This window comes from Pseudoalteromonas sp. SG44-1, assembly GCF_014164315.1.
Taxonomy (GTDB): Bacteria; Pseudomonadota; Gammaproteobacteria; order Enterobacterales; family Alteromonadaceae; genus Pseudoalteromonas; species Pseudoalteromonas rhizosphaerae.
Genome location: NZ_JACJEW010000009.1, coordinates 79,662 through 130,809 on the forward strand (window position 1 = coordinate 79,662; position 51,148 = coordinate 130,809).

Here is a 51,148-nt window from a genome sequence, read left to right on the forward strand (position 1 = left end):
AGGCAAAGTTGTGGTTACACCGTCAATTAGAATGCTTTTGCCATCTTCGCGGGTGATAGTTAAATCAAATTGATCGGGAGAGAAAACTTGTAAATCGATACCTTCTTCTTTTGCTGCGGCCAGTAAACGCTCTACTTCGTAGGTCTCTTGTTTTAGTAATCCAGCACTGTCTTTATAAATGATCCAGCCACGCATGGTATTTCCTCTTGAGTATTGATCCGCAGCTCACAGAAAAAATAGGCTCACTACGTTATAGATGTTCACAGTCACTTATGATGATGAGAGTCTGCGGCAAAAGACGCGGAGTATGAGGTTCATCTGATGTGCAGTAAAACAAATAAATTTTATCGTCACGATAATATTATTTTTCAGATCTCATTTTGGTTAATCAATAGTCGGTGTTTTTTTATTGCAATAAAGTATGTAACTATAAAAGGTATAATTGATAAGTTAATGTTAACTTAAAAGGTTGTGTTATGAGGGTGAAAGTTAGCTTTTAATAGGTTTTGTTTGATGAAATTATTAACCATAAGATTAATATGATAAATATTTAAAAAGACTGTTTTTATTTTCGGTAACAAATTTATGCTTGCGCTTTAATTTACTCTGATGTAAAAATAACAATATATTAACTTTTAGATCTAAAAGAGAGACAAATGAAAAGGGCTATTGCATTTATAATTGTCGTTCCGATCAGCGCTTTTTTGCTATATGAGTTTGTTATCTACAAAGAAAGCAATGTCACCCATTCGGTTGCTGCAAGTGACGTTCAGTTATCGGGTATAGCGCCTAAGAAGCTAGCCGCTAAAGTATCAGCTGATATATCGTTGCCAAGTGTGTCAGCTACACAGCCAGCTGTAGTAGATCAAACGTATGATGAATTTGATGCTATTAATCGTCTCTCAGAGAAAGCAGAGCAAGTTCTCAAAGCCTCAGGATTATTGCCTACAGATTTACATAACGAAGCTTATATCGAGTTCGATTTAGTGGCGCTCAGAAAGCTCAAGCAAGGTGATAATTTTGATCTAGCTATTCCACAAACTGCTGAAACTTTTAGTGCAGAGGTGACTAATATTATTGCAGCAAGCAATGGTGATAAAAGTATTTTTGGCCGAGTGCTTGGTGCTGATGGGCGATTTCACACCACCGTAATGACTATTGGCGAAGACGCTATATATGGTCAATTAACTGCACCAAGCGGTAATTATGTATTTGAAAGTAAAGGTCAATATGGTTGGCTTGCGGCAAAGCGAGATCTTTATAAAAATCATATGGAACATCAAGTAACGAAACAACCAACCCCTCAACCAAGTAATGGTGAAGATCCATTTGCGCCAAAACCTACGGGTAATAATTTATAGAAATTTAGCAAAATAAATTTTTATAAGGCAATAAACACAACCAAAAAGGAACTAACATGAATAAACGACTAATTCCCTTAGCTGCATTTTGTGCATTAGGTATGACAGCAACTAGCCACGCTGCGACAATTGATATTGCGATTTTATATACAGATCAAGCGGCGGCTGCCACTGCAAACATTAATACTAAAATTAACCAGTATATTGCCTTTAGTAACCAGGTTTACAGTCAAAATGGTATTGATATTACGCTTCGATTAGTTGGTAGCGAAAACTTAGGAAATCATGCGATTACACCTTCAAGTAGCTGGTTAAATTCAGTCACTAACAGTAGCTATATTCAAGGCTTACGCAATAGCTGGGGTGCTGATATGGTCGCGGTACTTGGCACCGGTCAAAGCGCTGGCAGTAACTTAATTTCGTGTGGTATTGCGTGGGTTGGTAGTGGCAGTAACGGCAATTTATATAGCTCAGTAAGTAACAGTATGTACAGCATTACAGCGGTAGATTGTGGAGCAACAACCTTCGTACATGAATTGGGCCACAATCAAGGCTTAGCGCACTCTCGTAAGCAAGGCGATACCGCCGGTGGTGTTTATGTTGATGGTATGGGCCATGGCGTACAAAATCAGTTTGCCAGTATTATGGCGTACCCTCATGTGTTTGGAAGTGCCACGCAATACGATTACTTTTCTAACCCTAGCTGGGATGTTAATGGTATCCCCTATGGTGTAACTGGTGAGTCGTTTGCATGGCGTACAGTAAATGCCACTAAAGACAGTATTGCTAACTTTAAATAGCGTTTATTTTTAGTACATAGTTTTTTCCCTTTTGAGCGCATTTGCGCTCTTTTTATTATTTAATTAAACCAAACCTAATTATGATAGATTTATTACTCAAAGATCAGCTTAGTTAGTTTAAAGCAGGCCAAAGTGTTGCACCATCGCCATCGATTGCATTGAGCACTTTAATTCCCAGTACTTTGGCAATAAGTGGATATATATCTAAATTATTTACTTCATCGATTACTAATGAATTTTTAAATGCTGGGCCATTGGCAATAAAGGTTGCCGCCATATCTTCGCTATACGCATAGCCATGGGTACCTAAATAGCTTACTTTACTGGTATCAGCAAAACTTCTTGGTGCTGTGGTTTGTAAAATAATATCACCAGTTCGGCCATTGTTAGCATAGTGATAAAGCTTACGTTGTTCATCACTTAGCACGGTATAGCGCCCTTTTGCTGCTTTCGTTAAGTGTTGTTTATATGCTGTGATCTCAGCTTTTGTAGTGCCCTTATTAGCATAGATCAATACTCTCGGTCCGGTATTTTTAACCATAAACTTGTCGTCTTTCGGTAAGCTGCTGATAGCAATACTTTGGTTTGGCTCAACGGTACTCATACCATGATCGGAGACAATCACTAAGTTAACATTTTGCTCTAGTTCATTAAGACGTTGCTGTAATTGCCCCATTAATACATCTACTTCTTTTACCGCTTGCTTGGTTTGCTCAGCATCAGGCCCATATTCATGGCCCATACTATCTACCAGTGAAAAATAACTAACAACTAATTGCGGGCGCTGCGCTGCTGGCAATGTTAGCCATTGAATAATTTGATCAACACGATTTTGATAATCACTGTGTTTTGAATAATGGTAAAAGTAATCCGGCAGCATGCCATTAAATCGCGCATCCGATTCTGGCCAAAAATAAGCGGCTGATTTTAATCCCTGCATCGACGCCAAATTCCACAGTGGAATACCGTTGAACCATGTGCTGTCGTCTTTCCCTTTTCCCATGCTATAGCATTCATTTCTTTGTGTATCGCAAAAGCGGTTATCTACTACGCCATGATTAATTGGCAATAAACCTGTAATAATAGATATATGATTAGGAAACGTTTTAGTCGGATATACCGGGCGCATTTTAGTTGCGCGAACTCCCGATTTAGCTATTGCGGCTAAATTTTTAGCACCGTGTTTTTCGATGTAATCCCAGCGGAATCCATCAAGAGAAACAAGTACTACGGTATTACTTGCAGAGTTTTTATCGTCTTTAGCGTGGCTAAAAGAGCTATAAATGAGCAATGCTAATAACAGAAAACTTAAAATAGGCTTCATTGTATTACTACCTTTGTTGGGCATTATTGGTAATCAGAAGATAAACAAATACGTTACGATATGCTTATGTTTAATATGCAGTGTACCGCTATTTTATGACCGTGATAATTATTAATAGATAAATTTATGTGCGAACAGCAGTCATGGATATTAATTTAGTAAACAAGCTGTTAGATTAAAAGTAGACAATAAAAGGAGCGTCTATGATCGATTTCAGCAAAAAAATAACGTCAGCGCGTGAGCTGCGCTCAACCCCTAATTTACAGATGGCGTTAGAAAGCGATCGTGGCCGTATCATCAATAGTGCTGCAATTCGCCGCTTACAACAAAAAACGCAAGTGTTTCCGTTGGAGCGCAATGCTGCGGTACGCTCGCGGTTAACTCACTCTCTCGAAGTACAACAAGTTGGGCGTTTTATAGTGCAACGCATCTTTGCGAATTTAACGGCCAAACAACAAGCTGAATATGGCCTAACAGGATTAGAGAGGCCGCTAGAAAGTCTGGTTGAAATGGCCTGCTTGATGCACGATATAGGTAATCCACCGTTTGGTCATTTTGGTGAAGCTGCGATTAATCACTGGTTTAACGCAAATTTAGCAACGCTTACCCCTCAGCGCTGCGCCGATCCACACACGGGAATTGGCTTAATATTTAAACATTTAGCACAAGATATTTGTAACTTTGAAGGTAATGCGCAAGGTATCCGTATTGTACACTCACTATTATCACTTAATTTAACCTATAGCCAAACGGCTGGTATTCTAAAATACACGCGTCCGGCAAGTATGGCGAAAGAAGATATACCGCGAACTAAAAATTATTTGATGAAAAAAGTAGGCTTTTACTACAGTGAAAAAAACTTTGTTGAAAGATTGCAAAAAGAGCTATTCATCGAACCACAATGTCGCCATCCCGCCAGTTATATAATGGAAGCGGCTGATGATATTTCATATTGCTTAGCTGATATTGAAGATGCCGTAGAAAAGGGCATCATTACTGTTGAGTTATTATGCGATAAACTCAAACAGCATTATCAAAAAGTGTTAACTAATCTTACCATTGACGATGTAGAGCATCAGCACGTGGTTGAAAAAGCAGTTAACTATGCCCTCGATAAGGCCGCTCAGCAACCTTATAACTTTAATAGCGAGTTTTTTATTTATTTACGGGTAACTCTACTCCACCCTCTGGTTAATTATGCGGCCAAACGTTTTATAGATAATATTGAAGCGGTTTATCATGGTGATTTTAATCAAGCCTTGTTAGAAGACCGCAGTCATTTACATGCTATAACCACCACTTTGAAACAAGTGGCGTTTGAATATGTGTTTTCACATAAGGAAGTCGGTAAACTTGAATTACAAGGCTATCGAATTATCAATGGATTACTTGATTGTTATAAGCCATTACTGCTGCTAAGTCATGATGACTTTAAACGGGTGCTCAAAGGGGATGGTCGTTTCTTAATTGAAACACGGTTACTCAAAAAGCTTTCGAAAAAGCATTTAAATAGCTATTTACAAGCCATTGAAGCGATGCAAGCAGAACCCGATCATGTACTCGCTTATGAGTTTTATTATCGCTGTCGATTTATTCAAGATTATATCAGCGGCATGACAGATCAATTTGCTTACGATGAATACCGTACATTGATGGTAATTGATTAGCAAAACACACTGCTAGATAAATTTGCGCACAACTATTAAACTGGGTTTATTGTGTTATTTTGTTTAATAGATTTATGATGGCTCACGTATTACGACTTTGCTTATTTATTTTATTTACTTTTAGTTTCAATAGCTTTGCTAAATACAGTGAAGCTATGTGCATTTTGTATAAACAACAAATGCAGCAATACAGCGATAATACAAGTAGCCGTAGTTATCGAAATGCGGCAAAAGATTATAAAAACAACTGCAGTAACCCACCTCCAGCAGCGTCTCAAGCGCAACCAGCACCTGTAGTGATTGCACCAAAAACACATGTTGATAATAAAATAAAATCTACATTAGAGACGCAAAACTCGACTGTAAACCCCCTTGACAGCAATTCGTCAGTAGCCAAAAATGAGCCAGCAGAAGTTCAAAGGGAGGCGTCTGTAATTGTTGAAAATGTTGAGAATGTCCAAAGTATTGAAGTTGAGCAAAAGAGCAGCGCAGAAACCACAGTCGAACAGCCGCTTGGGCAAAACAATGATGAAGTTGACGCTACACCCGAAGCCGTAATAACAAGCGAACCTGCGACGATAAAGGTAACAGCCCCAGAACCAGTGCACACTGAGTCGGATTCGTTATTGATGCCAAGTTTACTGTTGTTAGTAGTTTTACTCTTAGCTGCAATGTTGCTGCAGCGCTTACGGGCTAACAAAAAAGCAGCAGTTGAAACTGTATCGCTAATTCCTGCAACTGATGAGGCTTCAAGTACAGAAGCCGCTGTATCAAAATTACCCCCCGCAAAGGCTGAGCCCGCAGCAAGCGAATCCACTGTTGCGCCAAAAAAAGCGGTTATAGCAGAGCAAGTAGTCATTGCAACTCCACAAACTGAAGTGATAAGTGCAGACGATGTGAACGTAAAAGTTGAGCTAACGCAGCGGCTTTTTAAAAATGAGCATGATTTTAAAGAGCCTGAAGTGCGTATGTTTGATCCTGATGCGCCATTACCAGGTCAGAAGCCACAACAACCTAAAAATGTCATAAAGCCTGCGACGATAAATGTTAAAGCTGATCTTGATACTAATTTAGAACCACACCAAACGACCACAACAGAGCTCGATAGCGAAGCTGAGCAATTACCTAAAATGGATGATGAAAACGTTATTCATTGCGCAACGAATGAAGTAGCAAATGAAATTGTCCATTCGGATGCTGTTAATAGTAGTGGCCAAGTGCTCACATCAGGCCTTTCGCAAATGAGGGAAGTTAAGCTATCAACGACCGTGGATGTTCAACCACAAGCTGATACTTTAACGGTAACTGACAGTGATGATGAAATAGCACAGGCGCTTGCGGCATTAAACGATGAATTAGCAGCAGAGCAGCATAGTGCATCAGAGCACGATGAAAGAGATGATATATCTGGCGCATTTGTAGCAGATCCAAATCAGAGTAAAGCTAACCCATTTGCTAATTTATCACTCGACCCTACTTGGGATCCAAATTCAAAAGAAAAGCCGACGATTGTCCCGAAAAAAACAGTGCCAAAATCAGCCAAATTAATTGCAGCACAAGAGCGTGCAAAACAGTTAAAAACCGACGATTAATTTATTAATTGTCGCTGGAGATTGATTCTCCAAAGCTCAGACTATTTCGTTTAGTAGCAGCCTGCTCTGGGCTGTTACTTGCTGCTATAAATTACTTTATTGGTATGAGTTAAGATTACGAACCGCTTCACCCTTTTAGCATGTCGCCAACTAAAAAATAAAATCACAACGGTAATAAACAAACAAATACAGACAATCCCCATTAATGAAGAAGCATGTTGTAATAAGCTTGTTTGGGGGAGTGACTTTACGTTTTGAGTAGCTAAACTAATCGATTGCATGCCTTTTCTGGGTAGGATGATTTCATAGACATGATCATTAGGTTGTACTTCGGCACGTTGTAAGTTGCCCGCTGTTTGCCATTGTAATTCAAACTGTTGGCGTTTTTTTCGCTGATGCTCCGTACACCAAAGTGCATTAATGGTGGCGTTTTCTTTAGTTTTACAGCGCGCTGGCAACTCATAAAAATTGCGCCATGCAGTCTGTTTTGCCGTGTTGTTATATGAGTGTAGATAAAAACCAGCTGTTATTGGTGATTCAATTATATTCGCGAAGCTGTCTTTATCGGTTGATGTTGTGATGTTTTCTCTGCGATTACAAAAATCAGCTAGTCGAGTTAATAGTGTTGTGTCAGGTTGTTCTAATTGCGGTTGTGTCAAAGGGGAGTAAACAGCGGATGCAGTACATAGCGGGCTGAAACTGAGGGAGATTAATATAAAAATCCATTTTTTCATTAGTTACGTCCTGTAAAAGATGAACTTACAGCCTACCATTATTTTTTGTTATTGCAAACTTTATAGGTACAAAAAATAAGACGGTAACCGTTAAAAGCTTATATTTGGCTTGAAAGCACATGAAAAAATTATTATTGATTCTAAGTGTGTCAGTACATTGTTGTTAGTGGGATGATACACAATCCCAAGTAATGGTGGTTTTATTAGACCTAATACGAATCTATTTGGTTAGGGTAATATATTGAAAAATAAAGTGTCAATATTAAAACCGTTAACCAGCGTTAGGTAAACGGTTTTAAAAATGCTTTAATGCATGTCTAGGAAGTAATAGAGCATTGTGAAAGGTAAATTATTAGTTTACGTTTAGCGTTTTTGTGCCACATAACCACTAAAACCAAGTGTTTTAAAATACAACTTGCCACTATTGAAGCCTGTTTCATCGAGTAAGTCGGCAAGACGAATTCTATCAAGTGGGAAAAACTCATGCTCAAAATTATGCTGCATGCGCTCTACCCCTGTTTCAGTTAAGCCTAATTGTTTGCTGAGTATCAATTGGGCATCACGCTCAAAAAGTGTTTCTGGACGCATTAAATCGGCTAAATATAATTGCCCATGTGCTTTTAGCTGTGTGCTAATTGCTTGCAACATGGCTTTTTTATCGCCGTTATCTGCCACAAAGTGCATCACTAATAAGCATAATGCGGCATCCGCTTGTTGTTTAAGTTCGGATGGCGAGCCTAAGTGTAAAGTAACCCGCTCACTGATCCCAAGCTCAACAAATCGTTGCTTTGCGATATCGAGCATGTCTTGTGAGGTATCTTGTGCAGTAAAATGCCATTTAGGCTGCAAGGCAGCAAGGAGGGCGACTTCTTTACCGGTACCGGCGCCTATTACCAAAATATGTGCTTCATCGCCGAGCGTTGCTTGTAGTTGCGCTGCGGTACTGTTGTGCAGTAATTCATACCCCGGTACTAAACGAGGAATGCGAGAATCATACTGCGTTGCTTCGTCTTGTGTAAATGTTGGCATTACTATTCCTTAAATAATTGTAACAGTCGAATAGCCACCAGGTTTCTTGGCGACATGAACTTGGGTAGCAACCCGTTCTGTCATTTGAGATACATGGGAGATCACGCCCACTTTGCGCCCCTGCGCTTGTAATGAATCAAGTGCATCCATGGCAATGCTTAATGTTTCACTGTCTAACGTACCAAAGCCTTCGTCAATAAACAAAGAGTTAATACTTACTTTATTGGATGACAAAGATGCAAGGCCCAGCGCAAGTGCCAACGAGACTAAAAACGACTCGCCGCCGGATAAGGTATTAACTGAACGTTGCTCATCGGCCATGTCCTTATCAACAATGGCGATATCCAAGGTTTGCTCAATAGCTGTAAGTTCATAGCGTTTGTTTAACGTTCGTAAGTGGCTGTTTGCATAGTGTAATAATATTTTTAGCGTTTGCGTTTGTGCTAAGTTACGCATGGTTTTACCCGTTGCATCACCCAAGACTTTATTAAGTACATGCCATTGCTCGACGTGTTTTTGCAAGGTTGCCAATTCAGTTTGTTTGCCTTGCAGCGCCTGACGGTTTTGATTGTGCTGTTCAAGTACAGTATTAGTTGCAAGCTGTGCTTTGTGCTGCGCAGCTTGCTGATCGTTTAAATTGGCTAACTGTTGAATAAGCTCAGCATGGCTTTGCTTAGGTTTATCGCTGTTTTGATGCTGTAAGTAAGCGTGTTTGTGCTGCTTTAACGCGGCATTTTCATCTATTAAAGCTTGCGCTAATTGTTCATGTTGCTTTAAATGCGTTTTAATTTCATCGCTACTTAGTGTTAGTAAAATTGTGACCTGTTCGTGGCTTGCATCGCTGTAGCGGCTTTTAAATTCAGCAAACCATTGATTATAGCGAGTATCGAGGTCGGCTTGTTCTTGCGTATTTTCAAGTAGCCGTTGCTCGAGGCCTTGCAGCGTTATCGCGTGCTCGTCGCGTTGTTTTATCGCGTTATCGTGCGCTTTTTGGCTGCGCTGAAGCTGTGCTTGGCATTGCTCTTGTTGAGCAGCTAGCTTCGTTTGGTAGTCGTCAGCACTAATGTGTTCATTATTAAATAGCGCTAAGCGTTCACTTTGCGAGCTGCTATGTTGTTGCTGTGCTTTGGCTAAATCATCATTTAGGTTTTTTAAGATTAGCTTCGCATCACTGATCAGCGGTGTAAACTGCTGCATCTGTTGGTCAGCGCTATCGAGTTGTTTTTGCGCTTGCTCAAGTTGCTCTTGGTTGTGCTGATATTGCTCAACTTGCTGGTTTAACTCAGTTAAATCAAGCGTATTATTTTGCAGTTGTTGCCAAAATTGAGCCTCTTGAAATTGTGAACCAAGGGTCGCGGTTAGCTCATTAATTTGTGTGCTTAGTTCACTTAGCTTGCTATTGAGCTGGCTTTGTTGATTGCTTAGTTCAAGGTGGCGTGTATGTAACTGTTGTTGAGCTTGCTGCTCATTTTTAAAGATACTTTGCAGTTGGTTTACCTGCTCTTGCAAGTTGCGCTGTTGTTTTTGTGTTGCATAATACTGTGTTTTTTGTTCATTGAGCGCAATGTAACTGGCCTCCAATTGCTCTGAGGTTAAGTCATTAAGTTCAGTGCGGGCCGCTTGCATGGTATGTTTTATTTCAAGCTGTTTAGTCTTTGCAGTCTGTACCGCTTGGCTGTGTTGTGTGTGTTCAGCAACGAGAACAGCATGCTGAGTTTGATGCGAGTGAAGCTCTGCTAGGGCATTTTCGTAGTGCTGTTTTGCATTTTTATAGTCATTTTCAAAAGCAGCGATCAAGTTAGTTAATTGCTGATCTGCGAATGGGTGTTCGGTTGCTCCACATACCACACAAGGTTCATTTGGCGTAAGTTGAGCACGTAAATGTTCGACACTTTCGCTGGCACGCAAGCGAGCTTGATTTAGTGCGTATTCACTGTGTTTAAGCGTTTGTTCTCGTGTTACAAGGTTCTGGGTTAGCGTTGTTTGTGTTTGCTCGCCCTGACTTAGTTTGCTTGCAATAACACTTTGTTGTTGCGTGCTTTGCTTTAGCTCTTGATTAAACTGCTTGTAACGCTCGCGTTGCTCTTTTAAGTAATCGATATTTTTAAGTTTGGCATCACATTGCTCAATATTAAATTGGCCGTGTTGCTTGTTGAGTTGATCAAGCTTTTGTTGTTCGCTTAAAAGTGTTTGTTCGCTTAGCGTCAGTTTTTTAGTTTGTGTTTCCAGCTGCTCGTTTTGCCGTATAAGCTCAGCTGCTAACTGTGTACTTTGTTCAGTCGTTGTTGCAAATTGCTGCTTAGCGTGCAAAAACTGATTGAAGCTATGCTGATAGTAATTCCAATCACTCGCTAGTTGCTTAAGTTGACTATGCTGGGTTAGCCATTGCTGGTGTTGCTCGGAATGTTTTTTTGCTTGTTGATGACTTGCTTGGCTTTGTTTAAATTGCTGCTGTAAATGAGTAAGTTGTTTTTGCTCTTTTTCATTTTGCCTTGTAATGCTGGTTATGGTTTGTGTTTGCATCGCAAGTTGATTGTCGAGCTCACGCGCTTTAGCAATGATTGGTTCTGCGCTTTTTTGCTGTTGTTTCGCCCTTTGCAAGCTCTCGTTGTGCTTTTCAAGTGCGCTGGCAAGATCAGTAATGAGTGCCGCATGATCGATACTCTTTAAATCATTTACCTTGGTATTTAGTTCATTATTTTGCGCCGTTAAGCTTTTAAAACGATTGCGATTGTCTTTAATTTCCAGTGCACTTTGCGCTTGTTTAGCCTGTTCACTTTGTGTTGCAATGGCTTTAAGCGCTGTACTGGCTTGTTGTTGATTTTGTTGTGCTAGATTAAGTGCTTGCTCTAAGCTATTGGCTTGCTTATACCAGTTTATACCCTGCTCGATGCCAGCTAAGGTTTTTGTAGTATCTTCAATTTGCTGTTTTAAATCATCAAGTAGTTGAGTTTTCGCGGCAAGTTCTTCGTCAGTGAGTAAGGTATAACTGGCTAAACTGGCTTTGAGCAATTCGAGTTTATTTAGCTGTTCTTTATGGCGCTCAAAAATACGTTTACCAATCAAGCTAAATTTATCTGTGCCAGTTAAGCATTCTAAAAGCTGGGCTCGTTCATCACCCGTGGCCTTTAAAAATGCCGCAAACTCATGTTGCGCTAATAATACCGCCCGCGAGAATTGTTCAAAGTTGAGCCCTATTTTACTTTCGACTTCTTTTATGGTGTTGCTTTTATCAGCTATTAGCGTTTCGTCTGGCAAAGTATAGAGGCTGTGCTCAGCTACTTTTAACTTGCCGGTTATTTTTTTATGAGTTCTTTGAATGGTATAGCGCGCGCGATAGAGCTGTTTATCTTGGCCTAAAAAATCGACCTCGGCAAAACCTTCCCATTTACCCTTACGTAATAAGTTACGTGGGTCATTTAACTTTATACTGTCGCCATTAAAATCTATTAAGTTACCTTTATCACCTCTTAATCGAGCTGTTTTGGTATAAAGGGCTAAGCAAATCGCATCTAAAAAAGTGCTTTTTCCTGCACCGGTGTCGCCCGTTATGGCAAATAAACCAGCATCCCTTAACGGTGCTTTGGTAAAGTCGATTTCGGCGTCAACAATTGAGGCTAAGTTATGGATGCGTACTGCGGTTATTTTCATAGTTGTTCTTGCTCCGCAAGTTCGCTTATTACATCGTTTAAAAGGGTTTTTAGCTCATCCGGGACAGCTTGCCCCGCCATGTCTTTGTTATTGGCAAACGCTTGCTCTAATAACATTTGCGGGTTGAGCATCTCGACTTGGCTTAAATCTTCAAAGACAGTTAAACGCTGCTCTTTATTATGCTGACGAACGCGTTCTATGCCGCAAAAGCGCACTTCTTTGTTCTCTAGTGCTTTTTCAATTTGCTCTCGAAAGGTTGTATCGGTATCACCTGCACTAAGCTTTACTCTTACATACGGAGCTTGGCTATATTGGCTTAGGTCTAGGCTCGATAGTTGTTGGCATAATTGTTCAAGAGGTACGCACTCTCCTTCAGGTAATAAAATCACTTCTGTTGGGCGAGGAATGTAAAGGGGGTTTACAGTCACTGCAATCGTATCATCAGTGGTGGTTGTAAACTCAGCAACACATACTTGGTGTTTATAGTTGCGCTCTGAAAACGACATCGGCATTGGTGTACCGCTATAGCGGATTGTCTCGGACTTTGCGACTATTTGCGCTTTATGCAAGTGGCCCAGGGCAACGTAATCAGCATGATTGCTAAACACGTTTGCTGTGACTGATTCTTCTCCGCCAATTATCAAATTTCGCTCAGAATCACTAGAGATATCGCCGCCCTTGGCATGTAAGTGCCCCATCACTATCAGCGGCGTTGTTGCAGGCTTATCAATGAGCGCATGCTCAATACTTAGCTGGTACGCCTTAGCTATGCCTTGAGCGTAATCGTGACCGTTTTCAGTGTGACTAAGTGAACTAACATCACTGGCACGTAAAAATGGCATTGCAACGATATGAGCTGTTACAGGGTTGCTATTTAAACGCAGTACCACATCTGCTGGACTATTCGCATCAAAACGGCCTACGACCTGAGTATCAAACTGAGCAAGCAGCGGCTGGGCGGCCATTATGCGATTTGCAGAATCATGATTACCGGCAATAAGCACTATTTGTAATGCAGGGCAGTGTTTTTTGGCATCTTTTATAAATTGGTAGAGTTGATTTTCACTGCTAGCAGGTGGGGTAGCTGTGTGATAAATATCACCAGCGACTAACAGCAGATCTATTTGTTGTGTGACGAGCGTGTCTATGAGCCAACTGAAAAACACCTGATGCTCTTGGCAGCGATTGTGTTCGTAAAATTGTTGGCCTAAATGCCAATCTGAGGTATGTAAGACTTTCATGTCACGCTCTTAAAAAACAGTTAAGAGCGTCAATATACCCAAGCTAAATTAAGATGCAAGGGCACAAGCTGAATCTTTAACTTGTTAGGTTATACCAAGCAAAGATCACCATGGGTAAAGCTAACAATGCCAGCACTAATGGTACTTTGAGAGCTTTGGTTTGTTTGGCCTGCAGTACTTTTAACGCATTCGTTTCGTTACAGGCAGCTACTTTATCAATATAAAAATAACCTGAATCTAAATACTGTTTACAACTTTGTTCATCTGCTGGAATTGCAATTACTTCTTGTTGTTTTTTTAGGATATAAAAATCCATATGCCCACCGCATTTTACTAGTATGTTGAAACACTTTTGAGGAGAAAAGCGATGCTTTTAACCCCCTCAAATCAAAAAAGTGGGCGATTTTAAATACAAATGACTATAAAGGTCAACTAAAGAATTCATTATTTAGCCATTAATACAAAAATAGCCGAAATTAAGCTAAAAGTTATGCTTATAACCAACAAACTACTGCATAAAACAAGCCACTTTTTACGTTTTTTACTATGTTTTGGAAAGCGAGCGAGTGCGTCGTTTTTATCGCAAGCCGCAACGACTTCAACAAACTCAAAGCCCCGCTTTTGATATTCATTTAGTTGCTCAGTCTGAGCTGGAATTGCCGCAACACTATTATCTTTTTTTACAATGTAAAATTTCATCGGTTACTCCTGCAAGCTGTCAGCTAACTTATTCAATACTATGGTAAGAGGGTTTACTACTCATCGTTTAGGTTAACGTGTTTACAAACTGTAAAGCTAACTGTAATTGACTTGCATTAATTAAGCCTGAATTTCGTACAAAAGTTGCTGTAAACCCCCTTTACAATAATTGCCTTGTTGTTAATCATCAGTATTTAAGAATAAGTTATTTTTTACCCTATAAATGCGGCGGTTTATCGCTATTTCATTGAATATATCTCACTATTTTGACAAAGTATGCTTACGAAAAATTAACAGGATTAATTATGAAAAAAGCAGTTGTAACTTTAGGGGCTATATTTTTACCGTTAGCTCTCTCAAGTACTGTTATGGCTTCTGCAGTTGAGCAAACAAAAGGCAGTTATGTTGATAAGTTTCGCCAACTTGATGAAGTGCTGCCTACACCGAATGTTTATCGTAGTGCAGCAGGTGAGCCTGGTGAAAAATATTGGCAGCAGCATGTTAATTACGACATCGATGTAAAGCTTGATGAAAATGCACGTCGCTTAACAGCAAGTCAAACCATAGAGTATAAAAATAATTCACCGCACACACTCAAGTATTTATGGTTGCAACTCGATCAAAATATTTTTAAAAGCGACTCTATTGCAGAACGTACTGCTACATTTAACGGCTCTGCCCTACAGGGAGATCCACAACCAAAAGCAACTAAATTAAGTTTAAGTCAGTTACGTCGTCAACAATTTATGAGTGACAATGAACTTGGCTTTACAATTGCTAATGTTAAAGATGATAACGGTAAAGAATTAAAAGTCACAGTTGTTGATACACTAATGCGTATTGACTTAAATGAACCACTGAAACCAGGCAAAGACACTGAATTCAGCATGGACTTTGCTTTTAACATCGTCGAAGAAGATGCCGTTGGCGCTCGCTCTGGTTACGAGCATTTTGAAAAAGATGGCAACGACATATTCTTACTTGCTCAATGGTTTCCGCGTTTAGCTGCTTATACAGATTACGAAGCATGGACTAATAAAGCCTTTTTAGGCAGTGGAGAGTTTACGCTAGAATTTGGTGATTATGATGTTGAGATCACTGTTCCTGCCGATCATATCGTCTCTGCAACGGGTAAGCTTGATAATGCTAGTAGCGTGCTGACCCGTACTCAGCGAAACCGTTTAGAACAAGCCAAAAATACAAAGCGCCCAGTATTTATCGTTACTGAAGATGAAGCCTTAGAAAATGAAAAAGAAGGCACAGACAAGACCAAAACATGGCACTTTAAAGCTGAAAATGTGCGTGACTTTGCATGGGCGTCGTCGCGTAAATTTATGTGGGATGCAAAAGGTTATCAACAAGGCGGTAATGATCAGCCATTAGTGATGGCTATGTCATTTTTCCCCAAAGAAGGTGGCGATCTATGGAAGAAGTATTCGACCGAAGCAATCGTACATACAATGGAAGTTTATTCACGCTTTTCATTTGATTATCCATACCCTGTTGCGCAGTCAGTCAATGGTCCAGTAGGCGGTATGGAATATCCAATGATCACATTTAATGGCCCTCGAACTGAGTTACAGGATGACGGTTCGCGTACTTATTCACAAGCTGAAAAGCGCTTTTTAATTGGCGTGGTGATCCACGAGGTTGGTCATATTTATTTTCCTATGGTGGTGAACTCTGATGAGCGCCAATGGACTTGGATGGATGAAGGTTTAAACAGCTTTTTAGATGGTGTTGCTGGGCGTGAATGGGATCCAACTATTCCATGGGGGGTTGAACCACGTGACGTTGTTGCCTACATGAAGTCTGAAAATCAAGTGCCGGTAATGACTCAGTCAGACAGCGTACTGCGTTTAGGGCCTAATGCTTATACCAAACCTGCGGCCGCACTGAATATTTTGCGTGAAGTGATTTTAGGTCGTGAGCTGTTTGATTTTGCGTTTAAAGAGTACGCCCAGCGTTGGAAGTACAAGCGCCCTACCCCTGCTGATTTTTTCCGTACTATGGAAGAAGCATCAGGTGTTGATTTAGATTGGTTCTGGCGTGGCTGGTTCTATAGCACTGATCATGTTGATATCTCGCTCGATAAAGTCTATCAATTACGTTTAGATACTAAAAATCCTGATATAGATTTTAATCGCCTACGTGATATTGAAGCGGCTAAACCTATGCCACTATTTGTGGAACGCAATAAGGCTGAAGCTAAAAAGCTATGGGTTGAAGAAAACTCCGACGTAACTGATTTCTACGATGAAAACGACCGCTTCACTGTTACTAACAAAGAGCGCAACTCGTATAATAAATTCTTAAAAGGCTTAGAGCCATGGGAGCGTAAAGTACTCGATCGCGCAGTTGCAGAAGATAAAAACTATTACGTGCTTGAATTTTCGAATTTAGGCGGCCTAGTAATGCCAATTTTACTTGAGCTTAGCTATGAAGATGGTACTAAAGAAGAGCGTATGATCCCTGCCGAAATCTGGCGTCGCAACCACAAACATGTGCAAAAACTTATTATTACTGATAAGAACAAGCCTTTGGTATCAGTAACGGTTGACCCTCGTTGGGAAACTGCAGACGTAGATGTTGAAAATAATAACTACCCTCGTCGTATTATCCCTTCACGTATTGAAGTGTATAAAAAAGAGCAAAGTAAAGCCAAAGTCAGCCGCGATATCATGCACGATATTAAAACTGAGCTAAAAACAGGTGACGAAAAAGACAGCGATAAGGAGCAAGAATAATGCGTTTTATGCTTATTATTCTTGCTTTTATAGTTGCTATGCCAGCGATGGCGCATCAACTTAAAGCATCAGTAACTACAGTTTTATTTAATAAACGTACTAGTAATATTGAGCTAATGCATCGGTTTTATTTACATGATACCGAGCATGCTGTGGAGCATTTATTTGCCGGTGGTGCAGATATTATTAGTAATAAAGAAGATCAACAACGCTTTGTAGATTACATAGAATCACATGTTGCTTTACAAACACTAGATGGTGAGCCGCTAGTGTTGAAAGAAGTGGGTGCGCAAGTTGATGGTAAGTTTTTTTGGGTTTATCAAGAAGCGCCGATCCCAAAGGACATTAAAGGGATCCGTATGAGTCACGGCGCGCTGCGTGATTTATGGCCTGCGCAAGTGAATATGGTTAATGTTGAAGGTCAAGGCAAAGTGAAAACACTGCACTTTACCCAAGATGACACTTGGCTAGAAGCGCGCTTTGAACCAGCTAATACAGCGGTAGAGTAAACTAAGTAGGCAAATTTAAAAGTCCCCCAACCGACGCGCACAGTAGTTTTGTGCGCGTTTTTTATTAATTTTTATATTAAATACGAATATGTTCCTTTTCATATCTAATTGCGTAAACTATCTTAAAGTAAGTAATTTGGATGAAAATCAAATCATATACAAGGAGTGGTATGAATACGTATCAAAGTACAGTAGCTGGGGTTATTTTTGATTTAGATGGCACCTTAGTATCATCTGAACTTGATTTTACTCTTATCAAAGCTCAAGTCGGTTGCCCTGACGAGCATGATCTACTTAGTTTTATTGATGGCCTTCCGTCTCCTTACATGCGTGAGGAAGCAATGAATATTGTCCATCAGCATGAGCTTATTGATGCTCAACATGCAACGTTGTTACCCGGTGTAGCGCAAGCTATCGCGCGTTTAAAAGAGCAAGCAATACCAATGGCAATCGTGACACGTAATTACGACCGCGCTACTGCGCTGAAATTAAAAAATAATCCGTTGCCAATTCAAACTGTACTCACGCGTAGTGATGCCCCCCCTAAGCCAGATCCGAGTGCTTTGAATGCAATTGCAACGTTATGGGGAATAGATCAGCAACATATACTTTATGTTGGTGATTATCTTTATGATATCCAGGCTGCACATAATGCCAATATGCGTGCTTGTTTATATGCACCGAGTGATGTTCCTGCATATGCAGAACAAGCTGATTATATTCTGCACCATTTTTCTGAATTGCCTAAGTTAATAAATAATTTAGGGCAAACACGACAATCTCGACTTATAAATGCTTCAGTTTAAGTAGAATTTTAGTGTTATGTTAAATAGCGTGTTGTTTAACTTTTATAAGCGTAAGTACTGTTAAACGAAATGTCATAATTGTGATTTTGCAGTCATTTAATCACTAGCTCAATACTGCGCAAATTGTTAAAATGTTGCCAATATCGAGTTTCCAATAGAGGCATAAGATGGGCAGAGCATTTGAAGTACGTAAAAGCTCCATGGCGAAAACAGCCAATGCTAAAACCAAAGTTAATTCTAAGTACGGTAAAGAAATTTACGTAGCAGCAAAAAATGGTGAACCTGATCCAGAAGTAAACCAGTCGCTAAAACGCTTAATCGAACGCGCGAAGCGAGATCAAGTACCAGCACATGTCATCGAAAAAGCGATAGAAAAAGCTGCTGGCGGAGCTGGTGAAGATTATGCAACAGCCCGTTACGAAGGCTATGGCCCAGGTAACTGTATGGTGATTGTTGACTGTTTAACAGATAACCCAAATCGTACTATTAAAGATGTTCGCTTACCGTTTACTAAAACTGACTCAAAAATAGGTACACCAGGCTGTGTAGCACATATGTTTGATCATTTAGCTGTACTTGGTTTTAGTGGTGACGATGATGAAGTGGTACTTGAAGCTTTAATGATGGCTGATGTTGATGTAACCGATGTAGAAGTTGAAGATGGCAAAGTATCGGTTTTTGCTCCACATACCGAATATTACAAAGCAAAAACAGCATTAGAAGAGGCGTTTGCAGGTATTATTTTTGAAGTTGACGAAATCACCTTCGTGCCACAAGTGCATATAGAAATTACTGATGCCGATGTTATCGCTAATTTTGATAAATTTATTGCAATGTTGGAAGATTGTGACGACGTACAAAACGTTTATCATAACGCCACGGTAGTGAATTAGGCTGAAGTTATAAATTTAGCCAGTAGTAACACTAGTTTCGAGAAGATACAAAAGCGCATTTCATTGCTGGAATGTGCTTTTTTGTTGTTGATGGCTTATTTTTCTGAATGCTGATTATTCAGCAAAGTTATGGTTAAAGGATAATTTAAGCAAAAAAAACCAGCCCGAGGGCTGGCAATATGACACTAACAAACTCGAAGGGGAGTTATTGTTGCGCTTTATATTTTATACGAAACGCATGCAACAATGGTTCAGTATAACCACTGGGTTGTTTAACTCCTTCTAATACAAGGGCTAATGCCGCTTGATATGCAATACTTTGTGCTAAGCTTTGCACTGAATCAGCCATATTAACATAAGCCGGATCCTCTTCATTTTGGCTATCCACTACTTTTGCCATTTTCGCCATAGTAGTTTCTATTTGTGCTTGCGTGCATACCCCATGCTGCAACCAGTTAGCCATATGTTGGCTTGAAATACGCAGTGTAGCCCTATCTTCCATTAATCCTATATGGTTAATGTCAGGCACTTTAGAACAGCCTACACCTTGATCAATCCAACGTACTACATAACCTAAAATACCTTGAGCATTGTTATCCAGCTCTGCCTGAATATCTTCTTTGCTCAAACTATTAGGATCAACCATCAAAGGCGGAGTTAATAGTTCTGTTAAACTAGCTTGTTGACGCTGGGCAATCGCTTTTTGACAGGCAAACACATCAACGTCATGATAGTGCATAGCATGTAAGGTGGCTGCAGTAGGGGAGGGCACCCAGGCTGTATTAGCGCCTGCTTGCGGATGGGCAATTTTTTGCTCCATCATCAACGCCATTTTATCGGGCATTGGCCACATACCTTTGCCTATTTGTGCGCGACCACTTAACCCGGTTTGCAAACCGATATCGACATTTCTGTCTTCATAAGCATTGATCCAAGGTTGTTGTTTAATGGCTGCTTTTGGTAATACTACACCTGCTTGCATTGAGGTATGAATTTCATCACCTGTACGGTCTAAAAAGCCAGTATTGATAAATACCACACGTTGTTTAGCAGCATTAATACAGGCTTTTAAGTTCACCGATGTACGGCGCTCTTCATCCATAATGCCCATTTTGATGGTGTTTTTGGGTAACTGTAAAAGCTGTTCAATACGACTAAATAATGTATTGGTAAAAGCAACTTCTTCAGGACCATGCATTTTCGGTTTGACGATATTGATACTGGCTGCAGTTGAATTTTTTACCGGGCTATTGCCATTTAAGTCATGCAGTGCGGCAGTGACCGTGATCATTGCATCCATGATACCTTCAAATACGTCGCGGCCTTGGCTATCTTGAATCGCAGGGTTTGTCATTAAATGGCCAACATTACGCACAAACATCATACTACGCCCTTTTAGACTTAGCGGTTTCCCATCAATACCTGAATAACTGCGGTCTTTAGCGAGTGTACGCTCAATCGTTTTGCCATCTTTTGTGAATGACTCAGCGAGAGTTCCTTTCATTAAGCCTAACCAATTTTGATAAACTTGCACTTTATCTTCGCCGTCAACGGCGGCAACGGAGTCTTCACAATCCATAATGGTGGTAAGTGCAGCTTCGAGGAGGACGTCTTTTAAGCCCGCTTTGTCGGCTGCACCAATGCTATGATTATGATCTATTTGTAGCTCTATATGGAGGCCATGACTGAGTAATAAAATTGCACTGGGGTTTTGTGCTTCACCTTGAAAACCAATAAGTTGCGCTGGTTGTTTTAAGCCTGTTTGTGAGCTATCACGTAAGGTGATGATGAGCTGGCCATTAACTACCGAATAATTAGTACTTTCAATATGTGAGCCATTTTCAAGTGGTAACGCTTTATCTAAAAACTGCCTTGCGTAGGCCATTACTTTAAAACCGCGAACAGGATTATAGTTGCTGCCTTTTTCAGCGCCATCTTCTTCGCTAAGTACATCAGTGCCGTATAAGGCATCGTATAACGACCCCCAGCGTGCGTTAGCGGCATTAAGTGCAAAGCGTGCATTACTTACTGGCACAACCAGCTGAGGGCCAGCTGTGCGGGCTATTTCAGGCTCAACATTTTCTGTCTCAATGCAAAAATTATCGGGCTCAGGGACTAAATAACCAATGTCAGTTAAAAACTGTTGGTATTGCGCTGCATCCCAGTGTTTATTTGCTAGGTGATAGCTATCAATTTGGTGTTGTAGGTCTTCACGCTTGACTAATAATGCACGGTTAAGCGGACTAAGGTCATCAATAATTTCAGCAAATCCTTGCCAAAAGTGTTGTTCGCTAATACCTGTACCGGGTAGCAGTTGCTGGTTAACAAAATCGGCTAATTGGTTATCTACGGTTAATCCAAATTGGCTGTGAGAGAGTGTCATAATCGATATCCTTTTAAACGGTCGCGGTGCAATTGACTGCATGTGAGCAATCTTTTGTTAACCATAACCTAAAAATACGCAATAGGTGTTCTTTTAGCCATTCACTAAATATATAGCCAGCATAACAACTATAAATTTACTAAATCCGATAAATCGGCCTAATGTTGATTTAAGCGCTACAGAGCATTAACTCTTAGCCTCTCACACAACCATATAAATAAAATTTAGTTTTAACCCGTTCAGAGGATTTTTTATTATGACTACTTATCAACGTGAAACCGATACTTTAGCTACACTTTGTCAAGCACAAGGTAAAACATGGCAAGCAATTAATCCTGAATACGCAAGTCGTATGCGCTTGCAAAATCGTTTTCGTACGGGATTAGACATCGCCCAGTTTACAGCTGACATCATGCGTGAAGACATGGCTGCATATGATGCTGATACCAGCCAATACACACAATCGCTTGGTTGCTGGCATGGTTTTACTGCCCAACAAATGATGATGGCGATTAAACGTCACCAAAAAACCACTAAGCGTAGCTACGTATACCTAAGCGGTTGGATGGTTGCTGCGCTGCGCTCTGAGTTCGGCCCACTACCGGATCAAAGTATGCACGAAAAAACCTCAGTACCGGCGTTGATTGAAGAAATTTATACTTTCCTAAAACAAGCCGATGCTCGTGAACTTGACCATTTATTTAAAGACTTAGATAACGCCAAAGCAACTGGTGGTGATGTACAAGCGGTACTTGATAAAATAGATAACTTTGAAAGTCATGTGGTACCGATCATCGCAGATATTGATGCTGGTTTTGGTAATGAAGAAGCAACCTACTTACTCGCTAAAAAAATGATTGAAGCGGGGGCATGTGCTATCCAAATCGAAAACCAAGTTTCAGACGCGAAGCAATGTGGTCACCAAGCAGGTAAAGTAACTGTGCCACACGAAGACTTTTTAGCAAAAATTAACGCCGTGCGTTATGCCTTTTTAGAACTGGGTATTGATAACGGTATTATTGTCGCACGTACTGACTCACTTGGTGCCAGCTTGACCCAAAAAGTGCCGGTATCACAAACACCTGGCGACCTTGCTAGTCAGTACAATGCGTTTTTAGAAACCACACCAATTAACGGTGTTGAAGATTTAAATGAAGGTGATACGGCAATGAAGCTGAACGGCCAACTATGCAAGCCGACTCGCCTTGATAATGGTTTATACCAATTCCGCGAAGGCACAGAAAAAGACCGTGTTGTACTAGATTGTATTACCAGCTTGCAATCGGGTGCTGATTTACTGTGGATTGAAACTGAAAAACCACATGTAAAACAAATTGCTGAACTGGTTAATCGGGTTAAAGAGCAAGTTCCTGACGCTAAACTGGTTTATAACAATTCACCTTCTTTCAACTGGACATTGAAATTCCGCGAGCAAGTTTATCAACAGTGGTTAGACGAAGGTAAAGACTTATCTGCTTATCCAAGCATTGATGATAATAAGGCGCTAATGGCACCAGAGATGGATGCAACTGAACTTGCAGTCGCAGCAGATGAGTTAGTACAAAACTTCCAACGTGATGGCGCGCGCGAAGCTGGTATTTTCCACCACTTAATTACGCTACCGACCTATCACACGGCTGCATTGAGCACTGATATTCTGTCAGAAGGCTACTTTGGTGACTTAGGTATGCTGGCTTATGTACGTGATGTGCAGCGTCAAGAAATTCGCCGCGAACAAGCATCCGTTAAGCATCAAGACTTAGCAGGTTCTAACATGGGAGATACCCATAAAGAGTACTTCTCCGGTGAAAATGCGCTTAAAGCTGGCGGCGAAGCAAACACTATGAACCAGTTCTAACATAACAGTCCAACTCAACAATGTTACAAAGGGCCGCAAGGCCCTTTTTTTGATGCTAGCAATTACAGAGGATATACAGCTTTACACTTGCTAACTTTACCGCTCAGATCAGATTTTAACTAAGGCTTGGATCAGTATTTAACTAGCATCAGATTTATTTTCAATTTTTGGATCAGAGTTTAATCAAGTGAATTTTTTGGCGGTATTTTTTATCAATTTAGCGATTTAATCAGCTTTTAGCTCTTTGGAAAGGGGGGATTTTGATAAAAATGGCCGTTATTAGCCATTAATCAGAAAATATAAACCGATTTTTTACCAACTCTAACCGACTACAAACCACTTTTTTACCAACTTAAACGCCATAAACAGTGACTCAAACCGATTTTTTACTAACTCGATGACCAAAAAATGTCATAAACCGAAATTTTACTAACTCGATTTTTTACAAAGTCCGATACTTGTGTAAACTTTAGAATATGTGAATGAGCACTCACTTTTTGTAAAGGGGGTTTACAGGGGATTTGACTAGGGACAAATTAGCGAGAGTAAAAGTTGTTAAGGACCAAGCTACGGTTTCTAGCTTCACACTTGCAACTTGTTAACTTTACTCTCGCCGCTAACTAACTTCTATTTACTATGCTTATCAAACCACCATTGAATATAAGCTACTTTAGCCATCAAGTTTGACGGCCGTATTGTTATGCCATGTGATGCATCAGGAATACGAACCATTGCTGTATCAACTCCTTGTAGCTTTAATGCTTGATAGAATTGCTCGGTCTCAGAAATAGGAGTGCGGTAATCCGCTTCACCAGTGAGTAGCATGGTTGGTGTTTTAACATTACCAACATAGCTAATTGGCGAGCGTTTCATATAATGCTCAATATGATCCCATGGCTTACCTGGGAACCAGTAATCGGCAAAGAATGGGTAGAAGTCGGCAGTTAGTACAAAGCTGATCCAATTGATCACCGGCTTGGCAACAACAGCGGCGGCAAATCTGTCTGTATGGCCAACAATCCACGCCGTAAGTACACCGCCACCTGAGCCACCGGTTACAAACAGTTTTGACTGATCAATAAAACCTTTGCCAATAAGCGCATCAACGCCAGTCATTAAGTCATCAAAATCGTTACTAGGATAATTGTGATGAATAGTTTGCGCGAACTCCTTCCCGTATGAATCACTACCACGCGGGTTCATATATAAAACCACATTACCTTTAGCGGCAAATAATTGTATTTCAGCGCTAAAGTGTGGACCGTAGTTAGCGACAGGGCCGCCGTGTATTTCTAAAATAAGGGGATATTTTTTACTACTATCAAACCCAGGAGGGTAGGCGACCCAACCTTGAATTGGTAAGTCGTCATAACTTGATTTCAGCCAAATTTCTTCTACTTTTGCCAGCTGTTTATTACCAAGCGCGTCGTCATTTAATTTTGTTAAACGTTGTGTTTTACCATTTTTAACTATTGCTATATCAGCAGGACGTTGGGTATCAGCAAGCGTGATTGCCACATCACCATCGTCGCTTATATCAAAGTCACCACCAGAATAAGGGCGACCGAAGGAAACACTCCCTATTTTTTGTGTGATCACTTTTCGTTTGCCGCTACGTGGTTGATAAGCGAGTGCGGTTTGGCCTTCACTGGCGTAACTAAAATAAAGCCCTCTAGAATTATCAGCCCATTTAATTTGCTCGACACTGCGGTCAAAATCAGCGGTTAAACTTGTGGTATCACCCGATTTTAAATCGCGAATATATAGCTGGGTATTTTCATAATTGGTACGTTTATCATCATAACCGGTATAGGCAAGATAACGCCCATCTGGTGATATTTGCGGTTGCTGATCAGGACCTTCTCGGTCGGTAAGCGCTGTTATTTTTAGATCATTTAATGTCAGCTGATATATTTCAGAATTTGTTGGTTTGAGTTTAAAGTCAGCATGGCGATTAGCCGAAAAATAAAGGCTGTTACCATCTTCAGAAAAGCTAACTGGCCCGCCATGATCAAAGTCGCCAGAGGTTAACTGACGGGCATTACCGCCATTGGCATCAATAGTAAACAAATGACGAAAACCAGGCTTGGTATAACCGCCGCCATCGGCACGATAATATACGTCATCAATAAATTTAGCAGGCTCTGCCCAGCTGGCACCTTCAGGCTTGCCTGGTAAGTTAATAGGAGAACTAACTTTACTCGGTACAAATTGGCTAAACAGTAATTGCCGACCATTAGGTGACCACTGCAAACTTGCAGGGCTTTGAGTAAGATTACTAATTTTTGCAACAGCGCCTGTTTTTAGCCATTTTACATAAATTTGGCTACTGCCATCACGAGTTGAAATAAACGCTAAACGTGATTGGTCTGGCGACAAGACAGGGGAGTAATCCATATGTACACCCGATGTAAGCGGTTGTAATTGCTTTGAACTACTGTCGACAGACCAAATATTACTAACTTTACTATCTGATTTAATGTCCATCCGATTTCGAACAAAGTAGACGGTTTTACCGTCGTTAGTCATTTCAATTTGATTGGCATATTCAAGGTCGAATACATTTTCTAGTTGAAAAGTTTGCAGGTTATCATTGGCTAATACTGAAAAACACAGCGAGGTTAGGAGGGCTGCGGGGGCAATCAATTTCATTTTAATTCCTTGTTATTAATTATCGCACCTAACCGTTATAGAATAACAAAACCCAAAGGTACACCATCATGCGATGAATACCTGATTGATTATTAGTGGCTACTTGCCGACATTAGTATTTTTGAGTGGTTGAGCTGCGATAGTAAATTCACACTCGGTGAGTACTACACTTTTATTACATTGATAGAAAACGGTTACGTAAGTGTCTTGAGGCACTTGCTCTGCGAGCGTTTTAGTAATTTTAAACTGCAATTGTTGCTGATTAAAAGCAATTAGCTGTGCAGCTTCAAAACCAAAAAATTGCTTTACGCTTGGATATAGTGCTTTAAAAATACTTTCTTTTGCTGAAAAAATGACGGTTAATGGATGTGAAAGCTGCCCAGCCAATCGCCTAAACAGTGGATATTCATCAGGATGCAAAATTTGCTTTTGTAGCTCTAGCTCTTGTTTGGCACTCATTAGTTGCTCTATATCAATACCAATTCCAGCGATATCAGTGTGCTGACATGCTATAGCCATTGCGATCCCTTGCGTGTGGGTAATGCTACCAATAATGTTTTTAGGCCATATGGGCGCGCGATCGGGGCCTGAGATAATATCAAAACAGGGGATATTGAGGGCGGTTAACACCTGTTTTGCGCAAAAACGGCCGGCGAGGTATTCAGCTCTTCGTTTAACAACAGCCTTTTGTAGTTGTTGCGGTAACACAATCTGATAATTTAAAAAGTCACTGTCAATAAAACTGCTACTGTCAAACTCACAACAATAACTATTATGACTAAGTTGTGGGCTCAGTTTAGTATAAAGAGAAAAATCCATAACATTTTGCTGTTTTGTTTAGTGTCATTAGTAAGACTTTGATAATACGCTAATAACTTCATAAATAAAGTAAAGGCTATGACTATTTAAGCTGAGCTTTGGTTAAGAGATTTACTAACATATTTATTTTAGCATTAATATTATTTTCAGTTGCAAATGGTCAACTACTGGGTAGTTGGTCAACAGGGAAAAACATTGCTCGTGATATTGCAATATCAGCAAACGGTCAGTTAATAGTGGTAGGCTATCGTAGCGGTGAAGCTGATGTGATCAACTCTCTAACGAAGCAAAATACGCTATTTCAAGTTCATCGCCTTGATATTAATTCTGTAGCACTATCTGCCGATGGACAAACAGCATTAAGCGGTTCAAGCGATAAGTTTAGTTATTTATGGTCAACGAAAGATGGCACTATTTTAAAAGAGTTCAAATTAGCGACTCGTGTTAATCATGTTAGTATAAACGAAAATGCAAGTTTAGGTTTTGCGATAGATTCTGTTGATGATCGTATATTTCTTGATTTAAACACCGGTATTAAAAAAGCTGAGCTAAATATATTTACTAATTTTATAGAGTTTAACCACTCGCGGTTTGTAAATGATGATAAATGGTTTTTAACCGGCTCACCGAAAAGCACGATACAATTATGGCGTGTAAAAGATGGTACATTATTGGCTGAGTATAAAGCGACACAACAGCGCATTCGTGGCTCAGTTTTAGCTGTAGCGTATGATAAAGAAAATAAAACAATTGTCAGCGAAAGCAGTGATGGAGTACTAGAAGTTTGGCCGTATCAGCCTAAGTAAGCGAAAACTTAATTGGATTTTAAAAGCCGTGTTTACTTAACAAACCCGGCTTTTATAATTACCGCTTAGCGCTATTAATAATCAAACTTATGTTCAGTAAATAAGCTCTGTACTTGTTGCCATATTTTCCCTGGTTTGCCATCAGCGACCAGTTGACCGTTGAGTTTTACCACTGGGCCAACTTCTTTTGTGGCACTGGTGATCCACACTTCATCGGCTGCAAATAGTTCCTGCTTAGTAATAATACGTTCTTGAACTTTAAAGTCACTGTAGCTGTGTAATATCGTTAAAATTAACCAGCGAGTGATACCCGGTAAAATTTGGTTATCCAATGGGGGTGTGCTGATCACGCCATCTTTAACAATAAACACATTACTTGAGCTTGCTTCGGTAAGCTCATCTAAGCGATTGTATAAAATGGTTTCTTTATTGCCAGCCGCCGCACCATGCTGGTAATGAATCACGTTGCCGAGTAATGCGGTTGACTTGATGTGGCAACGCTGCCAGCGCTTATCTTGCTCAACGGATACAGTATAAGTCGTGGCGTTGTCGATATCACTAACGGGTTGTGCTGGAATTTCAAAGGCGTAGGCAAATACCGTAGGCGTAATACCACTCGGGTATGCATGAGCACGCTTAGTATCAGCGCCACGGCTAACGTGCAAATAAATACCAAGGTTTTCGCCGTGATTTTTCTCACACAGCTGCTGACAGATTTCACGCCATGTATCAGCTGTATAATCGAGTACAATTTCCAGTTCATTTAAACCATTTTTCATGCGTTCAATATGCGCTGCAAAGCCAAGCATGTTGCCATTATAGGCAGGGATCACTTCGTAAATACCATCGCCAAATAAAAAGCCTCTGTCCATTGGCGATATTTTTGCGTGCTCTGCGTTCATATAGTCGCCGTTTAAATACACCGTACTCATTATAAATCCTCATTCTGATTGGCAACACCGCTAAGCTGACGTAGTCTTGCGATGAGTTGTTGGCCATGCATAGCATGTAAGCCATCTTCGGTTAATTCGTTTTTGTGAGTAACGCCATCTACACTGCCACGTTCACTCAAATATTGCAGGATTGCTAAAGTATCGACTTCTGCGAGTAAGTCTTGGCTATGCCAGCGGCTTAAAAACGCAATAATGCCGTAAGCTGCCCAGTTTGATACATCCGCTAACAGCAGTTCATCGCAGCAAGTAAGGCACGGCATAATGCTCAGCTCGGTCATATATTGTGATAAATTGCCCATCCCTATTTCGTTACCGCCATCACCAATAGCTACAGTTGGGCAGGAGGCTTGGCTGACAAAAAAATCAAAACAACCACAATCAGCCGAAATATCAATACCACGCATATTGTAATATTTATTGCCGTGACACAGCCCGGGGCGCTCGATAGACAATACGCAATCTGGTTTTAACTCAGCCAACGCAGCTTTGCTAAAAGCCATTGCATCAGTAAAATTATTCAGTGGCAATTCAAAACAGTTAAATTCATTTTTCAGTGCACTGTAAAGGGGGTTTCCACAGACTAAAATAGGATTTTTACCTAGCGTAATTAAAGCATTGTATAAAGCAATGGCGCCAACAGGGCCATCGGTTTCAAAGGTTTGCTTGACGGCAAAACCGGTACCAATGAGTACCGTACTTTTGGCATCAAATAACGACTTTGCAGCGCGCAGATAAGTCCCTGTCTGTTGATAGGCATAGAGATTTTGCATACCACGTAGGTTTTGTTCTACCATCATGGTTTCGATTGCTTGACTTAATTGTTCATCACTTAACGAGTGTGGCATAACGCTTTGATCTCTTGAATTAGGGCAATGCCTGCTGCGTTATCGCCATGCACACATAAACTGTCGGCGTGTAAAGGCAGTTGGTTGCCCGATTGTGTGGTTACGCAGCCGGTGGCGAGTAACTGTTTAACTTGCGCTATTAGCACAGGTTTATCATGCACACTACCAGCAATTTTCCGTGATACTAATTGACCGTCATCGGTATATTGGCGATCAGCAAATGCTTCTAAAATTAATTCAAGGTGATATTGTTGAGCAAGTTGTTGATGTTGCTCTGCTTTCGCAGTGGCGAGAAGCATTAGTTTTAAAGGGCTCGGGTAACTGGCAACAGCTTGCATCACCGTGGTCAAAATTGTTTTATCGGCCATCATATCGTTATATAACGCGCCATGTGGCTTCACATACTCTAAAGTGAGGCCTTGTACTCTTGCCATACCTTCAATTGCGGCTATTTGATAATGCAGGCAATTGCTTAGCTCTTGTGGTGTTAATGCCATGGAGCGACGCCCAAAGCCCTGTTTATCAGGATAGCTGGGGTGCGCGCCTATAATGACATCATGTTGTTTAGCAAGCATCAGGGTGCGTGCTAGAACATCACTATCACCGCCATGAAAACCACAAGCAATATTAGCCATATCAATATGCGGCATTACCTCTTCATCAAGGCCCATTTGCCATGCACCAAAGCTTTCCCCTAAATCACAATTGAGCTTCATCATTATTCCCGTTTAAAAAGCCGAGATATGGGCGTTTTGAATGTCGGTGATCAGCATATGACCTGGGCTATGTGTAATGCAAAAATCAGGCGCAGCATTAGCTATGGCTACTTGCGGCGTGACACCACAGGCCCAAAATACCGGTACTTCACCGTCTTTAATGGTGACAGATTCACCAAAGTTAGGGCGATTAATATCTTTAATACCTATTGCAGCTGGATCCCCAAAGTGAACTGGCGCTCCATGCACATCTGGAAAGCGGCTACATATTTGGATTGCCCGAATCGCATCTGCCGGCTTCATCGGTCGCATACTAACGACCATGTTAGCATGAAATATACCGGCGCTTTCGCAAGGAATATTAGTCATGTACATAGGTACATTTTTATTTTCCGTAATATTACGTATTTCTAGGCCCGCCAACTTTAACGACTCTTCAAATGAAAACGAGCAACCAATTAAAAAAGTGACCAAGTCGTCGCGCCATTGCTCTTTGATATTCGTTACTTCTTCAATCAATTGGCCATTTTTAAAAATACGATAGCGAGGTATGTCAGTCCTAATATCTAAATCATGCGCAACATTTGGAATGCTGGTAGCTCCAGGCGTGCGGCTACTTGCTACAATTGGGCACGCTTTTTTGTTTGCTTGGCAAAATTGTAAAAAATCAAACGCATAGCGCTGGGGCAAAATCACTAAATTAGCCTGTACAAAGCCGGGAACAAAGCCCGATGTACTACCGGTATAATCTTCATTCCTGATCATATTACGAATAGCGTAAGGCGTAGTAAGTGATGCGTTATGTTGCATAGTATCCTCGTAAACTTTTAGTTGTTGTTAATGCCACTGACGGTAACAGGCAAAGTACCTTGCGCTGGCTTTTTACCAACTAGTACTTTTGCAAGAGCAGTAAAAGCTGGCCCTGCTACTTTAACATCATTATCTACATCTATGTTATACGCATAAGTTGCTAAAATTGCATCCGCATATTGGCCAAATGTGGCAATATCGTATGGTGCTCGTAAACTAACAAAAACGGTTTTCTTATCAGCTTGTTGCGCTTGCTGAAGCAGTTTTTCAAGTGCCGGACCTTGCGCCGATTTTGCAATTGCAAATGCAGGGTTATCAGCAAGGTCATCCATGCCGCCAATTTCTACCGCGCTTTGGTTTGGTGATGCATTGCCTGCAATGATGATATCCGCTTCATTGATTGCTTTTAACGTCGCTGTGGGCTCAAAGCCTTGTAAACTGGTGCAGCTAAATGCAAGTGGTTGTTGAGTATTTTCTGTAATTGCCTGTTGTAGCGCCAAACACTTGCGGGTATCAGGCATGATGATATGTACTTTACTATTTGTCGTCAGTTTAATCGGTAAAGTGTGCTGGTCATTTTTAACTTGGGTAATGGCGGCAAGAGCCAGCTCTGCTTCGATTTTGCGATGATTATCATCACCGAGAATAAGTTGTGCTTTTTGCATTGCTAACGATTCGTCAAGCTCTGTGGTCAGTTTAAATTTACTTTTTAAATTGATGATGCGTTGAGCAGAGATAGCGACTTCGTCGGCTTGTAAATTACCTTTTTCAACTTCGCTCACTAAGCGGCTGATCAGTTTATCTAATACGACTAAATCTTTTGGACTACGAATTTCAATTGGCATCAAAGCAATATCAACCCCGGCAGCAAAGGTATTTACAACGGCTTCAATTGGTTCGAAAAAGTGGCTAATACCAGCCATATCTAGCGCATCGGTGATCACTACACCTTGATAGCCCATTTCATCGCGTAATAATTCGCTGATGATTTTATGCGACATCGTCGCAGGTTTGATCATGGTTTTGCCATCTTTACTAACAAATGTGCTGCTATCCAGTGCTGGGTACTGAATATGCGCAGTCATGATCATGCCAGGGTTTTGCTTTTTAATAATAGTTTGAAACGGAGGTAAATCTTTTTCCCAGATAGTTTCTTTATCGTGCATTACTTTTGGCAAGCCGGTGTGGCTATCAACGTTTGTATCACCATGGCCTGGAAAGTGTTTCAGTGAGGTAATTACGCCATTACCTTCAAAGCCAGCAACTTGTGCGCCACCTAAAATACTCACAAGTGTTGGATCTTCACCGTATGAGCGCACATTAATAACCGGGTTATCAGGGTTCATGTTTACATCAACAGTTGGTGCATAGTTAACATTCACACCAATGGCTTTTAATTCATCAGCAATCACCTGTGCAGATTGTGTAGCAAACTTGGTGCCGTGAACCGCATAACTTGCGCCAATCGACATATTACCAGTAAATGAAGTGGCAATATCACGAGGAATACGTGCAACACGTCCGCCTTCTTGGTCAATTGAAATAAATAAAGGTGCGCCTAAGCTCGACTTTGCCGCAGCTTGTTGCATAGCATTATTTAATTTAACGATTTGCGCAATATTATCGATATTTTCAGCAAATAAGATCACCCCACCAATATTATGTTTAGTGATCACCTTGGCTAAATCTGCAGGTAATTCAGTGACTGCATTACGGCATTTTTGCTCAGGTGTGTTCTCGCTGTCTTGCTCACAATAATAACGAAAATCGAGCATCAGCTTTTGGCCAAGCTGTTGCTCAAGGGTTAAATTGGTCGCTGCAAAGGTCGATTTCATTGGTAATAAACACCCTAGTCCAAAGAGAATTGATGATATGGCAAACTTATTTAACACAGTAGGCTCCAAAGCTGAATTGCTTATTTTATTTATGAATATTTTATTCCTGATGGTAATGCCATTTTGGATTAAAATACAACATATTTTTGTCACATTAACGTTTTTTTTGCAGAACTGCAAAAACCACCGACGAATCACATGCTTGCCTGATCATTACATAAATATTAAGAGTTAATAGTTATTTAGATGAAAAAAAATAATATTAGACGAGCTTTTATTAATGGTAATTCGCTCTTATTTCAAGTAATAATATATTCCATAATGCTTGGTGGGTCGCCAAGCGAGTAAATTAACAGAACGCAAAGGGGCAAATAATGGCAACAGCACTGACACTATTTCAACAACAACTCAGTGATAAGCTGCCTGCCTCGGCGTTTATTGAAGATTACCCTAGGCGCTATGCTTTTGGCACTGATGCCAGCTTTTATCGTTTAGTGCCGCAATTAATAGTACTGGTTGCTGATCAGCAACAAGCGCAACAGGTCATCAGTGCCGCTGCAACATATAAAGTTGCCATTACTTTTCGTGCCGCCGGTACTAGCCTATCAGGCCAAGCAATTACAGATTCTGTATTAGTGCTGCTTAGTGATTGCTGGTCTGGTTATCAAATTGAAGATAACGGCGCTGCCATTCGGTTAGAGCCAGCTATTATTGGTGCTCGTGCCAATGCCGTACTTGCGCCTTTTGGCCGTAAAATTGGCCCTGATCCCGCTTCAATCAATAGTTGTAAAATCGCTGGCATGGCAGCCAACAATTCATCAGGTATGTGCTGTGGCGTGGCACAAAATAGTTACCATACAGTAAAGGACATGACCTTAATCTTCGCTGACGGTACAGTGCTTGATACACGCAGTGAGCAAAGCCGTTCTAAATTTTTACATAGCCATCAACCGTTTATTAACGATATCACTGCGCTTGCCCAGCAGGTTACAAATAATCCTGAGTTGGCACAGCGTATCGCTCATAAATACCGCTTAAAAAATACCACGGGTTATGGTTTAAACGCGCTAATTGATTACACTGATCCGATTGAGATCATTAAGCATTTAATGATTGGCTCTGAAGGTACGCTGGGGTTTATTGCTGATATTACTTACCACACGGTGATTGATCATGCTCATAAAAGCTCAGCGTTTATTATTTTTGATGATATAAGCCAAGTCTGTGAATTAGTAAAGCAGCTAGCAACGCTTGATGTAGCGGCGGTTGAGTTATTGGATAAGCGCTCGCTCCTGTGCGTCGCGCATCATGACATCATGCCTAAAGATGTTCATAACTACCCAGCAGATAGTGCAGCATTATTAATCGAAGTACGTGCAGAAGACGCAACAAAATTAGTTAATTTACAACAACAAGTGGATCAGCTTGTCGCACATTTTAGCGCCCATCAATTAGCGATTATGGCGTTTTCAACAGATGCTAAGCGCAATGCATCATTATGGAATATTCGTAAAGGTACGTTCCCGGCAGTCGGTGCAGTGCGCGAAAATGGCACCACTGTGATCATTGAAGACGTGGCTTTTGAGCTGGATGTATTAGCTCAGGGTGTTAAAGCTCTGCATCAATTATTTGATAAATACAGTTACGATGAAGCGATTATTTTTGGCCATGCCTTAGCGGGTAATTTGCATTTTGTATTTACCCAAGCGTTCGATACACCAGCGCAAGTAGCGCGTTATGAGCAATTTATGCGGGACGTGTCGCAACTGGTGGCGGTTGAACTTAATGGCTCATTAAAAGCTGAGCATGGTACTGGGCGAAATATGGCGCCGTTTGTGGCAACTGAATGGGGCACTGATGGCTTTGCTGTGATGCAGCGTATTAAACAATTGTTTGATAAAGACCACATTTTAAACCCAGGAGTGATCATCAATACCGATGAAAACTGCCATATTCAGCATTTAAAAACCATGCCTAGCAGCGACGATATAATCGACAAATGTATTGAGTGTGGTTTTTGCGAAACCGTATGCCCATCAAAAGGACTCACCTTAACGCCGCGCCAACGTATTACGCTGTGGCGACGTCGCACTGAATTGGTTAATCAACTTAGTAACACCGGTGATATTAGCGAAAAACAGCACATTAATCGTCAGCTCAGCAGTATCGAAAAAGATTTTCAATATTTAGGTATTGATAGCTGTGCAGCAACCGGGCTGTGTGGCATGAAATGCCCCGTCGGTATTAACACCGGTGAATTTATAAAATCCCTGAGGGCAAAAAAGCAACTCAATGCAAAAATGGCGCCGCGCATAGCCAGTTTTGCGGTCAAACATTTTGCGGTATTAGCAAATACAGCACGCTTTGGTTTAACCAGTATGGCGATGGTGCGAAACATCATTGGTGCACAGGCACTGCGTACTTTAACCAAACCTACTAATAAGCTGATTGGCACCCCACTTTATTATTCAGCGTGGCCAAGGGGGGAGCAGCCAATTAATCACAGCATAGTACAGGCACAACAGCCTGATAAAGTGGTTTATCTTCCCAGTTGTGCCAGCAGGGTGTTTGCAGCCGATGAGCAAGCGGATGATCGCCGCTCAATTATGCAAGTTATGCATAGCCTCGCGACTAAAGCGGGAATTGAACTGTTACTGCCGATGCAAATTAATGAGCTATGTTGTGGCATGCCCTTTGCGAGTAAAGGTTTACCTGAACAGGCAAAAAGTAAAGCTGAGCAGTTACTCGATATCGCGCAGCAGGTGTCTGAAAATGGTCGTTATCCGATTATTTTTGACGCCAGTCCATGTGCATTAACAAGCAATGAAGCAGCGCAACAGCGCGGTTTAACAGTACTCGAAAGCGCTGAGTTTGCTTATCAATATTTATTGCCTAAGTTGACCATCACAGCCCAACCCGAGCCGGTTATGTTACATGTTACCTGTAGTAGCAAACGCCGTGGCAGTGAACAACAACTTGTTGCCGTAGCTAAAGCATGCAGTAACGAAGTGATTATTCCAGCTGATATTGAATGTTGTGGCTTTGCCGGCGATAAGGGCTTTAACTTGCCAGAGCTAAATGCTAATGCATTAAAAACGCTGCGTAACCAAGTGCCTCAAAATTGCAGTAGCGGTATTTCTAATAGCCGCAGTTGTGAAATTGGCTTAACTCAGCACAGTGGTATTAACTACCAATCTGTGCTGTATTTATTAGATAAAGTGAGTCAAGCAGCCTCTTGATGAGGCTTAGACATTATACTTTCCAAAAAATCCCGCGTTTATAGCACGCATACATCACTAGATAAGAGGCGAGTAAAAATAGCAACGAATAGCTAAAAGAGCCTAAATAATTACCAAATAGCGGTTGTAATACTTGATTAAATATAGCACCTTTTAAACTTGTATCAGCCACTGGGATCATAATTAAAATACGCGCTACGATGCCAGCAAACATAAAGAACAAAATAGCGTTAGCGCCAAACACTAAAAACGGCGCACTCCACAAGCGAACTTTACGAATATCGAGAATATAGCTACACAGTGCATAGCATAACATCGCTAGTCCTGAGCTGATTATTACATAGCTTGGTGTCCATAGTGCTTTGTTTATTGGTATTAAAAGTGAAAGTAAGCACCCGCAAACAATGCTTGTAATAGCCACTAGGGTAAATATTCTGACTTGTTTGCCAAGGTTTTTTTCAGTGCTTATATAGTATCCGCATAATATTCCTGATAATGCCGTTGCAATTGCAGGTAAGGTTGAAAGTATTCCTTCTGGATCAAATGCTAAAGGTTTTGCTGTGGCATAGTAAACATGATTTGCACCGAGCAGTAAATTATCAAGCCAAGCGCTGAGGTTATTACCATGCAGCCACAGCCCTTTAACGATTTCACCGTTAGGCAATGAATAGGGCGTATATATCATTAACGCGCCGTACCCGATGAGTAAGCTCACAAAAGTAAGCGCAATATACTTTGGTTTTATATAAAGGTAACAAGCTAAGGCAATCAGATAAACTAGACCGATGCGTTGTAAAACGCCCATGATCCTAATACCTGCTAAACGTTCATCTAGCCAGCTGAAATTAGGATCGCGAAAATTATAGTAAAACAGGGCTAAAAACCAACCTAATGCAATTAGCTTTACCGTACGCACTACACCAGATCTGAGTATACTTTGTTTAGTAATTCCTTTTGCCTGCATGGCATTAACCGATAGGGTGATCGACATCCCAACAATAAAAATAAAAAATGGGAAAATTAAATCAGTGGGTGTTAGGCCATGCCAATCAGCATGTTTAAGCGGCCAGTACATATATAACCAATTCCCTGGGTTATTGACTAGAATCATCGCAGTGATAGTGAGCCCTCGCAGTACATCTAAGGCGAGCAAACGATGACTGGGTAATTGTGACAATATATTCTGGCAGTGATGTTTAACCATAATGTTCTTTTATTTGTTATTTGTTTTTTAATTGTAATAATTTATTCGTTTTGCGCAAGGTAAATTTTCTTCGCTTATTTTGTTAAAAGCGCAAACAGATAAATTGATTTTTCTATGGGGAAACAGCAATCGCTTAGCGCCAGCGATTAGAACAAGTAAATGTTAATAAATACACTGTTAATTTGCGCTAAATCAAGTTTAGAGCGGATTGAGTTGTCGGTTGTGAGAGTAACTTGCTAGTATGGGTTGTTTACATAACCGCCAAGGAAATACAAGGCCAGCATAGAGAAAAACTATTTTGCGAAGCCTTAAGAATATCAACCTTGATTTAAAAAAGTTAATCTTGTTTTTAGCTATTTCAGTGACTGTGATCACCTTTCTAAATGGCTTTTATTCCAGCTACCAAGTACAAAAACAGCAACTACAATCACAAACCTTAAAAAACCATAATGCGTATGCCGCTAAACTTGTCTCTGCCACTGACCGGTTTCTACTGGCTGCTCAGCAGCAACTCGCTTATTCAGCAAAAATCCTTGCTATCCAGTTTAATGATGCAAACACTCTCGCACAAGAAACGCAGCGACTTCGGTTGCAAACTGATAGCTTTAACTCAACGGTTGTCGTTGACAAAGATGGCGTAGTTTTGGGGCTCTCGCCATTGAGTCTAAAGCTCAAAGGACAGCTATTAGAAAGTGATGGCGCAAAACAAGCGTTAGCGAATAAAAAGCCAATGATCAGTGAGCCTTATATTTCTGCGGCAGGGAATCTCATAATATTTATTTCGCATCCGATATTTAACTCTCAAGATGAATACCTTGGTTATATAGGAGGGACCTTGTATTTAAAGCAAAAAGGGATTTTACATGATTTGCTACAACTACATTTTTATAAAGACGGTTCTTATACTTATGTTGTTGATAAGAATAGGCGCTTACTTTATCACCCTGATGTTGCTCGGATTGGTGAACAAGTTTTTGGCAATCCAGTGATCGAAGCGGTGCTAAGAGGTGAAAGTGGCACTAGGCAGTTAAAAAATAGTCAAAACATTGTCATGCTGGCAGGTTATGCACCATTAAAAAGTGCCTCTTGGGGCATTGTCACACAACGACCATTAGGCGCTACATTTGCGCCACTAGATGGTTTGATGATGAATGTTCTATATCGAACCCTGCCAGTAGGGTTGGCAACTTTTATATTTATTTGGGTGCTAGCTCGATTAATTTCACAGCCTTTAAGGCAACTTGCAGAAACGGCTAAAACACTTGATAACCCGTCAACTTCGCAACAGTTAAAGCAAGTGCGGTCTTGGTATTATGAAAGCTCTGAACTGCGTTTAGCTATGCTAAAAGGAGTCGGCTTATTACAAAACCAGATTGGTCTATTACAGCATGAAGCACAAACAGATCCACTTACGGGCTTACATAACCGACGTAGCCTGGAGTTCATGTTAGATCAATTAACTTTACAGCAAACGTCTTTTACTGTGCTTGCTATCGATATTGATTTTTTTAAGCGTGTTAATGATGAGTTTGGCCATGATATTGGTGATATTGTTTTGCAATCGTTGGCTACAATTATTGTTGATGTAACCCGTGAAAATGATTTTGTTGCACGTACGGGAGGAGAGGAGTTTATTGTTATATTACCAAATATTAACGCCAAGTCAGCTTATCTACTTGCGGAACGATTACGTATGCGTGTATCAGAAACAATCATCGAACCAGTAGGAAGTATCAACATATCAATAGGTATTTCTGGCTGGCCACTGATGCAATTGAGTGTTGAAGAGATACTCAAACAAGCGGATCAGGCTTTATACAAAGCGAAAAAAACGGGTCGTAATCGATGTATTATCGATTCTCAGTTTATCCAATCTGAGTTTGTCGAACAGCAATAATTTATTGGCAATGGCTTTTAACTATGCAATATTACTAGCCTGTTTTTAATGTTATAGGCTACTACAATGTTGTTAAATATCAGTTTTAAACTAATATCACTGCTTGGAATACATGCTTTAAGCAGTACAGCAATTGCCCATGACGCTAACGCTAAATATCCCGACCCAGCTCAAAGCTATCGTAGTGAGTTTGTTGATGTGGCAACGTTAATACCAACTGCATTCTTTGATATCCGCTATTTTAGTGGGCAAAACTTTGTCGGTAAACCAATCGAAGGTTATAACGCACCTAAATGCTTATTACATAAAACGGCAGCCGCAGCGCTGGTAAAAGCGCATTCTCAGGCGGAGCAAGCAGGTTATAATTTTAAAATCTATGATTGTTATCGGCCACAACGTGCCGTTGACCACTTTGTGCGTTGGGTTAACGACGCAACTGACACAAAAACTAAAGCAGCGTATTACCCTAATTTAGGAAAAGACCAGTTACTCGGTGATTATATCGCAGCTAAATCAGGCCACAGCCGTGGTTCAACCATTGATTTAACTTTGACAGATAGTCAAGGCAAAGCATTAAATATGGGCTCATTGTTTGATATGTTCGATACCATTTCAAATACTGACGACCCGCGTATAACGCAAGACCAACAAGCGAATAGGTATAAACTGAAAAATCTTATGCTTGCCGCTGGATTTTCACCTTACGCAATGGAGTGGTGGCACTTTACCTATCAGCCGCAAGCCTACCCGAATACCTATTTTGACTTTGTGGTCGAGTAATTAAAACTGCTCCTCAATGGGTGAATAATTAATTGCGATTTCAATAGTATCAATAACGGTATATTGCTTTAAATCACTTATTGTTGATTTCAAGTCGGTATTTTTATCGACTAGGAATTGATAGGTGTGCTTGGTAATTTTTTTTGTGTTGTACGTACTTTTGAGTGCTAGCGGAATATCGTCGCTTTTCAAGGTGATAAACACGGCTCCAGTGACAATTCCTTGCTCCGATGTCGCGTGATTATGGACAGTTGTTCCTTTAAGTAATTTATCCGTTTTATAGCTAATCTTTTCCCCGTTATTATTAATTGAATTGCTAACTAAAAGTGTTGTTTCTACATTCTTTAGTTTTTGTGAAGTATTTAAAGCTACTTCTTGAGCTTTTTCATTGCTAGTATTGATGCTGTTTTCGGTACTATCAGTTAGTGTTTCATTTTTTTTACATCCACTTATTAGTGCGATTGTAATTATAACTAGCTGTAATTTAAAGTTATTTGACATATTTGAAATTTCCCCATTTACCTTTGTTTACATTTGGCTTTCTTTGGTTAACATCATTAGTGTACATTGTTCTTGGTTATGAATGTTAACCAAATTAAAATTATAACAACAGGGGATTATTAATGTATCAATTTAAAGTAACGGCCGTTGCTTCGATGGTTACGGCTATTTTGGCATCGACTCAAGTACAAGCTACTGAGCAAACTCGATTTTTTAATGCGCCAAGCGTCAGCTCTCAAGTTCAATTTAATCCACAAATAACCCAGCAACGTGCATTAGCTGAACGTAGAACAGTATCGGGGCATGATTCAATTTTTGATGCTCAGCTTGGCAAGGCAACGTTTCTTTGGCAAGCCGTTGGTCAAGCAAAACCTAATATGTCAGTTGTTTTACCTGAACAAAGAAATGCATACGCTGCAGATTTTTATTTAAATGCTTTAACCGGTTTCAGTACTAGTAAAAAAGGGACGTCAAACGCAGTTCTTGCAGATTTATCTAAACAAAAAAGTGGTTCTGTAACGGCTAAATATAAACAACAAGTTCATGGCGTAGAAGTTTTTAATCGTGAATATAACCTTATCATGGATAAGGAACATAACTTGGTGGCAGGATCAGGCTATTTTGCTAACACAAGTGCAAATACTAAACGTTCATTAGCACCATTAGCTGATTTTGTTGGTGCTGAGCAGAGCATTAAACAAGCGATTAAAAAGCTAGCAGATATTAATGTATCCCTTACAAAATCAACTGAACAAGGCGATTACGTTAAATACACTGTAACTAATCAAAGTGGTGATAAAGTTGTAGTTGGCCAGCCGCGCGCTAAAAAAGTATTCTTTGAGGTTAATGGTCAACTTGAATCAGCTTATTATGTTGAAGTTGAAGTCGCAGATAAGAACAGTTTAGAAAGTGACTACTTCAGCTATGTTATTGGTGCAAAAAACAGCAAAGTATATTTCAAAAAAGACCTGAAAGCGCATGCTGCTGATTTTAACTACCGTGTCTGGGCTGATGCAGATGGTTACCCATGGGAAGGCCCACATGGTGATGTTATTCCTGCTGACGGTCCTGATCAAACAGATGAAACCGAAATCCTTGATGCACCGATAGTGAGCCTTTCTTATTACAGTAAGTTAAGCACCATGGATCCATGGCTTACTGATGATGCTACAACTACATCTGGTAATAACGTATTTGCATATGCCGACGTTATAGCACCACAAGGTTTCACTGAAGGTGACTTCACTGCTGAAACAACCTCAGATTTTACATTTGATTACCCCTATCAAGTTGATCAAGTCGCAAACAGTTACGACAATCGCAAAGCGGCAATTGTAAACTTATTCTACATGAATAACTTTTTGCACGACTTCTTCTATGATCATGGTTTTGATGAAACTTCGAATGTAGCTCAGCTCTCTAACTATGAGCGCGGTGGCATTGAAGGGGATCCTATTGAGGCTCAAGCGCAAGATAATAGCGGTTTAGATAATGCTAATATGGCAACACCAGCTGATGGTGCAAGTCCACGTATGCAAATGTATTTGTATAATAGTAAAGACGCAAAAGTAGGCACAGACTTTGGTGTGGTTGTAACCTCTGACGCAACTATTGGAGTTCTTGAGTCTTCTAAAGTCTCGGGCTTTGGGCAATTCCAATTTGCTGATGTTACAGCTGAAGTTGTACGTTTGGTTGATGGTAATGACACTGATTCAGGTAGCGTTTTCGATGGCTGTGAGCCTGCAACTAATGGCGCAGAGTTAGCTGGAAAAATTGCCCTAATTGATCGTGGTTCGTGCAACTTCACAGCAAAAGTTTTACATGCTCAAGAAGTTGGAGCAATCGGCGCAATTGTTGTAAACAACGTTCCAGACACTGATGAGCCTGCGGCTATGGGCGGTGAAGATGATGCGGTGTTAATTCCTAATATGGGTCTTAACTTTGCTGATGGTCATCTCATGTATGACTCTATAAGTGCTGGTAATACAGTTACTGTTAATATGTTCAATAATGCCAAGTTAAAAGATGGCACACTTGATAACGGTATTATTGCTCATGAATGGGGCCACTATATTAGTAACCGTTTAGTTGGTAACTCTGCGGGTCTAATTAACTTCCAAGGCCGTGCAATGGGTGAAGGCTGGGGTGATTTCCACTCCCTGATGTTTATTGCTAAAGCTGATGACATCAACATCACAGGTAACGACAAGTTCCAAAAAGCATACGGCAGTGGTACGTTTGTTGAAGACTTCTACTATGGTATTCGTCGTGTACCATACTCTACAAATAAAGAAGTTAATCCGCTTTCATTCCGTCACATTACTGAAAATGCAGGTGCAGATGTAGGCATTTCACCAACAAGTGTAGCCTCTCCACATGCTGCGGGTGAAATTTGGGCGACTATGCTTTGGGAAAGTTATGTAGCATTAATCAATGAACATGGTTTTGAAGAAGCACAAAATCGCATGGCTAACTACCTTGTTGCAGGCTATAAATTAACACCAATTGCGCCTTTATATACTGAAGCACGTGATGCGATATTAGCGGCGGCATACGCTGTTGATACCAAAGATTATGAGCTTATTTTAGGTGCATTTGCTAAACGCGGCATGGGTTTAGGTGCTGTAGCGCCAGATCGTTTCAGTGAAGATTTAACGGGCGTTGTAGAATCTGACAAGATGGAACTGGCTAGCTTTAACCTCAAAGATGTGGCTATTGATGCAAACTACAATGGTGCAGAGCTAGGCTTTTGTTCAAATGACGGTATTGTCGATAAAGGTGAAACGGCCACATTAACTGTGAGTATTACAAATACTGGTAGTAAAATGCTTACTGGTACGCAAGCTCAACTGACTGTGGTCAGTGATCATGATGTGACATTTGAAAATGATGGTTTAGTTACATTTGCTGACACAATGCCATTTTCGACTGCAACGAGTTCACCCCTTAAGTTTACCTTAAATGAATCAGGTACAGCTGAAAACTTAGAAATTGAAGTATCATTCCCAGAGTTATCTGCTGACGATGAAATTGTTGAAGCTGCCACTGAAAAAGTTACTTATTCGGTCAACATGGCTTTTAAAGAAAAACAGCCAGTCGGCGCGCAAACTATGGATAACATGGAAGTAGCGAGAGCATCATTATATGATCTAAAAGAAAATGTAATGATCGGTGGTGATTTAGCTAAAGGTACACAAAGTATGGCAGCTGATGATAATGTTGCCTTTTTCAACAGCTTTGGTTTTGAGCTTGGTGAGCAAACGATGTTCTTGCAGAACAACGATTTCCAATCAGATGTAGCGATAGAAACTAAAGGATTTGATATTGGCTTTGCAGGTGACTTTGAGGTGTCATTCTGGCATTTTTATCGTATTGAAAACGAGTGGGATGGTGGTGTTGTTGAAATTAGCGTCAATGGTGGTAGCTGGGTTGATGTGACTGAAATGGGTGGTACATTTAATCGTGGTTACGATGGTCCGTTAATTGAGAATGACTCCCAAGCTATCCAAGAGCGTGATACGTTTACAGGTAACAACATCAATCAGGATAACGTATACGGTAACTACGAAACAATTAATTTTGGTAGTGAACTCAATGGTAATAGAGCAAAACTACGCTTTCGCCTTTCATCAGATGGCGCTGTTGGTGATTTAGGATGGTGGATTGATAACCTTACATTTAACAATGTAACAACGCCAATCTTCTCAGCAGTAATTGCTGGCGATGCAGTCGCATGTGATAACGCAGCTCCTATAGTAACAGTTACCGGTGAGTTAGGTATTAAGGAATCAGTAACCAGTACTTTAAATGCTGTAGCCACGGATAGAAATGCAGATGAACTCACTTATGCATGGACACAAGTAAGTGGCACAACCGCAACACTATCTAATGCAGATACTGCGGTACTTAGCTTTACTCCAGGCGCAATCACAAGCGACGAAGAAGTCGTGTTCGAAGTTGCGGTCAGTGATGGCACCGTATCGGTTACCGAGCAAGTAACGGTTGCCGTAAGCAACGAAGCAGAACCTGTGGTTGAAAAGCCCAAATCGAAATCAAGTAGCGGTAGTCTAGGCTTCTTGATGTTATTACTTACTCCATTAGCAATATTTGGTCGTCGCCGTAAGCGTTAATCATAATATTAGTAACGATTAAGAAAAGCCCTTGCAGTTAGCTGCAAGGGCTTTTTTATTGGTCGTATTTACAAGCCATTATAAAAACGCATGTTACCGCTGCGTGCTGTTTTTTAGTTTTGAATTTACTACAGGTTGGCTCATGACTGAGTATTTATATATTAATTAATAAAGGGGTTGACATAACTTATTAACCCTGTATAGTTTGCTGCAGCTAGAAAGAAAGCATGAAAGCTATAAATCTCCATTTCGATGTTGTATAAGTAATACTTGTAGTACCGTCCTGAAGTTTTTAAAGTACCATCTCATTTTTTGCTACACCGCTCATTAGAGCAATTATTTTATTTTTATATCAGGATATTACAATGTCTAACATCGTATCAGGTACAGTTAAGTGGTTCAACGAGTCTAAAGGTTTTGGTTTCATCGAGCAAGAAAATGGCCCAGACGTTTTCGCACATTTCTCAGCAATCAAAAGCGAAGGTTTCAAAACTTTAGCTGAAGGCCAACGTGTAGAGTTCACTCTTTCACAAGGTCAAAAAGGTCCACAAGCAGAGAACATCACTGCTGTATAATTTTACCTTTTAGGTAGAATAAAAAAAGCAAGCTTAGGCTTGCTTTTTTGTGTCTGAAAATTGACGTAACTTGCTCCCCCTCCTATTCTTTATCTATTATTATTATTCTGTAACGAGATAGATTATCTACCGATTACTCATCCTAGTAATTAGCCTTGGATTCACATTTACTTGCATTGCAAAGCCAACAATTACTATTTTTACTGAACAGTTTCCCCCTTATAATTTTTCGAATAAAGGGCAGCTGCAAGGGATTAATTTAGATATTGTGCGTACGTTGTGTGAGCTTTCACAAGTGGAGTGCAAATTTGAGCTGTTGCCTTGGGCAAGGGCATACGATTTAGTGCAAAAAAATCAGCTCTCAGGGCTAGTATCAACCGCTCGCAGTGCTGAGCGAGAAGATTTATTTTACTGGGTTGGCCCGCTGGTTTCTTCGCGTACATTTTTTTATCGCCTTCGTGATAACAAACACATTAATCCAACTGATATTACTCAAGTTAGTGCATACACCTTAGGTGTCGTTAGAGGCAATATTTATGAGGGGGTAGTGGAGAGTATTGGTTTCCAACAAGATAAAAACTTATTAAAAGTAGCTCATCACTATGAGTATATGAACTTATTTTTTAAAAATAAAATCGATTTAATTCTCGGCTCAGAGTTTGCCTTAGATTACCAACTACAGCAATTTGGTCACGGTGGTAAAGAAGTCGTCCAACTTGTTGAGCTGCCAGTAAATACATTACAGGGTAATTATTTAGTTTTTAATAAAGAGATGCCTATCGAGATAGTTGAGCGCTTCAATGAGCAGTTAGAAAAACTCAAAGCGGTGGATAACTTTGATGCTTATCGGCATCGTTATGTAAAATAGCTAATTAATTAGCCGTTATTAATTGACGGTATTTTTCAGTATTTTTAACCTTTAAAAAAGCCTGCTGCAGTGCCTTTATAATATCTTCATCAGTATTAATATTTGCAGCTAAGTAACCAGCTACTGCCAGTCCTTCTATGGCATGTACGAACGTCAGTGCGTTAGCATTGATCGCTAGCTGCTCACTCATTGAAGCTAGATAATTAGCATCGTCTACTACCAGATCAACTTTTCTTGCTAGTAGTAACTGATATGACTTTTGAATATCAGTGGTCAGCAATACTTCGAAACCACGTTTTACTAATACTTGCGATGCAAGGTCATGGCGCTGTACGGCAATTTTATATTGCTTGGCTTGCTCTGTATTATCAAAGTTAATATCACTGCGCTCAGAGAGTTTTACAAAGCCCATTTCAAACTGTGCTACTGGCCCAATCCAATGAAACAGTGTTTCGCGCTCCGTAGTGCGTGCCATACTGTAAATTAAGGTGTTGCTATTATTAACCGCCATTTTATAAGCACGTGCCCAAGGGTACATGTTGATTGGGGCATTGAGCTTAGCCTCTAAAATAATCATATTTACTAACTCAGTACTATAACCAGTTACCTGATTATTCAGCAAAACTTGATTCGGCGGTGACAACTCGGTCACAACCATTAAGTTTTGATTTGCAGTACTATGGACACTGATACAAAGAAGTAGCAGGTTAATAAATAGCCGCATTTATTTTCTCTTTTTGACGATAGAACTTTGAGTATAGCAATAACTAGGAAAAGTATTATGAAAGTAAACAGTGAATTAAAAACGATAAAAGGGCCATAAAGGCCCTTTGTGAAGTATCGTTCAAGTAAGATAAGTCTTTAACCCCTTAAAGGCTTATCCTATTGTTTTGCAACTAAGGTTCATCTCAAAGTTTCTAAGCTAGCGAGAGGAAAAAACCTGCAATTGCGGCGCTCATAAGGTTAGCCATAGATCCTGCTAACACTGCTCTGAGCCCTAAGCGTGCGATATCCTTTCGCCGACTAGGCGCCATACCGCCTAATCCACCTAGTAAAATGGCTATCGATGATAAGTTAGCAAACCCACATAACGCGAATGTGACAATCGCTTGTGTGTGCGCACTTAACGTATCGCGATAATTCATAAAGTCTAAATAAGCAACAAACTCATTGACTACTATTTTTTGACCAATAAAGCTACCGGCTATAACTGCTTCACTCCACGGTACGCCAAGTAACCAGGCAACCGGAGCAAAGATATAACCTAAAATCATTTGTAACGTTAAAGAGCTTATCCAAGCACCCGTGCTATTTAGCGAATCACCAATGGAGTTAAATAAACTTGCGATTCCATCTATTACCTCCCAGTCACCAGCAGTTTTATATAATAAATGACTGAAGTTAATTGACCAACCGCCGATGCTAGCCAATAAACCTCCAATGCCGCCAAACAAACCATTTAATAAAGCTATTAAAGCAACAAATGCTAATAGCATTGCACCTACATTTAGTGCTAAATGCATACCGTTTGCTGCCCCTGATGCTGCTGCATCAATTACGTTAACCGGCTTGTCTTCGTCAAGCTCTAAATCAGCTAAAGTATCTTTTGGTGTTTCGGTCTCTGGCACAATCATCTTGGCCATTAAAAAACCACCCGGCGCTGCCATAAAGCTGGCTGCAATTAAATATTTAAGCTCTACACCAATAATCACGTAACCGGCCATAACTGAGCCTGCTACGGTGGCTAAACCACCCACCATAACAGCAAACAACTCTGACTTAGTCATGGTTGCTATAAATGGTTTTACAATCAGCGGCGCTTCTGTTTGGCCAACAAAAATGTTCGCAGTCGCTGAGAGCGACTCAGTGCGTGAGGTTTTTAATAGCTTTTGTAAACCACCGCCTAATATTCTTATTATCCAATCCATAATGCCAATGTGATAAAGCACTGCAACCAATGCAGAGAAAAACACAATAACGGGTAAAACTTGTACGGCAAAAATAAACCCTAAGGCATCTTGGCTAGCAAGCGGACCGAATAAAAATGCTATTCCGTCATTTGCAAAACCAATTACCGATGATACGGCTTTTGACATGCCAACTAATGCATTTTTGCCTGCGTCTGAAAACAGGACAAAACCACCAATTATAAATTGCAGGGCAAAAGCGATACCGACAGTTCTTAAACTAATTGCTTTGCGATTTGTCGAAGCCGCAAATGCAATGCCTAGCAGCATACACATGCCGACTAAGCTCATAAATGTTGTCATCTTTGCTTATTCCCGTTGTTATTTTTGCAGTAAATATTTTATTTTACTTTTAATTATATCAATCGCAACACGATTCATACCACCACGTGTAACCACTAAATCAGCATTGTGCTTTGAAGGCTCAATAAACTGATAAAACATCGGTCTCACTGTAGCTTGATATTGTTCAACAACGGACTGTAATGTTCTGCCTCGTTGCTCCATATCACGTTGCATACGGCGCATCAGGCAAATATCAAGCGGTGTATCAATAAACACTTTGATATCAAATTCTTTACGTAGCGCTTTATCACTAAGCAATAAAATCCCTTCAACTATGAGAATTTCTGCTGGCATCACAGTGCGTGTTTTGTCACTGCGAGTATGCTGCGCATAATCATAGGTAGGTACTTCTACCGCTTCGCCATCACGTAACTGTGTTAAATGCTTACACATTAACTCATGTTCAAACGCATCAGGGTGGTCGTAATTCGTTTGCGTACGATGATCAAACGGCAGATGCGATTGGTCTTTATAGTACGCATCTTCTTCAATCACGGCGATGGCGCCTGGTTCAAGCTCATTTACCAATTCATTGTAAATTGTTTGGCTAAAAAGAGATTTGCCAGACGCAGAAGCGCCAGCAATGGCTATTATTGTTCGTGTCACTAAAGTTCTCATCCACACAGAAGGATACATTGTTGGTAGATCACAATAGCAAAAAAGACACGAATAATCTCTCTTGCTTCGCTTTAAGGGGTGAAATTTATAATGTTTAGGTTTTATGAAACAGGACTTATGTCCTGTACGTTAAAAAGCACAAAAATATAAAGTAGCTACATTGGATAATCGAGGTGAGTATGGCAAGAGCAATTATATTAATGGCAGATAGCCTAGGCATAGGTGCAGCACCAGACGCTGATAAGTTTGGCGACGTGGGCGCAAACACTTTTGCACATTTGCTTAAAGCATACTTTGAAGAAACCGGCGAACGGCTATCACTACCTAATTTATCGTTATTAGGTTTAGTTGATGCATGTGAAGCTGCAGGCAACGAACCGTGCCTTGTTAGCGACCGCCAAACACCGATTGCTGCTTGGGGTTACGCTAAAGAGCTTTCTAGCGGTAAAGATACCCCATCAGGTCATTGGGAAATGGCCGGTGTACCGGTGTTATTCGATTGGGGATATTTCCCTAAAACACAACCGAGTTTTCCACAACAGTTAATTGACGAGCTGATTGCTCGTACCGGTATCCCGGGGATTTTAGGTAATTGCCATGCCTCGGGTACTACGATTTTAGAACAGCTAGGTGAAGAGCACATAAAAACAGGTAAACCAATCTGTTACACCTCAGCTGATAGCGTGTTTCAAATAGCCGCGCATGAACAAACTTTCGGTCTAGAAAAACTTTATCAGGTCTGCGAAATCACACGGGCGCTGCTTGATGAAATGAACATAGGACGAGTGATTGCGCGGCCATTTTTGGGTTCCAATAATCAAGACTTTGCCAGAACGGGCAATCGTCGAGATTATTCAGTGTTACCGCCAGCGCCAACATTGCTAGACAAACTAGCCGATGACGGTGGTGAAGTGATTAGCATAGGGAAGATATCTGACATCTATGCGCATCAAGGGATCACCCAAAAACACAAAGCCCCAGGCTTACAAAACTTGTTAGCAAAAACCACTGAGGTAATGGCATCAGCGCCAGATCACAGTTTGATATTTACTAACTTAGTTGATTTTGATGAAAAATTTGGTCATCGCCGCGACCCTGTTGGGTATGCAAAAGCGCTTAAACAGTTGGACGATTACTTACCAACGATACTTAAGCAGCTTAAAGCCGATGACGTACTAATTATTACGGCGGATCACGGTTGTGATCCAACATTCCCGGGCAGTGAGCACACCCGCGAATATGTGCCTGTACTTGCTTATCAGGTAGGGCTTGAAAATACTCCGCTTGGTGAACGTGCTAGTTTTGCAGACATAGGTCAAACACTTGCCCAGTGGTTTAACTTACCTGCACTTGAATATGGCGATGGCTTTATTGATAAGCTTAACGCGCTAAAAGTAAAAGGAAACGAATAATGAGTACTCCACATATTGACGCAAATAATGGCGATTTTGCACAAACGGTATTAATGCCGGGTGATCCATTACGTGCGCAATACATTGCTGAAAATTTTCTTGATGATGCTGTAAAAGTAACCGGCGTTCGTAACATGTATGGTTTTACTGGCACTTATAAAGGTAAACCAGTAAGCATCATGGGTTCTGGTATGGGCATTCCATCAATGTCGATTTATGCACGCGAACTAATCGTCAGCTATGGCGTTAAGAACCTTATTCGTATCGGCACCTGTGGTGGTATTGGTAGCGACATTAAAATTCGTGACGTTATTTTTGCACAAGGCGCAAGCACAGATTCAAATGTAAACCGTGCGCGTGTACGTGGTTATGATTTCTCAGCAATTGCTGATTTTGATTTACTATTAAACGGCGTTAATGCAGCAAAAGAGCTAGGTATTAAAGCGAAAGTGGGTAACGTATTTACCACCGATACCTTTTATCAAGCCGATAACAGCTTTTATCAAGAACTTGATAAACTAGGTATGTTAGCGGTAGATATGGAAACAGCCGGTTTATACGGTGTTGCTGCTGAATATGGCGCAAAAGCCATGGCATTATTTACCGTAAGTGACCACGTGATCACCGGTGAAGCAACCCCAAGTGAAGAGCGTCAAAGCACTTTCAATGAAATGGTTAAAATTGCGCTTGAGTCAATCGAAGCGTAATAAACAACAAGTTCCTTGGTAACGTATTCACTCGTTTGGAGACACGCCCAAATACAGTGAGACTAACCTCCAAAGCCGCCTAGTTAAACTAAGCGGCTTTTTTTGTGGGGAAAAGTTAGCGAGGGTAAAGTTAGCGAGGGGAAAGTTAGCGAGGGGAAAGTTAGCGAGGGGAAAG

Annotated in this window: 39 protein-coding genes (1 of these 39 running past the window's edge); 18 read left to right on the forward strand and 21 right to left on the reverse strand. The window is 40.6% G+C overall.

The features are described 5' to 3' along the window. Positions 1 to 195 carry the 5' end (the start) of a RimK family alpha-L-glutamate ligase gene (locus H5187_RS06295; RefSeq protein WP_149980338.1) on the reverse strand. 807 nt of this gene lie to the left of the window's left edge, so 195 of the gene's 1,002 nt are visible here — the first part of the coding sequence; it begins with the start codon at positions 193 to 195; its stop codon lies off the left edge, out of view. Between the two features lie 461 nt (positions 196 to 656). Between H5187_RS06295 and H5187_RS06300 the strand changes: the two genes are divergently transcribed. Then, entirely contained in the window at positions 657 to 1,361 is a 705-nt protein-coding gene (locus H5187_RS06300) for a hypothetical protein (protein ID WP_149980339.1), read from the forward strand. Positions 1,362 to 1,417: 56 nt separating this feature from the next. Next, positions 1,418 to 2,161 (forward strand): zinc-dependent metalloprotease family protein, encoded by a 744-nt coding sequence (locus H5187_RS06305; RefSeq protein ID WP_149980340.1) that lies wholly within the window; start codon positions 1,418 to 1,420, stop codon positions 2,159 to 2,161. 112 nt (positions 2,162 to 2,273) lie between these two features. On the opposite strand, the gene H5187_RS06310 is transcribed toward H5187_RS06305, so the two are convergent. Further along, the gene (locus tag H5187_RS06310; RefSeq protein ID WP_182767375.1) at positions 2,274 to 3,485 is read right to left on the reverse strand and encodes an ectonucleotide pyrophosphatase/phosphodiesterase; all 1,212 of its coding nucleotides are present in this window, start codon (positions 3,483 to 3,485) and stop codon (positions 2,274 to 2,276) included. Between the two features lie 203 nt (positions 3,486 to 3,688). Here H5187_RS06310 and dgt point away from each other — a divergent pair, with 203 nt between their 5' ends. Both dgt and H5187_RS06320 read left to right on the forward strand, forming a co-directional pair. Next, entirely contained in the window at positions 3,689 to 5,152 is a 1,464-nt protein-coding gene (gene dgt / locus H5187_RS06315) for a dGTPase (protein ID WP_182767376.1), read from the forward strand. Positions 5,153 to 5,226: 74 nt separating this feature from the next. Next, positions 5,227 to 6,744, forward strand: a complete 1,518-nt coding sequence (locus tag H5187_RS06320; protein ID WP_182797650.1) for a hypothetical protein — start codon at positions 5,227 to 5,229, stop codon at positions 6,742 to 6,744. A 74-nt stretch (positions 6,745 to 6,818) separates the two neighbouring features. On the opposite strand, the gene H5187_RS06325 is transcribed toward H5187_RS06320, so the two are convergent. The 6 genes from H5187_RS06325 to H5187_RS06350 form a co-directional block, all read right to left on the reverse strand. After that, positions 6,819 to 7,478: a hypothetical protein gene (locus H5187_RS06325; RefSeq protein ID WP_182739343.1), complete on the reverse strand. Its 660-nt coding sequence runs from the start codon at positions 7,476 to 7,478 to the stop codon at positions 6,819 to 6,821. A 363-nt stretch (positions 7,479 to 7,841) separates the two neighbouring features. Then, on the reverse strand, positions 7,842 to 8,507 hold the full coding sequence (locus tag H5187_RS06330; RefSeq protein WP_149980345.1) for a class I SAM-dependent methyltransferase: 666 nt from the start codon (positions 8,505 to 8,507) through the stop codon (positions 7,842 to 7,844). Positions 8,508 to 8,516: 9 nt separating this feature from the next. Then, positions 8,517 to 12,158 carry an AAA family ATPase gene (locus H5187_RS06335; protein WP_182797651.1) on the reverse strand — a complete coding sequence of 1,214 codons (3,642 nt, stop codon included), beginning with the start codon at positions 12,156 to 12,158 and terminating at the stop codon, positions 8,517 to 8,519. Next, a complete protein-coding gene (locus H5187_RS06340; protein ID WP_182797652.1) occupies positions 12,155 to 13,399 on the reverse strand; it encodes an exonuclease SbcCD subunit D C-terminal domain-containing protein in 1,245 nt (414 codons plus the stop codon). The genes H5187_RS06335 and H5187_RS06340 overlap by 4 nt, the downstream gene beginning before the upstream one ends. 76 nt (positions 13,400 to 13,475) lie before the next feature. Continuing rightward, on the reverse strand, positions 13,476 to 13,715 hold the full coding sequence (locus H5187_RS06345; protein WP_145238872.1) for a hypothetical protein: 240 nt from the start codon (positions 13,713 to 13,715) through the stop codon (positions 13,476 to 13,478). Between the two features lie 128 nt (positions 13,716 to 13,843). Beyond that, complete coding sequence (locus H5187_RS06350) at positions 13,844 to 14,098, reverse strand: hypothetical protein (protein ID WP_182717330.1); 255 nt, start codon at positions 14,096 to 14,098, stop codon at positions 13,844 to 13,846. Positions 14,099 to 14,403: 305 nt separating this feature from the next. Between H5187_RS06350 and H5187_RS06355 the strand changes: the two genes are divergently transcribed. The 4 genes from H5187_RS06355 to H5187_RS06370 all read left to right on the forward strand — a co-directional run bounded on the left by H5187_RS06355 (position 14,404) and on the right by H5187_RS06370 (position 19,053). Beyond that, positions 14,404 to 16,845 carry a M1 family metallopeptidase gene (locus tag H5187_RS06355; RefSeq protein WP_182797653.1) on the forward strand — a complete coding sequence of 814 codons (2,442 nt, stop codon included), beginning with the start codon at positions 14,404 to 14,406 and terminating at the stop codon, positions 16,843 to 16,845. Further along, positions 16,845 to 17,354, forward strand: a complete 510-nt coding sequence (locus H5187_RS06360) for a DUF6702 family protein (RefSeq protein WP_182797654.1) — start codon at positions 16,845 to 16,847, stop codon at positions 17,352 to 17,354. Before H5187_RS06355 ends, H5187_RS06360 begins: the two co-directional genes overlap by 1 nt. 170 nt (positions 17,355 to 17,524) lie before the next feature. Next, the gene (locus H5187_RS06365; RefSeq protein WP_182717332.1) at positions 17,525 to 18,160 is read left to right on the forward strand and encodes an HAD family hydrolase; all 636 of its coding nucleotides are present in this window, start codon (positions 17,525 to 17,527) and stop codon (positions 18,158 to 18,160) included. A 167-nt stretch (positions 18,161 to 18,327) separates the two neighbouring features. After that, positions 18,328 to 19,053, forward strand: coding sequence for a YebC/PmpR family DNA-binding transcriptional regulator (locus tag H5187_RS06370; RefSeq protein ID WP_182761151.1), 726 nt, complete (start codon positions 18,328 to 18,330; stop codon positions 19,051 to 19,053). A gap of 205 nt (positions 19,054 to 19,258) precedes the next feature. Here the strand turns inward: H5187_RS06370 and H5187_RS06375 are convergent, their stop codons facing one another. Continuing rightward, positions 19,259 to 21,436, reverse strand: coding sequence for a malate synthase G (locus H5187_RS06375; protein ID WP_182797655.1), 2,178 nt, complete (start codon positions 21,434 to 21,436; stop codon positions 19,259 to 19,261). 256 nt (positions 21,437 to 21,692) lie between these two features. Here H5187_RS06375 and H5187_RS06380 point away from each other — a divergent pair, with 256 nt between their 5' ends. After that, positions 21,693 to 23,294, forward strand: coding sequence for an isocitrate lyase (locus tag H5187_RS06380; protein WP_145238853.1), 1,602 nt, complete (start codon positions 21,693 to 21,695; stop codon positions 23,292 to 23,294). 627 nt (positions 23,295 to 23,921) lie between these two features. Here H5187_RS06380 and H5187_RS06385 read toward each other — a convergent pair. Together H5187_RS06385 and H5187_RS06390 are read right to left on the reverse strand one after the other, a co-directional pair. Beyond that, the gene (locus tag H5187_RS06385; RefSeq protein ID WP_182797656.1) at positions 23,922 to 25,946 is read right to left on the reverse strand and encodes a S9 family peptidase; all 2,025 of its coding nucleotides are present in this window, start codon (positions 25,944 to 25,946) and stop codon (positions 23,922 to 23,924) included. Positions 25,947 to 26,045: 99 nt separating this feature from the next. Beyond that, positions 26,046 to 26,765: a 4'-phosphopantetheinyl transferase gene (locus H5187_RS06390; protein WP_182735471.1), complete on the reverse strand. Its 720-nt coding sequence runs from the start codon at positions 26,763 to 26,765 to the stop codon at positions 26,046 to 26,048. Positions 26,766 to 26,863: 98 nt separating this feature from the next. On the opposite strand from H5187_RS06390, the gene H5187_RS06395 reads away from it, so the two are divergent. Next, positions 26,864 to 27,571, forward strand: a complete 708-nt coding sequence (locus tag H5187_RS06395) for a WD40 repeat domain-containing protein (RefSeq protein ID WP_182797657.1) — start codon at positions 26,864 to 26,866, stop codon at positions 27,569 to 27,571. Positions 27,572 to 27,645: 74 nt separating this feature from the next. Here the strand turns inward: H5187_RS06395 and H5187_RS06400 are convergent, their stop codons facing one another. From H5187_RS06400 to H5187_RS06420, 5 genes are read right to left on the reverse strand one after another with little or no spacing between them, the layout of a single operon-like run. Continuing rightward, on the reverse strand, positions 27,646 to 28,503 hold the full coding sequence (locus tag H5187_RS06400) for an aminotransferase class IV (RefSeq protein ID WP_182797658.1): 858 nt from the start codon (positions 28,501 to 28,503) through the stop codon (positions 27,646 to 27,648). Further along, positions 28,503 to 29,369, reverse strand: a complete 867-nt coding sequence (locus H5187_RS06405; protein WP_149980356.1) for a glutamate cyclase domain-containing protein — start codon at positions 29,367 to 29,369, stop codon at positions 28,503 to 28,505. Before H5187_RS06405 ends, H5187_RS06400 begins: the two co-directional genes overlap by 1 nt. After that, positions 29,354 to 30,085 (reverse strand): 5-oxoprolinase subunit PxpA, encoded by a 732-nt coding sequence (locus tag H5187_RS06410; protein ID WP_182797662.1) that lies wholly within the window; start codon positions 30,083 to 30,085, stop codon positions 29,354 to 29,356. The genes H5187_RS06405 and H5187_RS06410 overlap by 16 nt, the downstream gene beginning before the upstream one ends. 12 nt (positions 30,086 to 30,097) lie before the next feature. Continuing rightward, positions 30,098 to 30,895: a putative hydro-lyase gene (locus tag H5187_RS06415; RefSeq protein WP_149980357.1), complete on the reverse strand. Its 798-nt coding sequence runs from the start codon at positions 30,893 to 30,895 to the stop codon at positions 30,098 to 30,100. Positions 30,896 to 30,912: 17 nt separating this feature from the next. Further along, complete coding sequence (locus tag H5187_RS06420; RefSeq protein WP_182797659.1) at positions 30,913 to 32,730, reverse strand: glycoside hydrolase family 3 protein; 1,818 nt, start codon at positions 32,728 to 32,730, stop codon at positions 30,913 to 30,915. A 374-nt stretch (positions 32,731 to 33,104) separates the two neighbouring features. On the opposite strand from H5187_RS06420, the gene H5187_RS06425 reads away from it, so the two are divergent. Further along, positions 33,105 to 35,969, forward strand: a complete 2,865-nt coding sequence (locus H5187_RS06425) for an FAD-binding and (Fe-S)-binding domain-containing protein (RefSeq protein WP_182797660.1) — start codon at positions 33,105 to 33,107, stop codon at positions 35,967 to 35,969. A 13-nt stretch (positions 35,970 to 35,982) separates the two neighbouring features. Here H5187_RS06425 and H5187_RS06430 read toward each other — a convergent pair whose 3' ends face one another. Beyond that, the gene (locus tag H5187_RS06430; protein WP_182784062.1) at positions 35,983 to 37,173 is read right to left on the reverse strand and encodes an acyltransferase family protein; all 1,191 of its coding nucleotides are present in this window, start codon (positions 37,171 to 37,173) and stop codon (positions 35,983 to 35,985) included. 298 nt (positions 37,174 to 37,471) lie between these two features. Here H5187_RS06430 and H5187_RS06435 point away from each other — a divergent pair, with 298 nt between their 5' ends. Together H5187_RS06435 and H5187_RS06440 are read left to right on the forward strand one after the other, a co-directional pair. Next, the gene (locus tag H5187_RS06435) at positions 37,472 to 39,070 is read left to right on the forward strand and encodes a sensor domain-containing diguanylate cyclase (protein WP_259401710.1); all 1,599 of its coding nucleotides are present in this window, start codon (positions 37,472 to 37,474) and stop codon (positions 39,068 to 39,070) included. A gap of 66 nt (positions 39,071 to 39,136) precedes the next feature. Then, complete coding sequence (locus tag H5187_RS06440; protein WP_182784064.1) at positions 39,137 to 39,850, forward strand: M15 family metallopeptidase; 714 nt, start codon at positions 39,137 to 39,139, stop codon at positions 39,848 to 39,850. Here H5187_RS06440 and H5187_RS06445 read toward each other — a convergent pair whose 3' ends face one another. After that, complete coding sequence (locus H5187_RS06445) at positions 39,851 to 40,351, reverse strand: hypothetical protein (protein WP_149980362.1); 501 nt, start codon at positions 40,349 to 40,351, stop codon at positions 39,851 to 39,853. It lies immediately after the preceding gene. Positions 40,352 to 40,473: 122 nt separating this feature from the next. On the opposite strand from H5187_RS06445, the gene H5187_RS06450 reads away from it, so the two are divergent. From H5187_RS06450 to H5187_RS06460, 3 genes are all read left to right on the forward strand, one after another. Further along, positions 40,474 to 44,481: a rhombosortase-dependent M36 family metallopeptidase gene (locus H5187_RS06450; protein ID WP_182717343.1), complete on the forward strand. Its 4,008-nt coding sequence runs from the start codon at positions 40,474 to 40,476 to the stop codon at positions 44,479 to 44,481. Between the two features lie 365 nt (positions 44,482 to 44,846). After that, on the forward strand, positions 44,847 to 45,056 hold the full coding sequence (locus H5187_RS06455; protein WP_058559473.1) for a cold-shock protein: 210 nt from the start codon (positions 44,847 to 44,849) through the stop codon (positions 45,054 to 45,056). Between the two features lie 196 nt (positions 45,057 to 45,252). Beyond that, on the forward strand, positions 45,253 to 45,924 hold the full coding sequence (locus H5187_RS06460) for a transporter substrate-binding domain-containing protein (protein ID WP_310736217.1): 672 nt from the start codon (positions 45,253 to 45,255) through the stop codon (positions 45,922 to 45,924). 4 nt (positions 45,925 to 45,928) lie between these two features. On the opposite strand, the gene H5187_RS06465 is transcribed toward H5187_RS06460, so the two are convergent. From H5187_RS06465 to udk, 3 genes are all read right to left on the reverse strand, one after another. Beyond that, entirely contained in the window at positions 45,929 to 46,648 is a 720-nt protein-coding gene (locus tag H5187_RS06465) for an ABC transporter substrate-binding protein (RefSeq protein WP_182739355.1), read from the reverse strand. A gap of 193 nt (positions 46,649 to 46,841) precedes the next feature. Next, entirely contained in the window at positions 46,842 to 48,194 is a 1,353-nt protein-coding gene (locus tag H5187_RS06470; protein WP_182739356.1) for a NupC/NupG family nucleoside CNT transporter, read from the reverse strand. An 18-nt stretch (positions 48,195 to 48,212) separates the two neighbouring features. Beyond that, positions 48,213 to 48,842 (reverse strand): uridine kinase, encoded by a 630-nt coding sequence (gene udk, locus H5187_RS06475; protein WP_149980367.1) that lies wholly within the window; start codon positions 48,840 to 48,842, stop codon positions 48,213 to 48,215. A 191-nt stretch (positions 48,843 to 49,033) separates the two neighbouring features. Between udk and H5187_RS06480 the strand changes: the two genes are divergently transcribed. Together H5187_RS06480 and deoD are read left to right on the forward strand one after the other, a co-directional pair. After that, a complete protein-coding gene (locus tag H5187_RS06480) occupies positions 49,034 to 50,266 on the forward strand; it encodes a phosphopentomutase (RefSeq protein ID WP_182717346.1) in 1,233 nt (410 codons plus the stop codon). Next, entirely contained in the window at positions 50,266 to 50,973 is a 708-nt protein-coding gene (deoD, locus tag H5187_RS06485) for a purine-nucleoside phosphorylase (protein WP_182797661.1), read from the forward strand. Before H5187_RS06480 ends, deoD begins: the two co-directional genes overlap by 1 nt. Positions 50,974 to 51,148: the final 175 nt, after the last annotated feature.

What these genes read in the sequence shown, in the direction of transcription:
- H5187_RS06300 (WP_149980339.1), top strand. Translation starts at nt 657, where the DNA reads ATGAAAAGGGCTATTGCATTTATAATTGTCGTTCCGATCAGCGCTTTT.
- H5187_RS06305 (WP_149980340.1), top strand. Translation starts at nt 1,418, where the DNA reads ATGAATAAACGACTAATTCCCTTAGCTGCATTTTGTGCATTAGGTATG.
- H5187_RS06310 (WP_182767375.1), bottom strand. Translation starts at nt 3,485, where the DNA reads ATGAAGCCTATTTTAAGTTTTCTGTTATTAGCATTGCTCATTTATAGC.
- dgt (WP_182767376.1), top strand. Translation starts at nt 3,689, where the DNA reads ATGATCGATTTCAGCAAAAAAATAACGTCAGCGCGTGAGCTGCGCTCA.
- H5187_RS06320 (WP_182797650.1), top strand. Translation starts at nt 5,227, where the DNA reads ATGATGGCTCACGTATTACGACTTTGCTTATTTATTTTATTTACTTTT.
- H5187_RS06325 (WP_182739343.1), bottom strand. Translation starts at nt 7,478, where the DNA reads ATGAAAAAATGGATTTTTATATTAATCTCCCTCAGTTTCAGCCCGCTA.
- H5187_RS06330 (WP_149980345.1), bottom strand. Translation starts at nt 8,507, where the DNA reads ATGCCAACATTTACACAAGACGAAGCAACGCAGTATGATTCTCGCATT.
- H5187_RS06335 (WP_182797651.1), bottom strand. Translation starts at nt 12,158, where the DNA reads ATGAAAATAACCGCAGTACGCATCCATAACTTAGCCTCAATTGTTGAC.
- H5187_RS06340 (WP_182797652.1), bottom strand. Translation starts at nt 13,399, where the DNA reads ATGAAAGTCTTACATACCTCAGATTGGCATTTAGGCCAACAATTTTAC.
- H5187_RS06345 (WP_145238872.1), bottom strand. Translation starts at nt 13,715, where the DNA reads ATGGATTTTTATATCCTAAAAAAACAACAAGAAGTAATTGCAATTCCA.
- H5187_RS06350 (WP_182717330.1), bottom strand. Translation starts at nt 14,098, where the DNA reads ATGAAATTTTACATTGTAAAAAAAGATAATAGTGTTGCGGCAATTCCA.
- H5187_RS06355 (WP_182797653.1), top strand. Translation starts at nt 14,404, where the DNA reads ATGAAAAAAGCAGTTGTAACTTTAGGGGCTATATTTTTACCGTTAGCT.
- H5187_RS06360 (WP_182797654.1), top strand. Translation starts at nt 16,845, where the DNA reads ATGCGTTTTATGCTTATTATTCTTGCTTTTATAGTTGCTATGCCAGCG.
- H5187_RS06365 (WP_182717332.1), top strand. Translation starts at nt 17,525, where the DNA reads ATGAATACGTATCAAAGTACAGTAGCTGGGGTTATTTTTGATTTAGAT.
- H5187_RS06370 (WP_182761151.1), top strand. Translation starts at nt 18,328, where the DNA reads ATGGGCAGAGCATTTGAAGTACGTAAAAGCTCCATGGCGAAAACAGCC.
- H5187_RS06375 (WP_182797655.1), bottom strand. Translation starts at nt 21,436, where the DNA reads ATGACACTCTCTCACAGCCAATTTGGATTAACCGTAGATAACCAATTA.
- H5187_RS06380 (WP_145238853.1), top strand. Translation starts at nt 21,693, where the DNA reads ATGACTACTTATCAACGTGAAACCGATACTTTAGCTACACTTTGTCAA.
- H5187_RS06385 (WP_182797656.1), bottom strand. Translation starts at nt 25,946, where the DNA reads ATGAAATTGATTGCCCCCGCAGCCCTCCTAACCTCGCTGTGTTTTTCA.
- H5187_RS06390 (WP_182735471.1), bottom strand. Translation starts at nt 26,765, where the DNA reads ATGGATTTTTCTCTTTATACTAAACTGAGCCCACAACTTAGTCATAAT.
- H5187_RS06400 (WP_182797658.1), bottom strand. Translation starts at nt 28,503, where the DNA reads ATGAGTACGGTGTATTTAAACGGCGACTATATGAACGCAGAGCACGCA.
- H5187_RS06405 (WP_149980356.1), bottom strand. Translation starts at nt 29,369, where the DNA reads ATGCCACACTCGTTAAGTGATGAACAATTAAGTCAAGCAATCGAAACC.
- H5187_RS06410 (WP_182797662.1), bottom strand. Translation starts at nt 30,085, where the DNA reads ATGAAGCTCAATTGTGATTTAGGGGAAAGCTTTGGTGCATGGCAAATG.
- H5187_RS06415 (WP_149980357.1), bottom strand. Translation starts at nt 30,895, where the DNA reads ATGCAACATAACGCATCACTTACTACGCCTTACGCTATTCGTAATATG.
- H5187_RS06420 (WP_182797659.1), bottom strand. Translation starts at nt 32,730, where the DNA reads ATGAAATCGACCTTTGCAGCGACCAATTTAACCCTTGAGCAACAGCTT.
- H5187_RS06425 (WP_182797660.1), top strand. Translation starts at nt 33,105, where the DNA reads ATGGCAACAGCACTGACACTATTTCAACAACAACTCAGTGATAAGCTG.
- H5187_RS06430 (WP_182784062.1), bottom strand. Translation starts at nt 37,173, where the DNA reads ATGGTTAAACATCACTGCCAGAATATATTGTCACAATTACCCAGTCAT.
- H5187_RS06440 (WP_182784064.1), top strand. Translation starts at nt 39,137, where the DNA reads ATGTTGTTAAATATCAGTTTTAAACTAATATCACTGCTTGGAATACAT.
- H5187_RS06445 (WP_149980362.1), bottom strand. Translation starts at nt 40,351, where the DNA reads ATGTCAAATAACTTTAAATTACAGCTAGTTATAATTACAATCGCACTA.
- H5187_RS06450 (WP_182717343.1), top strand. Translation starts at nt 40,474, where the DNA reads ATGTATCAATTTAAAGTAACGGCCGTTGCTTCGATGGTTACGGCTATT.
- H5187_RS06455 (WP_058559473.1), top strand. Translation starts at nt 44,847, where the DNA reads ATGTCTAACATCGTATCAGGTACAGTTAAGTGGTTCAACGAGTCTAAA.
- H5187_RS06465 (WP_182739355.1), bottom strand. Translation starts at nt 46,648, where the DNA reads ATGCGGCTATTTATTAACCTGCTACTTCTTTGTATCAGTGTCCATAGT.
- H5187_RS06470 (WP_182739356.1), bottom strand. Translation starts at nt 48,194, where the DNA reads ATGACAACATTTATGAGCTTAGTCGGCATGTGTATGCTGCTAGGCATT.
- H5187_RS06480 (WP_182717346.1), top strand. Translation starts at nt 49,034, where the DNA reads ATGGCAAGAGCAATTATATTAATGGCAGATAGCCTAGGCATAGGTGCA.
- deoD (WP_182797661.1), top strand. Translation starts at nt 50,266, where the DNA reads ATGAGTACTCCACATATTGACGCAAATAATGGCGATTTTGCACAAACG.